This is a genomic window from Actinotignum urinale DSM 15805, from assembly GCF_000420445.1.
Classification (GTDB): Bacteria; Actinomycetota; Actinomycetes; order Actinomycetales; family Actinomycetaceae; genus Actinotignum; species Actinotignum urinale.
In genome coordinates, this window is sequence record NZ_ATUY01000001.1 from 1 (window position 1) to 57,671 (window position 57,671).

46 protein-coding genes and 4 tRNA genes (1 of these 50 running past the window's edge) are annotated in these 57,671 nt (G+C 51.0%); 12 read left to right on the top strand and 38 right to left on the bottom strand.

Going from position 1 to position 57,671, the window contains the following annotated elements; translation table 11 throughout:
* Nucleotides 1–587 precede the first annotated feature (587 nt).
* The 4 genes from ilvD to G445_RS0100025 form a co-directional block, all read right to left on the bottom strand.
* Nucleotides 588–2,432, bottom strand: coding sequence for a dihydroxy-acid dehydratase (gene ilvD / locus G445_RS0100010; RefSeq protein ID WP_022865530.1), 1,845 nt, complete (start codon nt 2,430–2,432; stop codon nt 588–590).
* Nucleotides 2,433–2,648: 216 nt separating this feature from the next.
* Entirely contained in the window at nt 2,649–3,908 is a 1,260-nt protein-coding gene (gene tyrS, locus G445_RS0100015; RefSeq protein WP_026420795.1) for a tyrosine--tRNA ligase, read from the bottom strand.
* A 234-nt stretch (nt 3,909–4,142) separates the two neighbouring features.
* Nucleotides 4,143–5,567 carry an argininosuccinate lyase gene (gene argH / locus G445_RS0100020; protein ID WP_022865532.1) on the bottom strand — a complete coding sequence of 475 codons (1,425 nt, stop codon included), beginning with the start codon at nt 5,565–5,567 and terminating at the stop codon, nt 4,143–4,145.
* A gap of 5 nt (nt 5,568–5,572) precedes the next feature.
* The gene (locus G445_RS0100025; protein WP_026420797.1) at nt 5,573–6,337 is read right to left on the bottom strand and encodes a nitroreductase family protein; all 765 of its coding nucleotides are present in this window, start codon (nt 6,335–6,337) and stop codon (nt 5,573–5,575) included.
* 328 nt (nt 6,338–6,665) lie between these two features.
* Here G445_RS0100025 and G445_RS08780 point away from each other — a divergent pair, with 328 nt between their 5' ends.
* Nucleotides 6,666–8,207, top strand: a complete 1,542-nt coding sequence (locus G445_RS08780) for an MFS transporter (RefSeq protein WP_022865534.1) — start codon at nt 6,666–6,668, stop codon at nt 8,205–8,207.
* 94 nt (nt 8,208–8,301) lie between these two features.
* Here the strand turns inward: G445_RS08780 and G445_RS0100035 are convergent, their stop codons facing one another.
* The 6 genes from G445_RS0100035 to G445_RS0100060 all read right to left on the bottom strand — a co-directional run bounded on the left by G445_RS0100035 (nt 8,302) and on the right by G445_RS0100060 (nt 15,987).
* A complete protein-coding gene (locus G445_RS0100035; protein WP_022865535.1) occupies nt 8,302–9,537 on the bottom strand; it encodes an argininosuccinate synthase in 1,236 nt (411 codons plus the stop codon).
* A 16-nt stretch (nt 9,538–9,553) separates the two neighbouring features.
* The gene (locus G445_RS0100040; protein WP_022865536.1) at nt 9,554–10,036 is read right to left on the bottom strand and encodes an arginine repressor; all 483 of its coding nucleotides are present in this window, start codon (nt 10,034–10,036) and stop codon (nt 9,554–9,556) included.
* 303 nt (nt 10,037–10,339) lie between these two features.
* Complete coding sequence (locus tag G445_RS10645; protein ID WP_051126961.1) at nt 10,340–11,890, bottom strand: GTPase family protein; 1,551 nt, start codon at nt 11,888–11,890, stop codon at nt 10,340–10,342.
* Between the two features lie 2 nt (nt 11,891–11,892).
* Nucleotides 11,893–13,698 carry a dynamin family protein gene (locus G445_RS10650; RefSeq protein WP_022865538.1) on the bottom strand — a complete coding sequence of 602 codons (1,806 nt, stop codon included), beginning with the start codon at nt 13,696–13,698 and terminating at the stop codon, nt 11,893–11,895.
* Nucleotides 13,691–15,019 (bottom strand): histidine--tRNA ligase, encoded by a 1,329-nt coding sequence (hisS, locus tag G445_RS0100055; RefSeq protein WP_022865539.1) that lies wholly within the window; start codon nt 15,017–15,019, stop codon nt 13,691–13,693. Before hisS ends, G445_RS10650 begins: the two co-directional genes overlap by 8 nt.
* Before the next feature lie 239 nt (nt 15,020–15,258).
* Nucleotides 15,259–15,987, bottom strand: a complete 729-nt coding sequence (locus G445_RS0100060; protein ID WP_026420799.1) for an MBL fold metallo-hydrolase — start codon at nt 15,985–15,987, stop codon at nt 15,259–15,261.
* A gap of 129 nt (nt 15,988–16,116) precedes the next feature.
* Here G445_RS0100060 and G445_RS0100065 point away from each other — a divergent pair, with 129 nt between their 5' ends.
* Both G445_RS0100065 and G445_RS0100070 read left to right on the top strand, forming a co-directional pair.
* Entirely contained in the window at nt 16,117–17,502 is a 1,386-nt protein-coding gene (locus tag G445_RS0100065; protein ID WP_022865541.1) for a DUF349 domain-containing protein, read from the top strand.
* A gap of 309 nt (nt 17,503–17,811) precedes the next feature.
* On the top strand, nt 17,812–18,381 hold the full coding sequence (locus G445_RS0100070) for a hypothetical protein (protein WP_022865542.1): 570 nt from the start codon (nt 17,812–17,814) through the stop codon (nt 18,379–18,381).
* 151 nt (nt 18,382–18,532) lie between these two features.
* Here G445_RS0100070 and G445_RS0100075 read toward each other — a convergent pair whose 3' ends face one another.
* The 16 genes from G445_RS0100075 to G445_RS0100155 form a co-directional block, all read right to left on the bottom strand.
* Nucleotides 18,533–20,836 (bottom strand): RelA/SpoT family protein, encoded by a 2,304-nt coding sequence (locus tag G445_RS0100075; RefSeq protein ID WP_022865543.1) that lies wholly within the window; start codon nt 20,834–20,836, stop codon nt 18,533–18,535.
* A gap of 148 nt (nt 20,837–20,984) precedes the next feature.
* On the bottom strand, nt 20,985–21,530 hold the full coding sequence (locus tag G445_RS0100080) for an adenine phosphoribosyltransferase (protein ID WP_022865544.1): 546 nt from the start codon (nt 21,528–21,530) through the stop codon (nt 20,985–20,987).
* Nucleotides 21,530–22,654, bottom strand: a complete 1,125-nt coding sequence (gene secF, locus G445_RS0100085) for a protein translocase subunit SecF (protein ID WP_022865545.1) — start codon at nt 22,652–22,654, stop codon at nt 21,530–21,532. The genes G445_RS0100080 and secF overlap by 1 nt, the downstream gene beginning before the upstream one ends.
* A complete protein-coding gene (gene secD / locus G445_RS0100090) occupies nt 22,654–24,693 on the bottom strand; it encodes a protein translocase subunit SecD (RefSeq protein ID WP_022865546.1) in 2,040 nt (679 codons plus the stop codon). Before secD ends, secF begins: the two co-directional genes overlap by 1 nt.
* Nucleotides 24,694–24,696: 3 nt before the next feature.
* Nucleotides 24,697–25,134: a preprotein translocase subunit YajC gene (locus G445_RS08795; protein ID WP_022865547.1), complete on the bottom strand. Its 438-nt coding sequence runs from the start codon at nt 25,132–25,134 to the stop codon at nt 24,697–24,699.
* A gap of 95 nt (nt 25,135–25,229) precedes the next feature.
* Complete coding sequence (gene ruvB, locus G445_RS0100100) at nt 25,230–26,264, bottom strand: Holliday junction branch migration DNA helicase RuvB (RefSeq protein WP_026420800.1); 1,035 nt, start codon at nt 26,262–26,264, stop codon at nt 25,230–25,232.
* An 8-nt stretch (nt 26,265–26,272) separates the two neighbouring features.
* Nucleotides 26,273–26,881 carry a Holliday junction branch migration protein RuvA gene (gene ruvA / locus G445_RS0100105; RefSeq protein WP_026420801.1) on the bottom strand — a complete coding sequence of 203 codons (609 nt, stop codon included), beginning with the start codon at nt 26,879–26,881 and terminating at the stop codon, nt 26,273–26,275.
* A 71-nt stretch (nt 26,882–26,952) separates the two neighbouring features.
* The gene (gene ruvC / locus G445_RS0100110; protein WP_022865550.1) at nt 26,953–27,615 is read right to left on the bottom strand and encodes a crossover junction endodeoxyribonuclease RuvC; all 663 of its coding nucleotides are present in this window, start codon (nt 27,613–27,615) and stop codon (nt 26,953–26,955) included.
* Nucleotides 27,616–28,368 carry a YebC/PmpR family DNA-binding transcriptional regulator gene (locus G445_RS0100115; protein WP_022865551.1) on the bottom strand — a complete coding sequence of 251 codons (753 nt, stop codon included), beginning with the start codon at nt 28,366–28,368 and terminating at the stop codon, nt 27,616–27,618.
* 115 nt (nt 28,369–28,483) lie between these two features.
* A complete protein-coding gene (locus G445_RS0100120) occupies nt 28,484–29,050 on the bottom strand; it encodes an NUDIX hydrolase (protein WP_022865552.1) in 567 nt (188 codons plus the stop codon).
* Complete coding sequence (locus G445_RS0100125; RefSeq protein WP_211210487.1) at nt 29,043–29,651, bottom strand: hypothetical protein; 609 nt, start codon at nt 29,649–29,651, stop codon at nt 29,043–29,045. Before G445_RS0100125 ends, G445_RS0100120 begins: the two co-directional genes overlap by 8 nt.
* Nucleotides 29,639–30,769, bottom strand: a complete 1,131-nt coding sequence (locus tag G445_RS0100130; RefSeq protein WP_022865554.1) for a glycosyltransferase family 4 protein — start codon at nt 30,767–30,769, stop codon at nt 29,639–29,641. The genes G445_RS0100125 and G445_RS0100130 overlap by 13 nt, the downstream gene beginning before the upstream one ends.
* Nucleotides 30,766–31,776 carry a phosphatidylinositol mannoside acyltransferase gene (locus G445_RS0100135; protein WP_022865555.1) on the bottom strand — a complete coding sequence of 337 codons (1,011 nt, stop codon included), beginning with the start codon at nt 31,774–31,776 and terminating at the stop codon, nt 30,766–30,768. Before G445_RS0100135 ends, G445_RS0100130 begins: the two co-directional genes overlap by 4 nt.
* An 8-nt stretch (nt 31,777–31,784) precedes the next feature.
* Nucleotides 31,785–32,417, bottom strand: a complete 633-nt coding sequence (pgsA, locus tag G445_RS0100140) for a phosphatidylinositol phosphate synthase (RefSeq protein ID WP_022865556.1) — start codon at nt 32,415–32,417, stop codon at nt 31,785–31,787.
* Nucleotides 32,418–32,420: 3 nt separating this feature from the next.
* A complete protein-coding gene (thrS, locus tag G445_RS0100145; RefSeq protein WP_371926737.1) occupies nt 32,421–34,445 on the bottom strand; it encodes a threonine--tRNA ligase in 2,025 nt (674 codons plus the stop codon).
* Nucleotides 34,446–34,833: 388 nt separating this feature from the next.
* Nucleotides 34,834–35,271 carry a Dps family protein gene (locus G445_RS0100155; protein WP_022865558.1) on the bottom strand — a complete coding sequence of 146 codons (438 nt, stop codon included), beginning with the start codon at nt 35,269–35,271 and terminating at the stop codon, nt 34,834–34,836.
* Nucleotides 35,272–35,716: 445 nt separating this feature from the next.
* Between G445_RS0100155 and G445_RS0100160 the strand changes: the two genes are divergently transcribed.
* Nucleotides 35,717–37,369 (top strand): CTP synthase, encoded by a 1,653-nt coding sequence (locus tag G445_RS0100160; protein WP_026420804.1) that lies wholly within the window; start codon nt 35,717–35,719, stop codon nt 37,367–37,369.
* Between the two features lie 327 nt (nt 37,370–37,696).
* Here the strand turns inward: G445_RS0100160 and G445_RS0100165 are convergent, their stop codons facing one another.
* The 4 genes from G445_RS0100165 to G445_RS0100180 form a co-directional block, all read right to left on the bottom strand.
* Nucleotides 37,697–39,163 carry an amino acid permease gene (locus G445_RS0100165; RefSeq protein ID WP_022865560.1) on the bottom strand — a complete coding sequence of 489 codons (1,467 nt, stop codon included), beginning with the start codon at nt 39,161–39,163 and terminating at the stop codon, nt 37,697–37,699.
* A 395-nt stretch (nt 39,164–39,558) separates the two neighbouring features.
* Nucleotides 39,559–39,630, bottom strand: a tRNA-Val gene (locus G445_RS0100170).
* Nucleotides 39,631–39,638: 8 nt separating this feature from the next.
* Nucleotides 39,639–39,709 (bottom strand) — tRNA-Cys (locus G445_RS0100175).
* A 45-nt stretch (nt 39,710–39,754) separates the two neighbouring features.
* A tRNA-Gly gene (locus G445_RS0100180) sits at nt 39,755–39,827 on the bottom strand.
* A gap of 156 nt (nt 39,828–39,983) precedes the next feature.
* Here G445_RS0100180 and G445_RS0100185 point away from each other — a divergent pair.
* Both G445_RS0100185 and glgX read left to right on the top strand, forming a co-directional pair.
* Nucleotides 39,984–40,055 (top strand) — tRNA-Val (locus G445_RS0100185).
* A 93-nt stretch (nt 40,056–40,148) separates the two neighbouring features.
* On the top strand, nt 40,149–42,437 hold the full coding sequence (gene glgX, locus G445_RS08800; protein ID WP_022865561.1) for a glycogen debranching protein GlgX: 2,289 nt from the start codon (nt 40,149–40,151) through the stop codon (nt 42,435–42,437).
* Here glgX and G445_RS08805 read toward each other — a convergent pair.
* Nucleotides 42,434–43,612, bottom strand: a complete 1,179-nt coding sequence (locus G445_RS08805; protein WP_084676322.1) for a lipid II:glycine glycyltransferase FemX — start codon at nt 43,610–43,612, stop codon at nt 42,434–42,436. The two genes, glgX and G445_RS08805, sit on opposite strands and share 4 nt — an antisense overlap.
* A 176-nt stretch (nt 43,613–43,788) precedes the next feature.
* Here G445_RS08805 and G445_RS0100200 point away from each other — a divergent pair, with 176 nt between their 5' ends.
* The gene (locus G445_RS0100200) at nt 43,789–44,364 is read left to right on the top strand and encodes a DUF3000 domain-containing protein (protein ID WP_022865563.1); all 576 of its coding nucleotides are present in this window, start codon (nt 43,789–43,791) and stop codon (nt 44,362–44,364) included.
* 236 nt (nt 44,365–44,600) lie between these two features.
* A complete protein-coding gene (locus tag G445_RS0100205; RefSeq protein ID WP_306718257.1) occupies nt 44,601–45,779 on the top strand; it encodes an HRDC domain-containing protein in 1,179 nt (392 codons plus the stop codon).
* A 34-nt stretch (nt 45,780–45,813) separates the two neighbouring features.
* On the opposite strand, the gene G445_RS0100210 is transcribed toward G445_RS0100205, so the two are convergent.
* Entirely contained in the window at nt 45,814–47,070 is a 1,257-nt protein-coding gene (locus G445_RS0100210; protein ID WP_084676364.1) for a class I SAM-dependent RNA methyltransferase, read from the bottom strand.
* A 15-nt stretch (nt 47,071–47,085) separates the two neighbouring features.
* Entirely contained in the window at nt 47,086–48,873 is a 1,788-nt protein-coding gene (locus G445_RS0100215) for a hypothetical protein (RefSeq protein WP_022865566.1), read from the bottom strand.
* A gap of 38 nt (nt 48,874–48,911) precedes the next feature.
* Here G445_RS0100215 and G445_RS0100220 point away from each other — a divergent pair, with 38 nt between their 5' ends.
* Both G445_RS0100220 and G445_RS08810 read left to right on the top strand, forming a co-directional pair.
* The gene (locus G445_RS0100220) at nt 48,912–49,568 is read left to right on the top strand and encodes a potassium channel family protein (RefSeq protein WP_026420807.1); all 657 of its coding nucleotides are present in this window, start codon (nt 48,912–48,914) and stop codon (nt 49,566–49,568) included.
* 66 nt (nt 49,569–49,634) lie between these two features.
* A complete protein-coding gene (locus tag G445_RS08810) occupies nt 49,635–50,315 on the top strand; it encodes a potassium channel family protein (RefSeq protein ID WP_022865568.1) in 681 nt (226 codons plus the stop codon).
* Here G445_RS08810 and G445_RS08815 read toward each other — a convergent pair.
* From G445_RS08815 to G445_RS0100245, 4 genes are read right to left on the bottom strand one after another with little or no spacing between them, the layout of a single operon-like run.
* Nucleotides 50,287–51,102 carry a DUF3159 domain-containing protein gene (locus G445_RS08815; RefSeq protein WP_022865569.1) on the bottom strand — a complete coding sequence of 272 codons (816 nt, stop codon included), beginning with the start codon at nt 51,100–51,102 and terminating at the stop codon, nt 50,287–50,289. The two genes, G445_RS08810 and G445_RS08815, sit on opposite strands and share 29 nt — an antisense overlap.
* 4 nt (nt 51,103–51,106) lie before the next feature.
* Nucleotides 51,107–51,346, bottom strand: coding sequence for a hypothetical protein (locus G445_RS0100235; protein ID WP_022865570.1), 240 nt, complete (start codon nt 51,344–51,346; stop codon nt 51,107–51,109).
* The gene (locus tag G445_RS0100240; protein WP_022865571.1) at nt 51,346–52,038 is read right to left on the bottom strand and encodes a DUF3710 domain-containing protein; all 693 of its coding nucleotides are present in this window, start codon (nt 52,036–52,038) and stop codon (nt 51,346–51,348) included. The genes G445_RS0100235 and G445_RS0100240 overlap by 1 nt, the downstream gene beginning before the upstream one ends.
* A gap of 18 nt (nt 52,039–52,056) precedes the next feature.
* On the bottom strand, nt 52,057–52,356 hold the full coding sequence (locus G445_RS0100245; RefSeq protein WP_022865572.1) for a DUF4193 domain-containing protein: 300 nt from the start codon (nt 52,354–52,356) through the stop codon (nt 52,057–52,059).
* Between the two features lie 213 nt (nt 52,357–52,569).
* On the opposite strand from G445_RS0100245, the gene sepH reads away from it, so the two are divergent.
* Nucleotides 52,570–53,697 (top strand): septation protein SepH, encoded by a 1,128-nt coding sequence (gene sepH / locus G445_RS0100250; RefSeq protein ID WP_022865573.1) that lies wholly within the window; start codon nt 52,570–52,572, stop codon nt 53,695–53,697.
* A gap of 180 nt (nt 53,698–53,877) precedes the next feature.
* On the opposite strand, the gene G445_RS10655 is transcribed toward sepH, so the two are convergent.
* A complete protein-coding gene (locus tag G445_RS10655; protein WP_084676329.1) occupies nt 53,878–55,263 on the bottom strand; it encodes an alkaline phosphatase family protein in 1,386 nt (461 codons plus the stop codon).
* Between the two features lie 81 nt (nt 55,264–55,344).
* Between G445_RS10655 and G445_RS0100260 the strand changes: the two genes are divergently transcribed.
* Nucleotides 55,345–57,671, top strand: the 5' portion of a protein-coding gene (locus G445_RS0100260; protein WP_022865575.1) for a DNA gyrase/topoisomerase IV subunit A. It continues 100 nt past the right edge of the window; 2,327 of the gene's 2,427 nt are visible here — the first part of the coding sequence; it begins with the start codon at nt 55,345–55,347; its stop codon lies beyond the right edge, outside the window.

The window sequence follows — 57,671 nt, forward strand, 5'->3', positions numbered from 1 at the left end:
CAACACTGTTCCAGCGCCGGGACACTAGCCTACCAAACCAACCCCACCCCGTCAAACCCGCACCCGGTGAACCACCACACACAAGCCCAACAAAACAAAGCCACAAGGAAAACAAACATCCCAACCACCCCCAACCAGAACCAACCAGCCGAAGACGACAAGAAAAAACAATACACACCCAACACCCACAACGTCAAACCAAAAAACCATGACCCCCACCACACCACCCACAAACCCCAACAAACACACCAAAAACACACCAACCCAACACCAAACACACCCCACAAACCCCAACAAACACACCAAAAACACAAAACCCGCCCCATAGACTGCAGATAAACAGTTCTTCGTAAAGTACAGAAAAGCATACTTCATAGAAATAGAGCAGAAAGAGTCCTACATAGATTACAAAAAACTATGCTTCATCGAAAAAGAAAACGATGTTTCACAGAAACAGAACAAAACGCAATCTAAACCACAGAAAAACGGTACTCCGTCGTCGAAAAAAACGTTCTTCGCAGAGTACAGAAAAGCGCGCTTTGTCGAAACAAAAGCGCGCTCTGTAGCGATAAGAAATAAACGAAAACTTAGAACACTGAACCATCCACAATACGCACACCGCCACGATCTGCGGAAGCAGCCATAGAAGCGTATGCGCGCAAAGCCTTCGTAACTTTACGGTCGCGATTCTTCGGTTTCCATGGGGTTGGCCCCATCGCCTTACGCCGGCGATCCAACTCTTCGTCGGAAACATCGGCCATAAGTAGACGCTTGGGGATATCAATAATAATCTTGTCCCCTTCTTCAACTAAACCAATAGCGCCACCGGCCGCGGCTTCGGGCGAAATGTGCCCAATGGACAAGCCCGAAGTACCACCGGAAAATCGTCCGTCGGTAATAAGTCCGCAAACTTTACCCAATCCGAGCCCCTTCAAGAACGAGGTTGGATAAAGCATTTCCTGCATTCCAGGGCCACCCTTCGGGCCCTCATAGCGAATAAGAACAACATCGCCGGGCACAACGGACTTGGACAAAATCAGTTCAATCGCAGCTTCCTGAGATTCGACCACGCGCGCCCGTCCCTCGAAGTGGAACAGGGATTCATCCACGCCTGCGGTCTTAACAATCGCGCCGTCTTCGGCAATATTCCCTCGCAACACGCACAGGCCACCTTCTTTCGTATAGGCATGGTCTGCCGAACGAATACAGCCTTTTTCACCATCTTTATCCAGGGTTTCCCATGTGGTGTCCTGGGAGAACGGCTTTGTTGTGCGGATACGAGCGGGCGCCGCCTTGAAACGGTCAATCGCCTCATCTGAAGGCGCAACCCCACGAATATCCCACTTTTCAAGCCAGGATTTCAGATCGTCAGAGTGAATGGAGTGCACCGAATCTTGCAACATTCCGGCTCGATACATTTCGCCCAGCAACGCCGGAATTCCGCCCGCGCGGTGGAAATCCTCAATATGGAACTGCGTTGAGTTCGGCGCGACCTTAGACAGACAAGGCACCCTACGTGAAAGTGCATCAATATCTGCAAGAGTGAAATCAACCCCGGCTTCCTGCGCCACAGCCAAGAGGTGCAAAACGGTGTTGGTTGATCCGCCCATTGCAATATCCATTGCCATAGCGTTGGCGAAGGCGTCTTTCGTCGCAATGGATCGTGGGAGAACAGAATCGTCGCCGTCTCGATAATAACGGTTGGTGATATTCATAATCACTTTGCCCGCCTGCTCGAAAAGATCACGTCGCCGCGTCGCCGTTGCGAGCGTGGTTCCGTTTCCAGGCAAGGACAACCCGAGGGCTTCCGTCAAACAATTCATGGAATTTGCCGTAAACATACCTGAACATGAGCCACATGTTGGGCAGGCATTTTCTTCAATGCGGGCGAGTTCTTCGTCGCTCACGTAATCGTCCACGGCTGCCGTCATCGCATCAATAAGATCAATATTGTGGTCGCGTACGCCCTCCACGGGTTTCCCGGATTCCATGGGTCCACCGGATACGAACACAACCGGAATGTTCAAACGCATGGCCGCAAGAAGGTGGCCGGGCGTAATTTTATCGCAATTCGAAATACATACGAGAGCATCGGCCGTATGCGCATTCACCATATATTCAATGGAATCCGCAATGATTTCACGGCTCGGGAGAGAATACAACATGCCGTTGTGCCCCATCGCAATACCGTCGTCAATCGCAATGGTATTGAACTCGCGGGCAACCCCGCCGTTAGCCGCAATAACGTCGGCAACAATTTTTCCTACGTTTCTTAAATGAACGTGCCCGGGCACAAATTGGGTAAATGAGTTGGCAATGGCAATAATGGGCTTCCCGAAATCCTCGGATGTCATACCCGTTGCTCGCCACAGGGCACGGGCACCAGCCATATTACGTCCAGTTGTGGACGTTGCAGAACGCAAACGACGCATTTTTCCTCCTCATGAACTCACCATACTACGCCCAATACCACCATATGAAACAAAACGTATCAAAATGTGTCCGGTAGTAAGGTGAGGCGAACTTTATTGTGTGAGCGCATTTTTCCCACAATTTTTTACGACGACGATTATGCAACCGATGCCGAAACATCCCCCATTATGAGAGGTGTCTCGGCATCGAGAAATTGATGTGTGATGGATTAACGTCTACTGAACGCGAATTGTTGCAAGATTTTTCTTGCCCTTACGAAGAAGGACAACTCCGCCGGGAAGAATATCCTCGGCGCGCAATACCGCTTCAGGATCTTCCACCTTCACGTTATTCACATTAAGCCCACCAGATTTTTGGGTACGGCGCGCAGCCCCAATACCTTTTTCTTGCCCGGTTGCGGCGAAAAGACTCACGATGGAATCGCCGATGGCGCCCTGCGCGGTAGGCAACTCTGCAACAGCATCTGCCAGTGTTTCCGCGTCCAAATCAGCCAAACCTGTTCCGCCAAACAGTGCTTTGCTTGCATCTTCGACACGTTGCATGGTTTCCTCGCCGTGAACCCAGCTCGTAACATCGCGCGCCAGGGTGCGTTGCGCATCTCTACGATGCGCCGCTTGCCTAACCTGCACCTCAAGTTCTTCAATTTCTTCACGGGTTCGGAAGGTAAAAACTTTGAGCATGTGAATAACGTCTTCGTCGGCAATATTGAGCCAGAATTGGTAGAACTTGTAGGGGCTAAACATCTTTGGATTTAACCAAATTGCCCCACCCTCAGATTTGCCGAACTTCGTCCCGTCGGACTTGGTAATCAGCGGATTCGTCATTACGTGAACAGAATCTCCCGTGACGCGACGAATAAGATCCATCCCGCCAACAAGGTTACCCCACTGATCATTTCCACCAACTTCGAGGGTGCATCCGTACTTGCGGTACAGTTCAAGGTAATCGTTGGCCTGGAGGATCTGGTAGGAAAACTCGGTGTAGGAAATACCTTCCTCGCTATCCAAACGACGCGCAACAATATCTTTGGAAAGCATTGTCCCTAAACGGAAGTATTTGCCGAGGTCACGCAAGAAATCAATGGCGGACATATTTGCTGTCCAGTCAAGATTGTTGACGAGCCGGGCCGCGTGTTCTCCTTCAAAATCGAGAAGCCCCAACAGCTGGTTTTTCAACGAATCTACCCAATCAGCCACAACATCACGCGAGTTCAAGGTACGTTCTTTGCTAGGGCGTGGATCTCCAATGAGTCCCGTCGCTCCCCCAACAAGAACAAGCGGATTGTGGCCAGCTAACTGGAGGTGACGCATCACTTTCACCGCAACCAAATGCCCGTGATGCAGGGATGGAGCGGTGGGATCAAAACCGCAATAGAAAGTAACTGGCCCGGAGTTCAGCGCTTCCCGTAGTGCATCTATGTCGGTGTGTTGAGCAATAAGCCCACGCCATTCCAATTCTTCGATGACGTCTTTCACGTCAGTTCCTTTCGATGTGGTTATGGTTGTTTCCAACCGCTGATCTTTATTATTGAAAAATTATTGAGTTGTTGTGGCTGAGTTAGCGTTCATGCCGTGAGCGACGGGTGGTTTCGTTATGTTTCATCACCTCATATTGTCCATATTGACGACGACGAACGCGCAAACTTTCACAACATACATACCATTTCGCCGTGGCTTTCACACCCTAGCCTGCAGGTTTCGGACACTCTTTTACTTCATAGTTATCCGAGAATCTGTGAAATATTGAAGGGATGTCACGGTGTCGCGTGCGCGCTGGAGTTGTTCGGCAACGCGCTCTGGGGCGGTTCCACCAATTCCCGCGCGTGCTTTCACACTTCCTTCCACGCTCAACACTTCACGAACCCCCGATGTGAGGCGCGAATCAATGGACGTGAAGTCGTCGTCGCTCAAATCCCACAATTCGATTCCGCGCGATTCGCACAACGCAACCGCGGCACCGGAAATTTCGTGAGCTTGCCTGAACGGGACACCCTGGCGAACAAGCCATTCGGCGATATCTGTTGCCAACGAGAATCCTTGAGGTGCGAGCTGTGCCATGCGTTCGTAGTGAAGAACCATGGTGTCCACCATTCCGGAAAACGCGGGAAGGAGAACGTCGAGTGTGTCTATTTGATCAAAAACGGGTTCTTTATCTTCTTGAAGATCGCGGTTGTATGCCAAAGGCATGCCTTTGAGCGTTCCTAGAAGGCCGGCGAGATCCCCGATAAGGCGCCCCGCTTTTCCGCGCGTCAATTCTGCAACGTCCGGGTTTTTCTTCTGTGGCATAATCGATGAACCTGTGGAATAGGCGTCATCTAAGGTGACGAAATCGAATTCTTTGGTGTTCCAAATAATGATTTCTTCCGCAAGACGTGAAAGATCAATACCAATCTGTGCGCAAATATATGCGAATTCTGCGACAACATCCCTGGATGCAGTGGCGTCGATGGAATTGTGAGCCACCCCGGTAAAACCAAGGTCAGCCGCAATATCTGCGGGATTCATGCCGAGCGTATTTCCTGCCAAGGCACCCGCTCCGTATGGAGAAAGCGATGCGCGCCTGTCCCAATCCACGAAGCGTTCAATATCACGTAACATCGGCCACACGTGCGCCAATAGGTGGTGCGCAACAAGAATGGGCTGGGCGTGTTGCAAATGCGTACGTCCAGGCATCACAGAATTTCCGGCCTTCATTGCCTGGGAGATGAGCGCCTGAACAACATCGAGGAGCTTGCCACCAATGATTCGGGCTTCGTCGCGAAGATACATGCGGATAAGCGAGGCGATCTGATCGTTTCGGGAACGCCCGGCACGCAATTTACCACCAACATGTTCTCCGGCGCGTTCCATAACGCCACGTTCGAGCGCTGTATGGACGTCCTCTTCGTCGGGATATGGTTGAAAATCACCGTTGGCAACATCGGTACTGAGTTTTTCCAATGCGCCAATCATGACGTCAAGTTCTTCGTCCGTTAACAAACCCACCTTGTGAAGTTCGCGGGCGTGTGCGCGAGAACCTGCAATATCGTATTGTGCTAATCGCCAATCGAAATGGGTTGATCGGGAAAGTTCGGTAAGCGCGTCAGCCGGGCCACCGGCAAAACGGCCACCCCAAAGTCCTTTATGTTCAACCATGTGTATTATTGTACGTTTTCCGTCTCGAGTTTAAAGCCTTGGCTCGCAATAGCGGGCAATATCTCAGCCCTACGCGCTACAACACTTTCCATGCAGTCGGCAATCGTTGCGGTGAAAGGACCGAAGGGGGTGCCTTTGCGCAAATCAATCCAGGGGGTTATTTCCTCGTCGTACTGGGAAAGGGATGTGATCCAGTTGTCGGGTTCTTCATAAGTATTTGTGTGGATGCGGAATTCTTTGGGCATACGCGGTTTTGTTTGTGGATGTTCGGCGGGAACTCCCATAATGAGCCCAAGAACAGGGAAAGTAAGTTCGGGCAATCCGAGGATTTCGCACATTTCGTGAGGGTCGTTCAAAATGCTTCCGAGGAAGGTTGTACCGAGCCCCATACTTTCGGCTGCGTTAACAACATTTTGTGCCATGAGTGTCGCATCTGTGAATGCGGCGACGAAAGCGTCGTAGGAGGACGCGGCGTATCCGGTTTTTCCTAGTTCTTTGGAAATACGGTAGGCCCTGCGGGTATCAACAATGAAAATCCACAGTTCAGGAGCTTCTGCCACGTATTGCTGGGTGCAAACCTTGGCGATACGGTTGCGGATTTCGTTATCGGTAATGCGGATAATTGAGGAATGCTGAAGTCCCTGTGATGAAGCTGTTCGTATTGCGACGGTTTCCAGGGCTTCGAGAGTTTCGGGCTGTAGGGGTTTGCCGTCGAACTTGCGAATGGTGCAGTGGTTAATCTGGTGCTCAATTGTTGAATTTGTACGCATATGTCCATCATAACGTTTTAAATAGTGAGGCACAGGAAAAAATTGTTCGTGAAACGCGCCGTCTTTCGGGTGGTACGTGGCGCGCAACGGCATTAGGCACCCGACACGCTAGGTGCGAAAAGCACCGCGCAACATACCTTACACATAGAAAAATATGCCTCAACCTGTTAAAATTATGCGTGCACATAAAGCAATACATACATGTGCGAATAGCTCGCGTTCAACGTGGGCTTTTTTCTAACCCGACGTCTGTAGTTCAAGGCTCCTTTCTTGTATCCTGAATGCCCTTCCTGCACCGGCGCCGGGACGCAATACGTGATTGGATATTATGCCTAACTCTCGCTATTTCCAGGTTCCTGGATCACCGCGATATTTTGACCGTAACAAAATTCTCCTTGTTCTCATGGTGGCTCTTGTTATTTCTCTTGTTCAGGTGAGTTCGGTCAATAACCTCCTGCCCATTATTGAAGAACATCTTCACGCACAACGCGCAGATATTCAGTGGGTTCTATCTGGGTATGCTCTTGCTTTCGGGCTTCTTCTCGTTCCCGCCGGGCGTATCGGTGATATTTTCGGGCGTTCATCCATGTGGATTATCGGCATGGCTGTTTTCACGCTTGGTTGTACACTATGTAGCCTGGCAATTTCGCCTCTCATGCTCAATACTGCTCGCATTATTCAGGGTGTGGGCGCCGGTATTTTCTCCCCTCAAGTAACGGGTATGATCCAGCAGTATTTTGAAGGCCGGGCACGCGCGAAAGCATTTTCCTATATGGGCTTGGCCGTAAGCGCGTCCGTTGCTGTTGGTCCTCTTATTTCAGGTGGTTTCGTCCAGCTTTTCGGCACTATTGGCTGGCGCCATTCCTTCTTTTTTAATGTTCCGTTAGGGCTTATCGGTATTATTTCCGGCTTCTTCCTTCTCCCCTTTGCTAAGGAACGACGAACAGTTGGTAAAAAAGCCACTGAAGTAGCTGAGGAATACCGAAAAATTCAAAAGAAAAAAGGACGAATTTTTAAGGGACGTAAAGGATCCAAAGTTGATCTTGATCCTATAGGAATGCTTCTTCTTTCACTCACTGTTTTGTGCCTTATGTTGCCGTTTATGACAATGTTTTGGTGGCGCTGGTTCCTTCTCATTATTGGTTTTTCTTGCGCCGGTTTGTGGATTAAATGGGAAGAGGTTTACGCGAAAATGGGGCGTTTCCCGATGGTGAATTTGCGCCTGTTCAAAATTGAATCCTACAGTTACGGTACAGCTATTGGCGCGATTCAATTCCTTGGAACTACATCTGTTTTCGTTGTTACCTCAATGGTTTTGCAACAGGCTCTCGGCCTATCTGCCCTACAAACGGGCTTGATTGGGCTTCCAAACGCAATTTTGTCCGGTATTTTCGCCATTATTGGTGGACGTTTTGCGATTAGTCACGGGCGCGAATGCCAGTTCGGCGCACTTCTTCTTGCCGCTGTGTCTGTGGCAGGCGTTATTCCACTTGCCTATACCTCATTACAGTTGGGTTGGAGTCCATGGTTGATGTCTATCCCTCTGGCTCTGCTCGGTTTGGCAATGGGGCTTCAGGGTTCCGTCAACCAAACGCTCACCATGATGCAAGTTCCCGCAAGTCACGGCGGAACAGCTGGTGGATTCCAGCAGACCTCTCAGCGTATTACTACAGCGGTGGGTAATGCGATGATTACCGCAATTCTCTTCGCTTTCGTATCCAGCGAGCACCACGCTACCCCACACGAATGGGTTCTTGGTTCCGCGGTCGCTTTTGGAACGATTTCTGTGATTGTGTTGATTGCAACCTTGGTTGCTTATGTGTTTATGCGCAGGCCACGTGCCGGTGCGATGGCACCGAGTAACGTATAAAAATATATGACGAATTTCAATGCAAGGTTGAGTTGTCGAAAATAAATAAGTGGTGGGGCGAGAAGTTTTTTCTCGCCCCACCACTTATTCGTCGTTAGTTGAGTTTTGCCTTTCCAATGGCAACCCCGCGACCAAACTTTACATCACGCGCCGCTGCAAGCTGTGCTGGAAGACCCGTGAGTTCAATAAAGCCCTTTGCGTGGCTTTGATCGAAGGAATCTCCGGCATCATAGGTTGCAAGATTGAAATCATACAGGGATGTTTCACTCTTACGGCCATTGACGACGGCGCGACCCCCGTGAAGAACCATACGAATATCGCCGGTCACATACTGCTGGGTATCCTCAATGTAAGCATCCAAACTGCGCTTGAGCGGTGAGAACCACTGGCCTTCATACACAATATCGGACCAGCGATCAACCACTGTACGCTTGAAACGCGCCTGTTCACGATCCATGGTGACATGTTCGAGATCGCGGTGCGCCTGGATAAGCGCCATAGCACCGGGTGCTTCATAAATTTCACGAGATTTAATCCCGACGTAACGATCTTCCACAATATCGATACGCCCAATACCTTGAGCTCCCGCGCGCTTATTCATTTCCTGAATGGCTTGAAGCGGAGTAACATCCCTGCCATCTATCGCAACAGGAATACCTTCTTTGAAAGTAATCACTACTTCGTCGGGAAGTGGCGGATAGGTCGGATCATCCGTGTAGTTGTAGACATCTTTTGTCGGGGCGTTCCAAAGATCCTCAAGGAAGCCCGTTTCAATAGCACGTCCCCACACATTTTGATCAATAGAGAAAGGGTTATGATGTGTTGTTTCAATAGGAAGATCGTGCTTATTTGCGTAGTCGATAGCGAATTCGCGTGTCAGGGCAAGATCACGAACCGGGGAAATACAATGCATATCTGGCGCAAGGGACGTAATTCCGTTTTCAAAACGAACCTGATCGTTACCTTTTCCTGTGCAACCGTGAGCAACCGTCGTCGCACCAAATTGGCGAGCTGCCGCAACAAGATGTTTCACAATAACGGGACGTGAAATGGCGGAAATCAACGGATATGCATCCATGTAGAGGGCGTTCGCTTTGAGTGCCGGCATGCAATACTCGCTCGCAAATTCATCACGAGCATCGGCAACATAGGCTTCCACAGCCCCACAATCAAGAGCGCGTTGACGGATGGTTTCGAGATCTTCGCCTCCCTGTCCGACGTCCACGGCAACCGTGACAACCTCGGCACCTGTTCTTTCCCCAATCCAGCCGATGGCGACGGATGTATCTAAACCACCCGAATATGCCAATACGACGCGATCTTTCGCCATGATTTCTCCTTTTTACCTAGATAGACTCTTCGGACTTATCGCCCAAATTGAGAAGTTTTTGAGTAACTATTTGCGCACGTTCCACACTGTTCATGACAAGAAGAACGGTGTCATCTCCAGCAATGCATCCGAGAAGCCCGTCAAGATTTGTGCGATCCATTCCCGCCGCCAAAAGTTGAGCTGCTCCCGGAGGAGTTTTGAGAACAATTTGGTTCAGCGCCGTATCTGCACTGAGAAGTATTTCTCGTATCCAGCGAGTGAGACGATCACCGGAATCGACGCTATGATCAGCAATACGGTATGCCATCGTTCCGTCAATACGAATTTTAACGGCACCTAGTTCATCGAGGTCGCGAGATAGGGTTGCTTGAGTTACTTCAACACCCGCTTGAGATAGGTGGTTCCTCAACTCGTTTTGTGAACCAATGGTATAGGTTTGCAAAATGCTTGTAATTAGCCCCTGTCTGGCGCTACGACTTGATGGGATACCGGAACCCATAACATCTCCTCTCGCAGGTATCTATATGCGAATATACACAGTATTTTCACATACCTCTCATGCAACAATGAATAATTATACATAGCGTTGCATATTTCAACAACGTGCGATGGTATGTTGTAAACCACCCCGAATGAACGAGTACCTGAACCCGTGTGTACACTCCCATGAGTACACGCCCGTGAGCACAGCCAATATTTATTATGTTCCGTCCCCCGCGGGTGGCCCGTGAGCACACACCCGTGAGCATATCACTCGTGAGCACATCACTTAAACAAAGGGCGTGAACCAACACCCAGCAGACTACCGCACAACCACCTCGGACAGTTGGGAAACAGCCGAACAAAACTCGTCGTATTTATCCTGCTGGCGCTGAATTAAGGTGAGCAAAGATTCGTCAACAATCTTAGCAACCGCCTCTTCCATCCTCTTCTGGGCATCAAACCTCCCACGGTGACGGGCAGAATTCACCATGGAACTACCCCACACCAGGCACAGTCCACTTATCACCAGCGAAATCACGGTAATAAGGAGAGGAACCGGGAAGGCAAAAATCGGTTCAAAGGAGGGGAAAGACCCGCCAGTTGATTGCACAATAACATCGACAATCCACCAGATAAAACCAAGAAGAATACATTTTGTGCTCAACCACTGAAGCCAACCACAGATACGCCACGACACAGGAATATGTTGTTCCACTTCACCAGCACGAACAACCGCCTCCTGAATATCCCGTGAAATATCATCTACCCGTGCAGATGAGGACTTATGCAGAGTTAACCTCCACAATCTAGGCATCTTATTCGCATGAGGAGCTGAACTCGTCCCTAAACGAGCCTCAACCAGAGCCTTCAAGGGCGCCCCAGGTTCACGTACAGCGTTTTCTTCCAGGGATCTCGCACCCTTCTTCGAGCCGGGAAAACGCCACAGAGACCAACGTACCTGCCGGTGAGCCTGACGCGCACGCTTATCCCCAGCCCTACGGGCAATCCGTTTCCCCGTTGCGGCTTCACACAAATCATCGACGAGAGTATCTTGAGATTCGCCCTCCAGCGAAACCCCGCTGTTCTCGTACATTTCCTCGGCGATACGCCCGCCAAGTTTCCTTAAATCAGCTACCAAACGTTGAGCAGAAGCCCTTTTCTTCGATGCAACATACGCCAAAGCACCACGGATTTCCTCAACACCCTCCCCGGTTACCGTCGAACTTACCGTAACATCGCAACGGATACCGTCGAGAGAAAGAAGATGGCGAACATGGTTGACAACGGCATCGCGCTCCTGGCTGGGAATACGATCAATTTGATTCAACACAACAAGAATATTTGCCTCGTGTTCTTTTAATTCGCTCAAATAATCTTCGTGAATCACAGCATCCGCATATTTTTGCGGATCGAGCACCCACAGCAACACATCCGCCCGCGAAATAATATCTGCAGCCCTCTCGTGATGCTCAATCATTGTTGAATCCACATCTGGAAGATCAATAAGCACAAGATCTTGCATGGATTCCGTGCTCATTTGAAGCAAAACCTCACGGTAATCAATCCCGAGCCAGTCCAGAATATCGGTCGCATGCCTGCCCGTCACAGCTTGAGGATTCTCCGTTGCCGGACGATGTGCAGAAGTTTTAGCAACATCTTGGTTCACAATAGCGTTGAGTAACGACGATTTACCTGACCCCGTTGCGCCTGCGAAAGCAACAACCGTGCGCTCTGTCCCAGCCAATCCGCGACGGCGTGCCCTTTCCAAAATTTCGTGAGCGGCCTGCCGCGTTTCGGAGCTAAGATAATCCTCACCTAACGCCAAAATGCGTTCAACATATGCAAGACCTGTAGGAAGATTAATGGTCACGGTTACCTCCATCGCCTTATGGCAGCCTCTTTATACAATTCATGAATATCGTGGTTTAACACGGAAGAAACCTTCAGAGACGACAAGCGTGACTCATAAGGGATGGCTTCCTGGGTAAGAAAATCGTTGGCGTGTTGAAGAAAATCATTCAGTGCTTTGTCCGCAACCCTCGATACCTTCTCCGAATTTCCCTCCCCTATCAATTTTTTCACTAATTGATGGGCGCGCTCACGTGTTTCAACGGATTGACGCTGAGCATCTGTTGGATTTTCAGGAGTATGTGTCAAAATAAGGAGTTTTAACGCGACACCTAAGAGGTGAATATCGTGTGAAGGTGAAGAATAGGACGACGGCGCTGACGCTTGGGAAGTTGACGGCGAAGAAGATCCTGAAGAGGCTGACGGTAATGAATCCATCGAACCGCGTGTATGTTCTGAAATAACCGCCAAAATACGCTCCTGCCACGTTGTGACAACCTGCTGGGCAGCTTCACGCCTATCTTGAATAGTACGACGATGCGATACCCCCGCTTGAGCTATTTTTTCTCCGTTTTCGCTCGACTCTAAACGTCGTATAAGATCGGAAGCCATGTTTTCTCCCGCAGATAAAAGCAACGAAATCAGCGCGTTCTCAATATGGGAATCTAAATCGGCATTTTCGTAAGGCAAATTCTTTTTAAACATTGACGCAAAACGGCCAGCAACCCCCTGAGAGGCTCGACGTTTTTTCCCGCCACACCACAAATACTCCAAAACTTTCACCCAACGTGCAAGAACCTCGTCGCTCACAATATTTCCGTCGTCAATATTTTCTTCAATACGTAACATTGTTAAACGTTGAGATTCGTGCAGGGATCCAATAAGTTCGCGAACTGTAGCAACCTGCTCATCATAGGCTTCGCACACTATATGTCCGTCGGCAAGAAGGGACTCCACGGCACCGCTGAGGGTTTGCCGCGCGGCGCTCATCCGGGAATGAGTATTCGTGCTGAAACCACCCACCCAGGCCCGCAGAGGCGCAATATCTTCCTCGTGAATAGGTTCATCCCCGGAATTCTCCATAATGACGAAAAGTGGCGCGCTACCCAAGCCACGTTCCTGTAGGCGTCGAACCACGTCCGGGCGAATCTCAGCCGACACCCCGGCAGGAACACGGTTAAGGACAACCGCAATCACCGCGTTGCGTTGGGCTGCCTCATCCAATAGAGCCCACGGAATGGCATCCGCGTACCGGGCTGCCGTCGTCACAAAAATCCACACGTCTGCGGCCTGGAGAAGCTGGCCTGCAAGAAGTCGATTCTCGCTAATCACAGAATCAATATCCGGGGAGTCCACGAAGGCGACCCCCGCGGGAACATGGGAGGATTCTGCAATGCGCATCCGCGAAATCGTGCCACTGTGAAGCCCGTGCGGCATGTGGGCAACCTTGGAAGAATCCGTTACGCGCGTAAGCTGGGGCAAAATTCTTTGCGACGTAAACCATTCCCCCTCGCCCGCGCTGTGCACGAGGACGGGTTCGCGCGTTGTGGGGCGGATAGCGGAGGATCGTGACACTTTTTCGCCGATGAGCGCGTTAAGAATTGCCGATTTGCCAGAACCTGTGGAGCCACCGATAACGCACAGAAGTGGCGCTTCGGAGGAGTTCATTCTGGGGAGGATATAGTCTCCTAGCTGGTTGTATCCCTCTTCGGCAGTGTCGTTTCCCAACTCGGATAGCGGGGTTTCGAAGGGGAAGCTCAGCTCCCCCAAAGCCTCTCTTAAACGTTGGAGAACATTGAGAGCGTCGGAAGAAAAATCGACGTCATTCATGACTCAGGACCCCCTGAACGTCCACACCAATATCCTTAGCCGGTGGCATCCACGTTTCCGGATTCGCGCTCACCTGTTCTCCGGTGCGAACATCACGAACCTGTTCGCCCTCACTCGTCGTGAACCACACGAACGGAATACCGCGTTTGTCCGCGTTTTTAATCTGTTTTCCAAATTTCGACGAATTATGGGACACATCCGTAGGAATCCCGCGCTCACGCAACTTTTGGGCAATGCGCGCTGCGTGCGGGCGCTCCCCCTCATCATTGACCGCAACATAGACACACGCTGGAACCTTGCGCGAGGGCACGACAAGCCCGCGATCAATGAAACGGGAAAGGAGGCGAGAAACGCCGATGGAGAGGCCAACCCCAGGGAACTTCCGCTTCCCGGCTTCCACAAGGTTATCGTAGCGACCACCCGAGCATACCGAGCCGAGATCCTCGTGGCCTATGAGTGTGGATTCGTAGACGCTCCCCGTGTAATAGTCCAAGCCTCGTGCAATACTCAAGTCTGCTTGCATTGCGCCCGGAATAAGCGAATTCGCTCCCTCAATGAGGTTCGCCAGTTCTTCGAGGCCCTCATCGAGAAGATCTCCGCGCGCGCCCAGCGCACGCACCTTGTCCACGAATGAAGCGTCGGGCGTGCGGATCGTGGCGAGTTCCAGGGCAGCTCGCGCCTGAGCTTCGGTTGCGCCAAGGGTTTCTTGAAGTTCCTCACTCAATTTATCTGGGCCGATTTTATCGAGTTTATCGACAATGCGAAGGACGCTTTCCGTGTCCTCAAACCCGACAGCCTCATAAAAACCCTGGGCAAGTTTACGGTTCGATGCCCGCACAACCACGGGCGGAAGCGGAAGTTTGCTGAATGCATCCACCATGACGAGGGGAAGCTCAATATCGTGGTGAGGCGCTAGTTCTCCCTGCCCGACAACATCAACATCTGCCTGGTAAAACTCGCGGAAACGCCCCTCCTGAGGGCGCTCCCCGCGCCACACTTTTTGAATTTGGTAACGTTTGAACGGAAAATCGAGCTTGCCCGCATTTTCAAGGACATAGCGCGCGAGCGGGACAGTGAGATCGAAATGAAGTCCGAGCTTGGATTTCTGGCCTTCCTCGCCCTGCAAACGATTGAGAAGATAGACTTCCTTGGAGGTTTCGCCCTTGCGAAGGAGCTGATCCAGAGGTTCAACGCTTCTTGTTTCCACACCGGAAAAACCGTGAAGTTCAAAGGTTGAGCGTAATGTATCAATAACTTTCTGTTCGACGATACGACCTTCAGGGAGCCATTCGGGAAAACCGGAAATCGGAGCAATCTTCATGGGGTCATTATTTCACGGTTTTGGAACGAGTTCCACGTAGTAGGACACACCGGCGCGGAAAGTTGCAGAACAAGCACTCCCCTCCACACGGTTTCGCGAAGGTTGTACGACGGAAAAATATCTAACGCACACCGCAGTACGACGTTTTCCGGGATGTTAAGCTCGAGCAACTCAACCCACAATGCGCACAAACTTTGAACGCAAGCTACTAGGTGTGCCTGAAAGATGCGCCGGATAAGCTAGATACCAATGTAGGAGCGAAGATACGGGGAGGCCTTTAACTCGCGCGAAATCGTTGAGGGTTTACCGTGGCCGGGGAAGAAAATCGTTGAATTTGGAATAGTGTCCACCGTGTAATGCAAGGACGCACGCATCACGTCGTCGTTACCACCATACAAATCCGTGCGCCCAATCCCATTACGGAAAAGGAAATCGCCGGTAATAAGGAAGTTCGAGCCAAAACCCCAATCGGGAAGTTGCGGGGTGAAAGGATCACGGTCGAAGGAACCCGAGAACTGGAAAATCGTCGTCCCCTGGGTGTGCCCTGGAACATGGTGCGCACGCAAACGAACACCTTTAACCAATTCGGCTCCATCGCCCTCAAACAAATCCTCAGGTAGCGAGAAACAACGCCCCGGACGAATCCACGGATGCCCGCCACCCATTTCAATAATATGGTCAGCCAAAATTGAGGTGGCAAGAGGATCGTCGAGGCGGAACATATCCTCCTCGTGGATATAGAAAGGAACGGAATCGCCAGCAATAACGCCGGCATCCCAGAGGTGATCCGCGTGACCGTGCGTTGCCATCACGGCCCCCAATGTTAAACCTCGTGAAGCCAGAGTGTCCTTCACCCAGGTGGCGCTACCGGCACCAGCGTCGACAACAAGAGCTTCTTTCGCGGTAGAATCAGCAAGAACGTAGCAATTTGCTTCAAGAGCAGTATCGGAATAGCGCAAAAATATCATGTAATAACGGTAACTTGTTACGTTATTTTTTTCCATGTGCTGAAATACCCTCCATAAGGAAGAAAATCAGCGTAAAGTGAAACATAATGTTGTCCGCGACGATATGACGTCGTTTTTCGAGGAGTATTCATGAGTGAATCCACACCCGCACCCGTGCAGGAACCTGTCAACGCTTCCGTAGCTGAAAGCGTCCAGCCAACGCCAACACCCGTCGAACCCGTGGCACCGCCCCAGGCACCAGTAACAGAAGATACGAGCGTTTTGGCCACACCAGAAGGTAAGGCTGCGGCAGAATTTGGCCGTGTCGACGACGAGGGTAAAGTTTGGTTGCGTACCGCAGAAGGTGAACGTGAAGTTGGGCAATACGCTGCTTCGGGAGGCAAAGAGGCCGCGCTGGCGCTATATGTCCGTCGCTATCTCGATGTGGTCACGCAAGTAAAACTTTTAGAATCACGGTTGGAAAAAATTAGTCCGGAAGAAAGTCGCAAAGCTCTGAAGGCAATCAGCAAGGACATGGAAGAACCGGCAGCCGTTGGGGATCTCGATGCCCTGCGTACCCGAATCGACCATGTGGCAAAGAAGCTTGAAGAACACGCGGCGGTTGTTGCCGAAAGACGAGCACAGGCTAAAGCAGAGGCGCTTGCCTACAGAACACAACTTGTGGAACGCGCAGAAGAAATTGCGAACACCGATCCTTCACGCGTTCACTGGCGTAATTCCCGTGAAGAATTTGCACAGCTTTTTGAAGCCTGGAAGCAGGCACAGCGCGGGCGCGCCCGTATTGACCGCCCCACAGAAGAAGCGCTCTGGCAGCGATTCTCGCGCGCACGCACATCCCACGATAAGGCAAGGCGCCAGCACTTTGCACAGCTGGATGCACGCAGAGCTGAAGTGTCCGCGGCGAAAGAAAAACTTATTACACGCGCCCAGGAGCTGTCCACCTCAACTGAATGGACAGAAACCGCAAACAAATACCATGCCCTTCTTGAAGAATGGAAGAAAGCTGGACGTGCAAACCGCCGTGATGACGACGCACTGTGGAAGAGGTTCATGGAGGCTCGCCAGCCGTTCTATGATGCACGCTCAGCGCACTTCTCCGAGGTTGATGCTGAAAAGTCTGAGAACTTGAAGGCAAAGCTGGCGCTCGTGAAAGAAGCAGAAAAGGTTCTTCCCGTGAAGGATATTGATGTTGCTCGCGAAGCGCTACGTGAAATTGGTGAACGCTGGGATGCCATCGGGGCTGTTCCTCGTGATGCCTATGCCAAGACGGAAGGTCGCATGCGCGAAATCGAAAACAAGGTGCGCGTTGCGCAGAACGATCAGTGGAACCGTACCGATCCAGAAAAGCAACAGCGTTCCTCAGGTATGGCGGCCCAGCTCGAAGCCCTTATTGCACAGCTCGATGAAGAAATTGCGCAGGCTGAAGCTACCGGCAACACCAAGGAGCTAGAGAACTTGCAGGAGGCACGTAAGGCACGTGTTGCATGGCTTGAGCAGGTAAATAAGGACCTGTAGGCGCTAATAATTTTAAGCTGGCTGAAAATTAGCCGGCGTGGGGGGTGTTACTACTTTCGTAGTAACACCCCCCACGCATGTTATATCTCCGTGCTCACTATATCCCCGGTTCCGTTATACCCCGGTTCCGCTATACCCCCGGCCTTCCCGCCACTCCACTGCCAGCTAGTATCCATGCCTTAGCGCCAAGCAGATTCTCTACCAGCCGGAAGTTCCCTCATTTATCCACAGATCTTTATTTCAACCCGTTACCCCAATTTTCTGTGGATAGAGAATTGACGTTTTTTCTCTACCGTCGATACTTACTATATGGAACCCACACAAACATGTAACCGTAAAGAAGGCGTCGTTATCGGAGACGAGGGTCTGCAAGGAATGGCAGACAATACGTTACGTATATTGCGGTATCACGGATTACTCGTTGAAATCTCGCAAAACGTGTATGCTCCTAAAGATCTGGTGGCAACATCATCTTTGCGGGCCAGAATGGTTGAATTATGTGCACCGCGCGGAGCAATAGCGTGTTTACTCTGCGCCCACTGGATTTACACGGGAAGATGGCCAGCAAACTATCTCCCCCATTTTTCCTTTGCGCACCCAAAAAGTAGCCGAAACCCCGTCGTAATGCGTAAAAATATTCCCGAATACCAATTGCGCTATTTTGCGGATTTTCCCGTCACAACACCCCTCAAAACCCTCCAAGATATTGCCGAACGATATCCTCTCGACACCGTTTTTTCGTGTGCCTTAAATCTTGTGTACAGCAAACATCTCACTGCTCAAGAGATTTCTATCGTTGCAAGCTATCTGGACTCCAAACGCTACTCCACGGCACGTAAAGGACTACATAGTATTGCCCGATACTTAGCCTCCACGTAGTATGGCTACGCCTAGGCAGGGAACTGGCGACGTGCAGGCGCGCACCGTCGTGAAGCTATTGGTTTCCTACGCCCACGCAAGGAACTGGCTGCGGGCGGGGTTTGGATTTCGGGCGGTGGCGTGTTTGCTACGCCCACGCAAGGAACTGCGCTTAGAGCCTGCTGACTTTTTTATGTTGCGACGGCTTAGAATTTGTGACGCGGTAAGCGTCATACACGCCCTCAATTCGTCGTAAATCGTTAAGAATTCGCGTCAAATGATGGGGATCTGCCATTTCGAAGGTGAAGTTCGAGCGGCTCATGCGTTCATTCGTCGTGGTCATATTACCGGAGAGAAGATTCACGCTGTTATCCAGTAGTACGCGGGAAATATCGGAAAGCAAGCCCTGGCGATCCAAAGCGTCAACCTGAATCTGCGTAAGATACACGGCATCGGAATGATTCGCCCAGCTAACCTTGATGAAACGATCCGGATTCTTCATCAAGTCAATAGCATTCGGACAATCTGCACGGTGAATGGATACCCCACTGCCACGAGTAATGAAACCCACAATAAAATCAGGAGGCAACGGCGTACAACATTTGGCGAGTTTAATCATTACATCGCCCGGTTCCATTCCGTCCACAATAACGGCATTATCGGAGGAACCGGCGGTGCGATGCTTCGTAATCGTTGTTGGTGTAACAGCTTCCGCCATGGATTCTTCGGCACCCGCCTGCCCGCCCTGAGAAGCGATGAGCTGGCGAACCACAGTTTCGGAAGAAATATCGCCCTCGCCAATGGCAACATAAAGATCGCGAACATCTTTACGTCCAAGTTCACGCGCAATCTGCGAAAGGGTCTCGAAACTCATGAGACGCTGAACAGGCTGATTCTTCTTACGAATTGCACGAGCAAGCTTATCCTTACCCTCTTCAACAGCCTCTTCGCGCCTACTGCGCTTAAACCATGCACGAATCTTTGCTCGCGCCCTCGGAGTTGCTACAAAATCAAGCCATCCACGGCTAGGAGCAGCATCCTGATTCTTAGACGTAATAATTTCAACAATATCGCCAGATTCGAGTTTATGATCCAAGGTGACAAGTTTATCGTTCACCCTGGCGCCAACAGTATGGTGGCCAACTTCGGTATGCACAGCATAGGCAAAATCAACCGGGGTTGCCCCCATGGCTAATTCCATAACCTCTCCGGCAGGAGTAAACACATACACCTGATTGCCGGAAATATCATAGGATAACGCCTCAAGGAACTCGGCAGGATCGGCTGTTTCACGCTGCCAATCCACAAGCTGGCGAAGCCACGCAAGCTGGGCAACCTGATCGCTGTTCTTCGTAGCATTACCCGTTTCCTTCTTTGCGTTCGGATTTTCTTTGTAACGCCAATGCGCTGCCACACCAAACTCGGCACGCTTATGCATGTCATAGGTACGGATTTGAATTTCAAGGCTACGATTACCCGGCCCGATCACCGTCGTATGAATCGACTGATACAGGTTGAACTTCGGGCTGGCAATATAGTCTTTAATACGCCCTTGGATAGGCGTAAACATAGTATTTGCGACACCGAGAACCGCGTAACAATCCGGGATTGTTTCTACCAGAACACGTACGCCCACAAGATCATAAATATCCTCGAAATCCTTACCGCGAAGAATCATTTTTTGATAAATCGAATAGTAATGCTTGGGACGCCCGGTAATCGTGCATTTAATATGGGATGAGCGGAGTTCCTTTTCCAGCATCGTCTTAATTTTCGAAATATATTCTTCGCGTTCAGGAGTGCGTTCCTGAACAAGAGATTCGATTTCGGCATAAACCTCAGGGAACATAACCTTAAAACTGAGATCTTCCAACTCCCACTTAATCGAATTCATGCCGAGGCGGTGAGCAAGCGGAGCATAAATCTCCAGCGTTTCATGAGCTTTAGAAGCGGCCTTTTCCTTAGGCATATACTTCCATGTCCGCGCATTGTGGAGACGATCAGCGAGTTTAATCAACAAAACTCGAATGTCTTTGGACATCGCAATAACCATTTTGCGAACGGTTTCAGCCGCCGCGGCTTCCCCGTATTCAACCTTGTCCAACTTCGTCACGCCATCAACAAGCAACTCAACCGTTGCACCAAATTCCTTGCGCACGTCCTCAAGAGTGTACGGCGTATCTTCAACCGTATCGTGGAGAAGCGCACCTACAATAGTGTCCTCATCTAAACCCAACTCTGCCGTAATCGTGGCAACAGCGACAGGATGCGTAATATAGGGTTCACCCGATTTTCTGTACTGGCCCCTATGGCATTTTTCAGCAACATTATAGGCATGGATAATTCGGTTCTTGTCCATGCCCTTGCTCCCGATAGCGCGCATAATCGGCTCAAGAGCCTCAGGAACCTGTGTTGTAAAACGGCCAGTGAGCCACGAAAGCCGGGAAAGTACTCGGGGATTTTGAGATTCAGACATGTCTTCTCCTTTTCCGGCTTAAAAATGAATCACGACATTACGTGAACTATGGCGTTATTCTACCCTTTCTGTAAGGGGTAAAGAAAACGGAGAGAACATTAATTTTCTCTCCGTTTTCCATTTAGCTCATATACGACGTAAAGACGTATTAATTCCCCTCAAATGTGAGGATGGAATCAATGAGACGTCCTTCAAGAGCCTGACGTCCCCCCATGCCTGCTAGCTCAATAAGGACACACAATCCTGTAGCAATTCCGCCACTTCCTTCAATAAGCTCAAAGGCAGCGTTAGCGGTACCGCCCGTCGCTAAAACGTCGTCAACAACGAGTACGCGTTGTCCATCCTCAATATTGAAAGGTTGGACTTCCATACGAGCACTTCCGTATTCGAGATCGTAATCGACACCCAAGACTGGCCCAGGCAAACGCCCAGCTTTGCGAATTGTCACCATTCCCAAACCCATAGCGTAGGCCAAAGGCGCGGCAAGAATGAAACCTCGAGATTCCAATCCTGCCACAGCATCAATTTTTCCCTCATAATGAGTCGCTAAGGAATCAATCAGGGTATGGAACGCCTTTTTATCCGCAATAAGGGGCGTAATGTCACGGAAGAGTATTCCCGGTGCAGGGAAATCTTGGCGTTCGCGAACATAGGAACGCACCATATCTGTGAATTCAGGAGTGAAAGGTTCCATTACTTCTTTCTCCGATTCTTTCTACGAGGTTGTGCTTGATTACCACGATGATGTCCAGCTGCGACAACCCCCACCAGATCTGCATCGTCGTCAATGGTTTCACCGCGTTCTTTAGCTTCCTCACGCCTACGCTTTGATTCTTCCTGAGATTCGAGAACTTCCTTCGTATGCTTCTTCACCTTAGGATCTGTCTCCGTAAGAGTTACGGCAAGCGGAGCTGCAAGGAATACAGAAGAATATGCGGAGAGGAGCAAACCAACGAAAAGCACGAGCGCTAAATCGCTAAGTGTTCCCGCTCCGAGCACGTACACGCCGATGAAAAGAATCGAGGCAACAGGAAGAATAGATGTTATGGATGTGTTAATTGAACGAATAAGGGACTGGTCAACTGCACGATTTGCCGATTGCGCAAAAGTATAACGGTGCTGTTTCATAACGTTTTCCGTATTTTCACGCAACTTATCAAAGACAACGACGGTGTCGTAAAGCGAATACCCGAGAATTGTGAGCAAACCAATCACGGTTGACGGACTGAATTCAAAACCGAAAATACAGTAAATCCCCACCGTAACAATCAGATCGTGGAAGAGCGCCAAAATCGCGCCCAGAGCACTTCGCCAGTTACGCATGTATGCCCACAGTGCGATTAACACGAGAATAATAAAGACAACGAAACCTTGCAGTGCCTTAGTGGACAAATCTTGCCCCCATACCGGACCGATAAAGGTTGACGTGACATCATTTTGGTTCGTGCCGTAAGCAGTTGCCAGCTCCGAACGGATTTGTTCAGTTTGTTCATTGCTCAGACGCTTCTTCTTGTCAACACCTGCTGTTTGAATACGCAGAGAAGAATCGCCAACTTGTGCAATACGAGCACCATCAATGCCAACGTACTTTTTCATAATGTCGGTGGCTGGCTGCTGGTTCACCGTCTTTGCGTGGGAAACCGTGAATTGGGATCCGCCCGTAAAATCGATACCCATATTGAGTCCGCGGGTCACAAGCGCCACAAGGGACACGACGAAAGCAATAATCGCCACGGTGTACCAGATTTTACGGCGCGGAATAACGTTGACGGTGCGTTTACCGGTATAGAGATCATTACCCAAACTGTACATAGACATTAGGCGTTTTCCTTTCCGTGAGCTTTACCGTCAACATCATGGGCTGTTGGCGTGGCATCGGTAGCAAGAACTTCACCGGATTCATCATTCACGTCCGCAATGTCTTCCGGTTCGTGAACGCTAGATTCTTGGGGTGCGTCCTTGGTGTGGGCGTTCGCGCGACGTTCCGCAGCTCTGCGTTCGGCAAGAGACATTCCGTTCGTCTCATGTTCTTTTAGGACGACGGAGGACGGTTGAGATTTTGTTTCCTTCGTTGTCTGTTCTGCAGTTGCCGCGGATGCTTTCTTGCCCGCTTTAGCTGTTCGGGAGCCTTTATCTTTAATACGTGCCCTGCCTCGATAGTGCGGAACGGCATTCAGATGTGCTGCTGACATACCGGACATCTTGTGACCTCCACCGAAGAATTCGGTGCGAACGAGAAGCGTCATAACCGGGAAGGTGAAGATAAAGACGATAATCAAATCGAGGATTGTTGTTAATCCGAGCGTGAAGGCAAAGCCTCGAACGCTACCGACTGCGATGAAGTACAGGACTGATGCCGCAATGAGGTTGACGCCGTCGGAAATAATAATGGTACGACGTGCTCGATGCCAGCCTCGGGCGACCGCTTGACGCATTGTCTGCCCTTCACGAATTTCATCTCGTATTCGTTCGAAGAAAATAATGAAGGAATCGGCGGTAATACCGATGGAAATAATGAGACCAACAACGCCTGCCATACTCAATCGGTACCCGATGGTTGCCGACAGCAAACAGATGGTGAAGTAGGACAGACCCGTTGCCAAAACAACCGAGCCGATCGCAACGATGCCTAGTGCGTGGTATTGCCACAAAAGGTAGCCGACGATGAAAAGAAGCCCAAGAACACCGGCAATAAGGCCGGCCTTTAAGGATTCAGAGCCGAGCGTTGCAGAAATTTGCTGTTCGGACTGCACCTCGAATTCGAGTGGCAGTGAACCGAACTGGAGCTTATCGGCAAGAGTTTTGGAGGTTTTAGCGTTAATGCCACCACCGGAAATCGTTGCCGAACCCTGGTTAATTTGTGAGGAGGGTGCCGGATCGGAAATCACTGTGGAATCTAAAACAATGGCGAAACGGTTCATGGGTGCCTGAAGTTTCGCTAAACGCCCTGTTACCTCGGAGAAAGCCTTGGCGCCTTGAGAGTTAAATTCAAGATTAACAACCCATTTGCCCTGTTGTTGATCGAAACCTGATGCCGCTTTTTTAACAGATGTTCCCTCAATTTCTGCCGGTCCAAGAATGAGCTTTGCGGCAGGAATTTTTTCCTTGTTGACAACTTCGGCAGGACGGCATGCCACAAGCGGCTTTGTGGGATCATCTTTCCGAACCTTATTACCGGGCTTTGTGCAGTCCAAGGTTGCTATATCGTAGCTGACCTGTTCCGTACTTGCCCACTGTTGATCGGATGCGTTGGCAGGTTTTGTGGCAGGTTCTGATGAAAGTTTTCCGTCGTTATTGGAATCTGCTAAAGCCATCGCTTCACGTTTAAGTTCTTCACCTTTGAGAGGCTCAGTAAAATCCTTACTTGACGTAATCTTTTTCCGTTCTTCAGGTGAGACCTGCCCCTGCGCAGTTTTTTTCTGGAGTTCAAGCTGACCTTTAGTTAACGGCGTTGGTGCAACTTCGGCCAAAACCGGACGCATACGCAAAACCGCTGAGGTACGCACGAGATCAAGGGTTTCTTTGCTGGGTTGTCCCGGAAGTCCGACGACGATATTCTGCCCACCCTGCGAGGTGATTTCAGCTTCGGCAACACCTGAAGCATCGACACGCTGGCGGATAATTTCAATAGCCTGATTCACATCTTCAGAACCAATGGCTGAATTATCCGTCGTTTTTGGTGTAAGAATGAGTTCCGTTCCGCCCTCTAAATCGAGTGCGAAATCCGGAGTGAAATGCGCCTGCTTATTTGTCCAGGCTTGGAATCCTAGCGTTCCTCCAAGAAGCAAACATAGGAGAATTAAGGTAAGAAGCCGGCGCTTCGCTTGGCGAACGCCGGTGTTATGTGATGATGACATTTTCTACTTCCGGGTAGAGTTGTTTCGATCTGTATCCTCAGAATTATCCTGATCGGTAACATCCTTTGAATCAGAATCGTGAGAACTGGAAGTCGCAGTTTTTTCAACCCCTAAATCGGGGGTTTCAGTGGCGTCTACAACATCGTTATTGTCGAGCTGCGCCGCCTCTTCCTCCGTGATTGGAGCAAGGGGAATTTCCATAGCACCACGGATTGCTTGACGCATCCACACGGTTTCATCACCCGAGGGGCTTTCCAATGTTACTGCGTCGCCATCAATAGAAACAATTTTTCCGAAAAAACCTGATGTTGTGACAACATCCGTGCCCGGAACGATAACTGATTCACGCTCTTGCTCCATACGAGCACGGGTCTTTTTACTTTGTTGCGACATGAAAATCATTATTACTGCCATGACGGCAAAAATAATTAAATATTCCACGACTTCTCCTCAGAATTTAAACATGTACTGTGCTAGTTTACCCGTATTCTTGGCTTTCTCGCTGATACAGACACATTTCACAGTATGATTTTCCTTTACTCTTCCCACAGCATAGGAGAATCCGCGGGAGGTTGAAGCCCTAAATGCCGCCAGGCAAGAGGCGAAGCCATTCGCCCACGCGGAGTACGAATCAAAAAACCTTCTCTCACGAGATACGGTTCGGCAACCGTTTCCACAGTTTCTGGCTCCTCACCGACACTGACCGCAAGCGTTGTGAGGCCAACCGGGCCTCCATTAAATCGCAGACATACGGCTTCAAGAACCGCCCGATCCAAACGATCTAATCCGCGCGGATCAACCTCAAAGAGATCCAGGGCCGCCTTCGCGGCCGTAATATCTAGCTCCCCGGTTCCACGCACCTGCGCCCAGTCTTGAACGCGCCGCAAGAGTCTGTTAGCAATACGGGGAGTCCCACGCGAACGCCCCGCAATTTCACAGGCAGCCTCCTGGGTGATTGTCACCTGAAGTTTTACCGCGTTTTTACGCACAATACGCGCCAATTCTTCCGGTTCGTAATATTCCAGATGTGCGGTAAAACCGAAACGGTCACGCAAAGGCGCCGGAAGCAAACCCGCGCGCGTTGTTGCACCCACAACGGTGAAGAAAGGAAGCGGTAGCGGAATAGATGTTGCGCCCGGCCCCTTCCCTACCATCACGTCAACACGAAAATCCTCCATGGCGAGATACAGCATTTCTTCCGCATTACGCGCCAAACGATGAATTTCGTCGATAAACAACACATCATTTTCTTGGACAGACGATAAAATTGCCGCTAAATCACCCGAATGTTGAATGGCGGGCCCTGAGGTCAGACGTAAAGAACCGCCAACCTCATGCGCAATAATCATGGCAAGCGTGGTTTTTCCCAAACCCGGTGGCCCAGACAGCAATACGTGATCGGGTGTACGCCCGCGAGCAATCGCCGCGTCAAGCACGAGGGAGAGCTGATCTCGCACTGTTTCCTGACCCACAAAATCAGATAGCTGCCGCGGGCGCAACGCCGCCTCAACAGCCCGTTCAGAATCTTGTGCTTCAGGATTCACCATCTGCGTAGAAAAATCTTCAGACATAGCGCTCATTATCGTCGTGCTCCTAGAATTTGAAGGCTGGCGCGAAGCAATACCGCAACCGCAGCGCCGGGAGTTTCCGCCACCGCCTGCTCATAAGCCACAACAGCATCACGTTCAGGCCACCCCAACCCCACAAGGGCTTCCACAACCTGCCCGCTTCCTCCGAAACTAGCGTTCCCTCCATCACCACCGGCAAAGGAACCGCCCGCCACTGCCGGGCCGAGCTTATTACCCAACTCTAAAATAATGCGTTGAGCACCCTTCTTCCCAATACCCGGAACCCTGGTAAGCGCCGCCTCGTCCTTATGCTGAATCGCGGCACGCAAGCCATCTGGAGAATGAACGCTCAACATGGCTAGAGCCACCTTCGCCCCAATACCGGAGACGGACTGCAAAATTTCGTACACATCACGTTCGTCCTCCGTCGAAAAACCGTAAAGAGAAGGAATACCATCACGAACCGCGACCATTGACGTGAAAAGAACACAGTCCTCCCCCTCCCTCACGTGAGAAAGAGTTTCCGGCGTGCAATAAACTTTTACGCCAAACCCCGCGGTTTCCACAACGGCAAATGTAGGCGCAACCCGTGTTACACGACCACGAATATGTGAGAGCACCACCCACCCCTTTCGAACGTTTGTTTGAAAGTCTAATAGATTGAGGGGAAAAAGTCTTGTTTACGCGCGGATTATTGTTTGGCGCGCTTCGTGGAGGAGGATTTTTTTGCGACGACGGGGGCAACCGCTCCAGCCCGCCGGCTCATGCGCTCGGCACCTGCCCACAGTTTTTGGGCCGGAGTTAAATCGCTACCTTCTGCCCTCGGCAAAGCGCCCGCGCCTCCATGTTGAGCATTATCCACACGCTCTTCCATGTGGATCGCTCCCCCACGCCAGGCGTGGGCTATTGCAATCGCTAAAGCATCCGCAGCGTCCTTGGGGCGAGGTAACTCCTGCAAACCTAAAATGCGTTGCACCATTGTTTGCACCTGGATTTTTTGTGCGCGCCCGCTTCCCGTCACGGCCGCTTTCACCTCGGAAGGCGAATGAAGCCCGAGTGGCAGATGCGCCCGTGCGGCAGCTAGCATGGCAATCCCCGCAACCTGCGCGGTTGACGTCACCGAACGCACATTCTCTTGGGCGAAAACGCGTTCCACAGCCACAACATCGGGCTGAAATTCTTCAATCACCGCATCAATTTCGCGCGCAATCAATAAAAGCCTGTGGTGCGGGGGCAGATGAACGTCTGAACGCGCAACCCTCATATCAACAAGACGCACCCGGCGCGTTGGATCGGCATCTATTGTGCCGAGTCCGCACCGGGTGAGCCCTGGGTCAATTCCGAGAACGCGCAACTATGCGTCCAGTTTCGCCATAATTTCGTCGGAAATATCTGCGTTGGAATACACTTCCTGAATGTCATCCACATCGTCGAGCGCATCAAGAAGTTTCAACAACTTTTGCGCACCAGCTTCATCAAGTGGCACCTCTGTGGATGCAACGAACCTGGTTTCTGCCGAGTTGTAATCAATTCCGGCTTCCTGCAAAGCTGTACGAACCGCCACAACATCACCGGGAGCGGAGGTAATAATGAACACATCGTCCTGAGCTTCAACTTCTTCGGCACCCGCATCCAAAACAGCCATGAGAATATCGTCCTCAGTGTTATCTCCAGCCACGGCCTCCACAACACCTTTACGGCTGAAAAGATAGGACACGGAACCCGGATCTGCAAGATTTCCGCCGTTGCGGGACAGTGCGGTACGCACATCACTGGCGGCACGGTTGCGGTTATCCGTCAAACATTCAATAAGGATGGCAACCCCGCCAGGCCCGTAGCCTTCGTATGTAATCGAATCGTATTGAACTGAATCGTCGGTTTCGCCACTGCCACGCTTGACCGCGCGGGTAATATTATCAGCCGGAACAGAGTTCTGTTTCGCTTTCTGGATAGCATCGTAAAGCGTTGGGTTACCGGCTGGGTCACCTCCACCCATACGTGCCGCAACTTCAATGTTCTTCACTAGACGTGCGAAAAGCTTACCACGCTTGGCATCATTCGCCGCTTTCTTATGCTTGGTGGTTGCCCACTTGGAATGTCCTGACACAGGCCCTCCAGTTTCGATATACAAAGTTCCGTGGTTATTGTACGCCTAGTAGAGCGTTTTCCCTATATTAGCGTTCAAAAATTCACAGTTGGCGCACAGGTTCGGCTTTTCACCACTATTTTTCGACGACGGAAAACACCTTTCCATCCCACCCGTCCAATAAACATCGAACAACCTGGGGAAGGTTGTGTGGGTAGCTTGGGATTGCCTGAGGCAAGGCACTATCTGCCTCAATATTTTCAAGGGTTCTCCACGCGAGCCCGTCAAGGACTTCTTTTTCGAGGTCGGTATAGCTCACGCCCTCTTGGGTAAGGACATCACGTGCCTGAGTATCGTTCAATTTCGCCCAGAAAAATACTTCGTGTTGGCGCCTGGTTTCCTGCGAGAAATAGAAAACAGCTTCGCGTTCAATAACCGGGCCAGTAAGGAGTTCCGGGTCGAGGTGAACCCCGGTTTCTTCATGAAATTCTCTGACGGCTGCGTGGCGCGGGTTTTCTCCTGCGTCTATCCCACCGCCGGGTGTGAACCACCAGCGATGTAAAGGATCTTTATCGTCGTGCCCCTTCATGAGAAGAAGGCGACCATGCTCATCAGTGGCAATAATTCTTGCGGCTTTTCGGAAAAGGAGGCCGTCCTCTCCCATTATCCAGCCGTTACTATCGGGCTGGACGGAGTTAGTCATCGTCGAAATCGATTCGTTGTGGCATTGAGGTGTGGCCGGCGAGTCGGAAAATACGCACAAGCGGTTTTTTCCACAGGCGTTGTGCCTGGAAAACGTGAGAATTATAGAAGGTTCGCGCCATGCGGACATTAATACGTGCCTGCTCAAGTTGAGGGTATATGCGCGCACCTGCCCGACTCAAATTATCCGTCGCCATATCGTCAACGGCATACCTTAAAGTGTGGGTGAGAAACTCCTCCGCTTTAATTCGTTCGCGTACAGTGTTGCTTTGACCGTAAGAACCGTTGAGAAATTCCTGACGAGAACCTCGAATCTCGTCGAGCCCATCATCCACAATGGGGAACATGCTCGTATCCATTGCCTGCTGTGCGCTATCCGTCAAAATCAGTGCGGATGCAACATCAATATCTGGTGTATGCGCGAATTCCATGGCGTACCGTGCGCGTGCTTGAAGGGCGTGTTCGAGAACGCGTCGCGATTTGAGCAAGGTGGTGTTGAGGCGATCGAGGCGGCGCGCAACACTCACCCCCTTCCAAAACACAAGCAACCCCACAATAACGACTATGAGAACATACCAATACCACGTCATTATTCGCTCCATTCGTCAAGAGGAACATTGGCGGTACGAATAGCTGTGTCATATACGGCGAGAATCTGGGATGCAACGGTTTCCCAATCGTACCGTGTTGCTTCTGCTTGCGCGGCCTGTGAAATGAGCTGACGGTGCTGCGGATCTCTCAATTCTTGGCAGATAACACGCGCCAAATCTTCCGAGTTTTCGTTTTCGAAATGAGCACCAAAACTCCCATCCCCCAAAACAGCGCGAAATGCCGGAATATCGGATGCCACGATAAAAGCCCCGGCGCTCATTGCTTCTGTCAAAATAATGCCGAAACTCTCCCCGCCGGTATTGGGAGCGACATATACGTCAACGCTCGCCAGAAGCCCGGCTTTATCTGCGTCGCTCACTCTTCCCAAGAATTCGACGGCTGGCGCTGCCTGCCCGAAAAGTTTGAGCGCAGCTTCTGTCTCCCCGTTTCCAGCAATGAGGAACCTGGCGCCCGGATATTCGTTCAATATAGCGGGTGCTGCCGCGCCAAGTTCGGGTAGGCCTTTGCGGGGTTCGTCTAAACGCCCGAGGAAAGCAATGGTGGGGTTTTCCGTCGTCCCGGTGAAACGTTCATCGCGTGGAACGTGAAATTCTTTGGTGTATACGCCGTTGGGAATAATATATGCATCGCCTCCGAGGTAGTGCATTGTTGTGCGCCTGGCTTCCTGGGAGACGGCGATACGCGCCTGAATTTTTTCCATGACTCTACGCAAAACCCCGCCGAAAATATTGAAGGCGCGGGATTGTTCCATCGCTACATGGTGTGTGGAGACAACGGGACATTCTGCCGCCATGAGCGCGAGCATGGACACGGAAGGTGCGAAAGGTTCATGAATGTGGAGGACGTCGAAATTACCTTCATCAACCCAGGTTTTCACAAGGGTATTGACGCGCGGCCCGAAGGACAGGCGCGCTATTGAACCGTTGTAGGGAATGGGGAGGGATTGGCCGACGAGGGTCATGTAACTGGGTGCGTCCTCAACCGTTCCGGGTGAAATAACGGAGACCTGGTGGCCACGCTGGATGAGTTCTTCGGCAAGATCACGAATATGAACCTGCACTCCCCCCGCGGCGTCCCATGAATAGGGGCAGGCGATACCGATTTTCACTGCGTCACCTCCTCTTTTGCTTCCCATTCGCGCTGGCGTTTCGCCATGATTTCTTCCCAGCGCCTTCTGCCTGCTTCAAAGCGTTCTGGATCGAGATCCGCAACAAATACTTTTTGAAGCATATGCCAATCTTCAAGGTGTTCACTCACGCATTTCTCGAAACGTGATACCCATTCTTGGCTCATTCTCTCAATATCTGCCTGTTTTTCACGGGGCGAAGCGTCTTTCTCAACCTTCGGGTACACGAACTCGTCGGAAGCGAGAATCATGCGCCACCGGGTGCCAAGCCCCTCGCGTTTTTTCGCCTTTTTGTAGTAGCTAAAGAAGCAGGCTATCGGGCGCCCGGTTTCCTGGGCGACGATTGCGGGGCCTGCTGCCACCATCATTTTTTCCCCGAAAAATTCCACCGGAATACCGCTTGACGTGAGGTCGCGATCCGCAAGTATTGCCGATAATACCGGGGCTTCCTCAGTGTCTCGCACAATATTGTGGATAGCCCCGGCGCCTTTGACGACGGGGTAAATCGTCATCCCTAAAGATTCTCGAAAATCCACGAAGGATGTGAATAATTCTTCCGGTTCGAGTTTTTCGACGAGGGTGTGGACGGGCGCTAGATGGTTGCACGCCCAGGCTCCGGCCAAATCCCAATTTCCCATATGCATGAGGGTTGCAGGAAGGGCGCGCCCGGCATCAAATTCTGCATGTACGTGATCGAAATTCCGGGTAACTACACGGCGTTGAACACTCTCATCATCCCACGATCCAAGCCTCAGCACTTCATAGTAGTAGCGCATATAGGATCGCATACCAGCGCGAGCTAAAGATCGTGCCTGCCGAGCTGTCATATTCGGGCGAATTCGCGCCTGATTTCGTTTTAGTTGCTTGGTTCCGCCCAGGGGTAAACTCCCGGCAACAGTCCCTACCGTGTTGAATAATCCACGCCCAAGGGATTCTGGGCATGTTCGAACGATTTTTTGTGCGATAGAAAAGACCGTTGTTATTTTCATTGATTCACCTATTTTCGATTTTTGCGCCGGTGACTTTGTTGATACACAGTGCACATTCGTTGAAGAACCGTTATCCATCCGGCAACTGCCAGGAAAATAATTGCCGTTCCTAATGCCCAATTCCACCATCCGGCTCCGGTCACTAGGGCTCCCAGTAGGACGACGACGAGCCTGTCCGCACGCTCAGAAATCCCTACATTCGCGGTTAACCCCAAGGATTGCGCACGTGCTTTTACGTAGCTGGTGCACAGAGCCGCAACGGTTGCACTCAACGCAACATATATGAGGGAAACCGTTGCGTTTCCGTAAAGGTTGTAGCGGAGCATCCACATAATAATGCCGGTAAAAATAGCGCCATCGGCAACCCTATCAAGGGAGGAATCCAGGAAGGCCCCCCAGGTGGAGGATGTTCCAGTAAGCCGCGCAATTTGCCCGTCGAGTGAATCAAAAATAACTGTCGCCATAATGAGAATGGTGGCGATTACGGGGTGTCCGAGCGGATACAATACCAGCGCCCACAGAACCGTCAACACGGTTCCGGTAATAGTGACCGCATCTGCAGTAATACCGGCGCGTACACACAGTTTCGCGATGGACCCAAAAATCATTTGGGCCACACCGCGTCCTGACCTGGAAAGCATGAGTTATTTCGCCTCGTACTTTTCTTCTTCGGGCTTGTTGTAGCGTTTATTTACAACGCTCACAATGTGTGCAATGGCGGCCCCTTGAGGCACCCCGTTGCACTGTTCGCCATCTCTAAAGCGGAAGGATACCGCGTTATTTTCTGCGTCCTCGCCACCCACAATGAGGGTGAAGGGAATTTTATCCTTGGAGGCGTTACGGATTTTCTTTCCGAAACGATCATCTGAGGTATCCACCGTGACGCGAATAAATTCGGAGCGCAATTTCTGGGCAATATCTTCACAGTAGTTGTTGAAGGCATCGGCAACGGGAACGAGGCGTACCTGCTCGGGGGCCAACCATGCCGGGAATGCCCCCGCATACTGCTCAATCAAAACTCCCATGAATCGTTCGATTGCCCCGAACAAGGCACGGTGAATCATGACGGGGCGCTTGCGGCTACCGTCGGCTGCCGTGTATTCCAAATCAAAGCGTTCGGGAAGGTTGAAATCAAGCTGAATTGTGGACATCTGCCAGGTTCTGCCGATTGCGTCCTTTGCCTGCACTGAAATCTTCGGGCCATAGAATGCCGCACCTTCAGGATCGGGAATAAGTTCGAGCCCCGAGGCTTTCGCCACCTCTTCCAAAACCCGTGTGGCTTCTTCCCATACTTCGTCGTCGCCAATAAACTTCTTCGGGTTTTTGGTGGAGAGTTCCAAATAGAAATCATCTAACCCGAAATCACGCAAAAGGCTTAGAACGAAGGTCAACAGTGAACTGAGTTCCTCACGCATTTGCTCGCGAGTGCTGTAAATGTGGGCATCGTCCTGTGTGAAGCCGCGTGCGCGCGTAAGTCCGTGCACCACACCTGATTTTTCATAACGGTACACTTGCCCGAATTCGAAAAGACGCAGGGGCAAATCGCGGTAGGAACGCCCACGGCTCCGGTAAATCAGGGAATGCATGGGGCAATTCATTGGTTTCAGGTAATAATCCTGGCCCTGTTTGGTGATGTTGCCTTCCGCATCGGTTTCTTCATCAATATGCATGGGAGGGAACATGCCGTCCTTGTACCAGGAAAGATGCCCGGAAGTTTCAAACAGTTGCCCCTTCGTAATATGCGGGGTGTAAACAAAATCGTATCCGGCTTGAATATGGCGTTTGCGCGAATAGTTTTCCATTTCCATGCGAATAATTCCGCCTTTGGGATGGAAAAGTGGTAGCCCGGAACCGACCTCTTCAGGGAAGCTGAAAAGATCAAGTTCTGTTCCTAAACGACGGTGATCGCGTCGTTCAGCTTCCGCAATACGATGCTGGTAGTCCGCAAGCTCTTCTTTGCTGGGCCACGCGGTTCCGTAAATACGCTGGAGTTGATCGTTTGCCTGATCGCCTTTCCAGTAGGCTGCCGAGGATTTCGTGAGCGCAAATCCGTTGCCAATGAATTTGGTGGAAGGAAGGTGCGGGCCTCGGCACAAATCCGTCCAGATAATGTTTCCGTTGCGGTCGACATTATCGTACATGGTGAGTTCCGCACCGCCGACTTCAACGCTTGCGCCTTCCGCGTCCCCACCTTTAGAACCGATGAGTTCAAGTTTGTAGGGTTGCTCGGCTTCTTCCTTGCGCGCTTCTTCTTCGCTTACAACTCGACGCACAAAACGCTGGTTGTCCTTGACAATACGCTTCATGCGTTTTTCAAGTTCTTTCATGGTTTCGGGAGTTACGGCTGGAATATTCCCGAAATCGTAGTAGTATCCGTCCGTAATGTAGGGCCCAATTCCGAGATTGGCATCGGGATAGAGTTGTTGCACGGCTTGTGCGAGCACGTGCGTTGTGGAGTGGCGGAGAATATTGAGTCCATCGGGCGAATCAATCGTAACTGTTTGAACTGTTGCCCCATCGAGTGTGGCTAAATCAGTAGCTAAATCTTTCAGTTCTCCGTTGACTCGAAGTGCAATAATGTTGCGTTCTTTTTTAAAATAATCGGTTCCTAGAGTGGTTGATTCAATACTGATTGAATTCCCATCGAGGTTAAACGATGCCGACACAATATCTCCTTTGTTTTAGGGTGACACCGGTACAAGGGGTGCCATCTCTTAAGGTTACCAGGTCGCTCCCTCACTATTTTTTACGACGACGGCGGTTATCGCCACATTTCGTTATTTTTTCGGGAACCGTTTATTGTTTTACCCGTTTTTCCATACGAAAAGTTTGTGCTATGACCATGACACAAGGTACATTCTCACTCCTAATAAAGTTCTTACCTCCACAAACACGCCTTAATCTTGTGTGTGTTTTCGTGTGCACTGTGCGGTGCGTAAAACAAGGAGTGCACCCAATTCGAGATATGGTACATAAAACAAGGAACGGCGCCCCGTATTGGGACGCCGTTCGTGATTGTTTCTCTCGTTTCTCACATGAGAAACTTTCCTTGGTTCTTTACGCAGATGCGCGGAAGAACCAAGCTTGCTGTTCAAGGGCGATGGCCGCTGCGCGGAGAATATCGCCACTTAGCGAATCTTGATCGTCTACCTTATCGAGGTCGGATTTAATACGATCGGCTACTTTTTGAATGGCACGTGCGGTGGCCGGATATGCATCGTCAACCGCGATGGGGCCTTCACCTGGGTTATCCACGGCGCTTCCCTTGCTGACGGTATCGGCGCGTCCGTCGGGGAAAGCTCCGATTGTTGCGATACGTTCTGCAACTTCGTCATACTGTTCGCGAGCAAGATCCACAACTTCGTCGAGGGCGAGGTGGAGTTCGCGGAAGCGAGGACCCTGGATATTCCAGTGGTACTGCTTACAGACGAGGGATAGATCAATGAGGTCGCACAATGTGCGCTGAAGAGCATCTACTACCATTTTTTCAGCCATGTTTTTCCTTTCTGGCTTACGTTGTATATGCCACACGGCGTGGTTGGAGCCGTCTGACTTGAGTTTCCTGCCACGTAGCTTGAGTTTCGTGCCACGTGATTGTTACTGACGCCCGTAGACGTTAAGTCTTTACATGTGTAAGTCTAGGAGTTTTACCTGGAAATACTAGGCAGGTCACACTAACCTGACCAATTCCAGATAACGTCGCGAATCGTCGATAAAGCACTTATTTTGAGCCATTCCAGAAAACAGAAGGATTTTTATCGTCGTACAACAAATTTCGCTATAGGCATAGTTCTGTGTCGCCTACAGCCACGTTACCGTGCGCAAACCCACCCTACCCAAAAAATAATGAGCAGACATTACCGCAGGAACACGCTTGCACATTCAAACATGACATCCCCTCATTTTTCTGCCCAGAAATCACATGATAAAATTGAACTCCATGAAAGATAGTTTTCACGAGAAAAGCACAAAATTCATTTTCGTGACCGGCGGAGTCGTGTCCTCCCTCGGTAAAGGACTTTCCGCGGCAAGCCTCGGGCAACTCCTTACATCCCGTGGCCTTAAAGTCACAATGCAGAAACTCGACCCCTATCTCAACGTCGACCCCGGAACAATGAACCCCTTCGAACACGGAGAAGTTTTTGTGACCGAAGACGGTGCGGAAACCGATCTTGATCTCGGACACTACGAAAGATTCCTGGGGCGCAACCTCTACCAAAACTCCAACGTCACCACCGGAAAAGTTTATTCACACATAATTGCCAAAGAACGCCGAGGCGGTTTCCTCGGAAAAACCGTTCAAGTTATCCCGCACATCACCGACGAAATTAAAAACCGTATCCTCTCCATGGCAGAACCTCACGGAGACGAACCCGCCCCCGATGTAGTCATTTGCGAAATCGGCGGAACTATCGGGGACATCGAATCCCAACCCTTCCTTGAAGCCGCACGCCAAATCCCCCATGCCGTCGGCCGTAACAACACCTTCTATATTCACGTATCTCTCGTCCCCTACCTCGTACCCAGCGGAGAACTCAAAACAAAACCCACGCAACATTCCGTGGCCGCACTGCGCGCAATCGGCATTATTCCCGACGCCATTATTTTGCGAGCAGACCGCGAGCTACCCCAATATCTCAAAGAAAAAATCGCCCTCATGTGCGATGTTGATATTGATGGCGTAATCGCTTGCCCCGACGCGCCCTCTATTTACGATATCCCACGTGTTCTCTATAGGGAACATTTGGACACCTACGTGATTCGCAAGCTAGGACTGCCCTTCCAAGATGTCGATTGGTCGCAGTGGAATAAACTTCTGGATGCTGTGCGTGGCCCCGATGGAGAAGTTCGCGTCGCTATTGTCGGAAAATATGTTGATTTGCACGACGCATATCTTTCGGTTGCGGAAGCTGTGCGCGCCGCATGTTTCGCACACCATAAGGTTGCGAAAATTGTGTGGGTTACCTCCGATGATTGCAAAACAGCTGAAGACGCAGAAAAAGAGCTTGGCAATGTTGATGCGATTATTGTTCCCGGAGGTTTCGGATCGCGAGGCATTGAAGGAAAACTGAGCTCCATCACCTACGCGCGCACCCACAATATTCCGTTCCTGGGAATTTGCCTTGGCCTGCAATGCGTGGTTATTGAAGCGGCGCGGAGTATAGGAATGTCGGACGCCTCCTCCACAGAATTTAATCCTCACACCCCACATCCTGTTATTTCGACGATGGAGGAACAATTGGCGGCCGTTGCCGGGGAAGCTGATTTAGGCGGAACCATGAGGCTCGGATCCTATCCGGCAGTACTCGAAAAGGGATCCGTGGTGTGCGAAGCATACGGATCAACGAATATTACGGAACGGCATCGTCACCGTTACGAGGTCAATAACTCCTATCGTGAACAAATTTCAGAAGGAACTGGGCTACGTTTCAGCGGAACCTCTCCCGACGGACAGCTTGTTGAATTTGTCGAATATTCAGAACATCCCTATTTTGTGGCAACACAGGGGCATCCTGAATTTAAATCACGCCCAACGGATCCGCACCCACTGTTTGACGGATTGGTTAAGGCCGCGATTGCGAAGAAATCGTAACCACAACTGCAGTGTCCCCAAAACACGAAATACAACCCCGGAAAATCAACAAAAAACAAGCCCCCTCAACACAAAAACAAAAAACTTGTGGAAGTCAGGCCATAATGTGAATTCCCAAGAAATCTTAATGTGACACTGAGGATATAAAGATACTGTGGCTATAGAAGTGGTGTGGGGCTGGAAGAATTCCAGCCCCACACCACTAGTGCATTACCGGCGCGGTAAAAACGTTAGGCTCAAAGCCTAAAAACACCAGCCACACTCACCGCAGCGCGAGGTAAAAGCGCGCACCGGCATCGTCGTCGTAAAAAACTACTCCGAAAAATCCTATTCACGTGATAAATCAGCGGTCAGAGGATCAACCTTCGGCGCGCGCGTCACAATCTTGTGCCCCGCCCACAAAGCGAGGAAGAAGAACAAGCCCATGTAGCTCGACAGCACGGTGAGAACCGAACTTGTCCCCTGTAGAAGCTCGTGATTCTGCCCCACAATCACCACAATCAGCATAAATAGGGCGATTAGCGGACCCGCAGGATAGAAACGCGCCCTGAACGGCAACTCAGAAATATGATGTCCTTGAGCAATGAACGCCTTGCGGAACTTGTAATGGCACCAGGCAATACCCGTCCACGTAATGAAGCCTGCTAAACCAGACACGTTTAAGAGCCATAAGTATGCTGCGCCGTCGCCAATAAAGGATGTGAGGAAGGCAAATGCGCCAATAAGGGTGGTGGCAATAAGAGCGTTCATTGGCACCCCGTGGCGGCTCACGCGTCCGAAAATCTTCGGGGCGCTACCGTTGCGTGCCAGGGCATACAACATACGCGAGGAGACGTACATACCCGAATTACCCGCGGACAAAATCGCCGTCAAAATAACCGTATTCATAATTGTGGCGGAACCGACAATACCCGCTTTTTCAAAAATGAGTGTGAAGGGCGAAACCGCAACATCCTGAATATCTTCCGCCAAAAGATGCGGATCCGTGTAGGGAAGAAGGAAACCAATAACAAGAATTGCGCCGATATAGAACAGCAAAATACGGTAGAAAATAGCGTGAATTGCCTTGGGAATTGTCTTTTCGGGATCCTTGGTTTCACCCGAGGCAATACCCACCATTTCTGTTCCCTGGAAAGAGAAACCAGCGATCATGAAAATGGAGAAGGTTCCGAAGAAACCTCCGACGAAGGGAGCCTCGCCCACCGTCCAGTTTTTAGCACCCGGGCTCTCCCCCAGAATTCCCACAATCATGGCTATACCCACCGCGAGGAACACAATAACCGTCACAACTTTAATGAGGGCAAACCAGAACTCGGATTCACCGAACCCGCGAACCGTTAATGCATTAATCACAAAAAGAAGCGTAAGGAAGATGAAAGACCATATCCACGACGGAACTTTCGGGAACCAATATTTCATCACGATTCCAACGGCAACCAGTTCGGCCGCAACCGTAATCGCCCAGTTAAACCAGTAATTCCACCCCTGCGCAAAGCCGAACGAGGGCGAAACCCAACGTTTTGCCCATTCTTCAAAGGAGCCAACGGAAGGCAACCATGTGGACATTTCACCAAGGGACTGCATGAGAAGATAAACCATCATGCCGATTGCGCCGTATGCAAGGAGCGCACCACCCGGACCAGCCTTGGCAATCGAGCTACCCGAAGCAACCAGCAACCCCGTACCAATAGCTCCGCCAATAGCAATCATATTTAAGTGGCGCGAACTTAAACGACGGTTGAGCTGATGCTCCCCCTCGCCCGCGCTCGTATTTTCACGTGTTTCCATACGCATCCTCTACATTGAACACTCTGTGAGTTTATGGTGTTCTGCGTTGATTATTCTTCCATAGGATACCGCATTCACGGAAAAGCACATGAAATCGCCACTCTACGTACACATGTGACGTTTCAAGGTACGACGGTGGCGTGGCACCTTCATTTCTTCTCCGGCGTGCTCACGAAATCGTTCAATCAAATCATCCTCCAGTAATTCCTCATACTATGTAGAGCGGTTACTGGGGCTTTGGTCACTATGTGACTTTAAGGGAGAAATGTCTTCCACACCACAATTATCATATGGATGAGCAGATCCGTACAATACATATTGGGACCATTGGGCATAATTTGAAGATTTTGAACTGCTATACAAAAACCGCCGTTTCATTCTGTGAAACTAGCGGTTCGTAGTGGGCGATACTGGGATCGAACCAGTGACCTCTTCCGTGTCAGGGAAGCGCGCTCCCGCTGCGCCAATCGCCCGTGCTGCGAGGTGGGTACGGGATTCGAACCCGTGTACACGGCTTTGCAGGCCGTTGCCTCGCCTCTCGGCCAACCCACCGTGGTGATTATGAGATCTTTAGTTTTCTAGTTTTCTCAATAATCGAGCGGATGACGGGGTTCGAACCCGCGACCTCAACCTTGGCAAGGTTGCGCTCTACCAGCTGAGCTACATCCGCAGTAATCGTTTCCGATTTCTTTGCCGGCTTTCCGACGACGAATAAAAACTATACCTGTATTGCAAAGAATTTGTCCAGTCGTCATGATGAGGTTCATATCACCCCGAGGAGGTTTGAAAAATATCCTCTACCCTATGTACCCTTAATAAGTTCATCGGGCGATTAGCTCAGTGGTAGAGCGCTTCGTTCACACCGAAGAGGTCGTGGGTTCGAACCCCGCATCGCCCACCGATAGAATTGCTACCCCCTCATGTCCTGCGCTGTTGGCTCAACTATGGTGACCTACTCGAAACTCTCCCCTCCCTATGAGACTATTAAGGTATGAGAATTTGGCCAGGTAAACCATATCCCTTGGGCGCCACCTTTGATGGTGCCGGAACAAACTTCGCGATTTACTCATCCGTCGCAACAAAAGTTGAACTTTGCCTTCTTGACAACAAGAATAATGAAAACCGCATCGAACTACGAGAAGTCGATGCTAATGTATGGCACTGCTATCTGCCGAGCGTCCGTCCAGGGCAACGCTACGGCTATCGAATTCACGGCCCCTATGATCCGGACAACGGACACCGCTGTGATCCATCTAAATTCTTACTCGACCCTTACGCCAAAGCCATCGAAGGAAATATCGACAGCAACCAGGCAGTCTTTTCTTACGATTTTCTTGACCCCAGCAAGCCTTGCACCCAGGACTCTCTAGGACATGTCCCGGTTTCCGTCGTCATTAGCCCCTTCTTTGATTGGGGATATGATCGACCACCGCAACACAACTACAACGAAACCATTATTTACGAAGCTCACGTCAAAGGCTTCACCCAACGCCACCCAGACGTTCCTGAAGAACTGCGCGGAACCTACGCGGGAATGGCACACCCTCCCATTATTGACTACTTCAAAAGCCTAGGTGTTACCGCCGTCGAACTTATGCCCGTTCACCAGTTCATCAACGATACATCCCTTCAAGATCGCGGATTATCAAACTACTGGGGATACAACACCATCGGATTCTTCGCACCCCACAGCGGTTACGGCGTGAAGAGCGGGGGCGCGCACGTTGACGAATTCAAAGCCATGGTGAAGGCCTACCACGAAGCAAATATCGAAATTATTCTCGATGTTGTCTACAACCACACCGCTGAAGGAAACCACATGGGGCCAACATTGTCCTTCAAGGGCATTGATAACGAGTCCTACTACCGCCTCGTTCCGGATTCTAAGCAACACTATTTCGATACCACTGGAACCGGCAATTCACTCAATATGACCTCCCCGCATTCGCTCCAACTCATTATGGATTCTTTGCGTTACTGGGTCACGGATATGCATGTGGATGGTTTCCGATTCGATTTGGCGTCAACGCTCGCGCGCGAGTTGCACAGCGTCAACAAGCTCTCCAGCTTCTTCGATATTATTCAGCAGGACCCCGTAATTTCCCAGGTGAAGCTCATTGCCGAACCGTGGGATGTTGGGGAAGGTGGCTACCAGGTTGGCGGATTCCCGCCACTGTGGACAGAATGGAACGGCAAATACCGCGACACCGTGCGCGATATGTGGCGAGGCGAACCTGCTACCCTGCCCGAATTCGCCTCCCGCCTCACCGGCTCTGCGGATTTGTATGAAACATCTGGGCGTAGGCCTTTCGCTTCCATCAATTTCGTTACCGCACACGACGGTTTCACCCTCAACGACCTCGTGTCCTATAACGAAAAACATAACGATGCCAATGGAGAAGGCAATGCGGACGGTGAATCCAACAACCGTTCTTGGAACTGTGGCGAAGAAGGCCCCACAGATAACCCCGCCGTCACGTCGTTGCGCTCACGCCAACTGCGCAACTTTATGACAACACTTCTCCTATCACAGGGTATCCCCATGATTTCCCACGGTGATGAATTAGGGCGCACACAGGGCGGAAATAACAACACCTACTGCCAAGATAACGAAATTTCATGGATAGATTGGGAGCTAGACGAAGAAAAAATTTCACTCCTCAACTTTGTTCGTGAAACCATTAAATTCCGCAAGAACCACCCCATTTTCAGGAGGCGGCGCTTCCTGACGGGAACGGATAGCGTTGGCCAAGATGGCCTGCCGGAAATCGCGTGGTTCCAGCCAGAGGGAAGCCTTATGGTTACGGAAGACTGGGATAGTGGATTCGCACGTGCGCTCATGGTGTTCCTTAACGGTTCAGGGATTAAAGAACCCGATGAGCGCGGAAACCCCATTATTGACGACGATGTTCTCCTCATGTTCAACGCGGGCGACGAAGAACTAACGTTTACCATCCCCGAAGGTTCCTTTGGCAGGCAGTGGACAGAAGCGATAGATACGGCGGAAAGCGTTGAGTTGGATTCACAGTTGCTACCCGGAGAGTCCGTTGCATTGCTCCCCAAGAGTATGCGTGTCTTTGTGCATCCCTTCAGCGAGGATGAATTGAAGCCACTGCTGAGTAAGGCCACAATTGCGGTTCCCACAACGGTTCAGGCAACCGCAACCCCAACCTCGCAAGGGTATGTGAACAACGTTCACGATCCTTACCCTATGGCTACTAACTTAACCGCACATTTCAATGCGATAACTGCAGTGCCTAACGCACAACCTAATAATTAGGAGCGGTTACGTTTTCTGGCGCGCTGCGCAATTTTGCGTAGCGCGCCACTTGTTGCACGCTTGGCATAAAGTGCAAACTTGAGCGCCTTATAGAATGCCGGGCGCACGGGAACATCCCAGGCAGGAGCAACCGGAGTGTCCTCATGAACAAATTTACGCTTATATCCGCCAACGCCCGCCAACTGTGGGGCTCGTGGTGAATCAACGCCCATCATATCCACGGTTTGGACACCCATCTGTGCATAGGTCAGCATGGCAAAATAGTCGAGTAAATCAGTTGCACCAAGCTCACGCGCCTTCGCGCTTGCCGCGCCGTAATACAGGTATGCGCTCTTCGGGGTATGAATAGCAAGCGTCCACGCAATTGGTTCATCATTAAACCAGGCAACAAAAAGTCGTGAATATTCCGGGCCGAGCGCCGACAACATTTTTTCATACACAGCCTGCTCATTTACTCCGAAATGACTGTGCTCACCCGTTTCTTCCATAATCGGGTAAATTTCTGGGAACAGTGTGGAAGCGTTTTCTGTTTCGTCGCTACACCTTAAACCCTCTACACGCATACGTTGACGAACATTTTTCCTCCCGCGTTTACGGAAGGACGCAATAATTTCTTCACCAGTTTTATTCGCTACATCCACAATCGCGGTGTAATCATAGGTGACGCTTTGTAGAAGTTCGTGCATATCTGAACCCTCATACAATGCATGTAAACGCACAAAAGCAATACGCGAATCACGTGCCCGAATTCCAGCAACAAGTTGGGTGCGGAAAATGCGTTCCTCTTCAGGAGTTGGTGATTCCCCAATCCACACCGGCCCTTTTTTCGCCCACAAATACACGAATCCACGGCCCTGGAAGTGAGTCAAGGAAATCAATGCGCGAGGCTGTTCATCAACCATCCACACCAGGCGACCCCACGGAGCCCGCCCCGGAAGCTCGGCATCAAAAGCATCCCATATACATCGTTGTTCAACCGGAACATCCACATCGAGCGTGGAGGCGATAGTTTCATATTCGGCATTAGATACAGTAATGAATTCGCTGGTGTGCATATCGTCATTGTACCCGAATGCATCCCCATATTTTTCTACGTCCCTCTTACTTCCGCCCACGTCACTGACCTCGCCACAAAAACGTCTCATGCCACCAACATCTGCACTATCAAACGGCACCCAACAATCCCCCGGCTCTGCAACAACTCAACCACACGCTTATCCCCTATCCACAGCACCACCCAGCATTTCCCATCCACACTGTTCGCCACAGCATCCGATTTATCGAATAAAATAACATTTCTGTAACGGCGTGTCTGCGGTATATCAAGAGTTTCACAAGTTACTCTGTAGTCGTGTCTCAGATAGAAGCACCAGCGGATTTCTTAGAAGCCATAGAAACGTTACGTGGCCACACTTTCCGGCGTGATGTTCGTGTAGCACAAATACCACCGCCGGAAAATATTGCGCCATGGGCCGTCGCCCTTCAGGCTGAAACGGATGTTCCCAGCATAGATTCCCATCTACCCTACCGCGCCGGTTCACGCTTCATTGTGTTGTATGACCCCGAAAATATACACATGTGGGGTTCCCCGTTACGTATCGTATGCCACATAGGCGCCCCAATGGATACGACGATGGCCTCCGAAGAACTCATCACTCAAGTTGCGTGGAGTTGGCTTAATGAGGCTCTCGACGGACGAGGAGCCCGGCACACGAACCTCGTCGGAACAGTTACACGTACACAAAACTCTACGTTCGGCGGAATTGACCTCCACACATCCGCAACAGAACTTGAGTTGCGCGCATCATGGACACCCCACGGCACTGATTTATCCTCACACGTGCTAGCCTGGATTGATGCGTTATCTCTTGTTGCTGGGCTGGCCCCAGAAGGAACAGTATTGTTGATTCCGCGCCACTCAATTTGAACGCAAAGGTTCCGAGCTGTTCGGCATCCACCCAAATGGCGAGGTGTGAGCACCGGTAGCGAAGAATCACAACAGGAGTGAACCGCATATAAGTAACCGATAGGGAAAACCCGGCATACAAGGGGAATAACATTTCTTCCAACAATAAAAAACACGCCTATTCTCGCAAACGACGTTCACATAAGACACGGTCGGTAGATAATATCGCCACGCCCCTGCCACCGGGAGTTAAACATATTGATACTCCCCGAGGAGGCCTTCCGGAGTTAACGACCCGCGAAACACTCCCCAACGCAATTAAAGAGTTATCGCAAACGTCGGGCCCGTTCGCCATAGATACGGAACGCGCCATGGGAATTCGCTATTCAAACCGTGCATATCTCATACAGATTAAACGCGGAAACGGAAAAATCTACCTTGTTGACCCTATAGAAACTGAAGATCTTATGCCGGCTCTTGCCGAGGTTTTATCATCGGATCAATGGATTTTGCACGCGGCAGATCAGGATTTACCTTCACTTGCCCAGCTGGGGCTAACTCCCCTTACTCTTTTCGATACCGAAATGGCCGCCCTACTTCTTGGGGAGAAACATATTTCATTGCAGGCACAGCTTATGAAGCATGTTGGTGTCCATTTAGCGAAGGAACATTCAAATTCGGATTGGAGTAAACGTCCGTTAAACGCGGAACTTCGCGCCTATGCAGCACTCGATGTGGAATTTATGGTGGAGTTGCGTGATGCCCTGATCGATAGGCTTGATACTATGGGGCGTCTCGAATGGTGTCACCAGGAGTGCGAGGAAATTCGCACACAGAAGCCCAAACCTCCCAAAAAAGATCCCTGGCGGCGTTTCGCACGTGGCGCGAATATTACTAACCGTCGTAAATTGGGGATTTTACGAGAATTATGGGAAGAGCGCGACGCTATCGCCCGCGACAAAGATATATCTCCAGGCAAGGTTCTTAATTCCCAAGCGCTTGCCTTGTTGGCCGCACACCCTGGACGATCCCTGTCCGACGTGAAGCGTTCTCCGGTGTTACGACGGGAAAAACTGCGTTACCTCACCCCGTATTTTTGGGAGGCAATACGTCGCGGTTGGAACCTTACCGAGGAAAATCTTCCACCCCTTCACTTGGAATCGGAAGAAAAATATCCGGTGAATATGAGCGAGTGGAGTAAAAAGAATGATGCCGCGGCACTGCGTTGGGAAAAATTGCGTCCGCTGTTCCTTGAATTAGCTGAAGAACTAGGTATTCGCCAAGAAGTTCTCATGAAGCCTGCACGCCAGCGGGCTTTGGCGTGGAAAGGCTGGGATAGGCACGGGGTTGCTCACGCACTCGAAAAACTTGGTGCTCGCCCCTGGCAAATCGAATTGACGGCTCCCTACATTGAGGAAGCCTTCCGCCCCAGCTAAACCCTGAGCCAGGCACCAACGTCACCTCAAGCCCCTATTGGGCAACAGTAATCGTTTCGAAATGATGGGTGTTGGGGAACATATCGAGCGCCTGCATGGACACAATCCGACGCCCGCCCTCGTAAAGCGCGCGTACATCCCGCGCCATAGATGCAGCATCACAAGAAACAAGAACAATTCTGCATGCGGAGGAGCTCGCTATTTTTTTCGCCAGAGGAATACCTAGTCCTGTACGCGGAGGATCGGCAATAATAACGTCAGCATTCATTTCGTTCTCGCTCATACGCTCGTCAATATTTTTAGTTCGCGCAGTAGCTTGCGGGTAGGAACGCAGATTAGCTTTCGCATTGTCGACGGCACTGCGCGCACCCTCCAACGCAAGGATACTCCCCCGTTCGCCCACAATATCTGCGAGAGGCAATGTCATTAAGCCAGCCCCCGCATAGAGTTCAAGGACATGATCGCCACTCTCAACCTTCGCACAATCCACTACGGTGTGCGTCAGTTCTTTTCCGGCACTTTTATGCATCTGCCAAAACCCGTCGGCATTCACACGATAACGGTACTCTGTCCCGTTCACCGTCATCTTTTCATACACGTATGGCGTGTGGTTTTCTTCGCCGTTAACAGCCAGCACTCTGTTACCTACCACCACAACCGGTTCAGAGCCACTCGGGGCAACCGCTTTTACTTTTGCTCCATCGTGGAAAAGATTTTTTCCACGATTCTTGCCCGCAACACGGCTCATAAAGCTGCCATCAAATAACCCCACCCGCTCTTCAATCTCCGCAACCGCAAGTGGCATTCGTGAAATCGGAATAATTCGCCCCTTGCCTACGCGGTTCATGCCAAGCCTTCCGCCTTGTGCGGTGAGCTGGATTCTCGTGCGTGTATGCCAGCCGCCGGTCTCGTCGTCGCCTGGAATGGGACGGACGGTTGGTTCGATGCCTTGGTCTGCCAGATGATCCGTTAGCTTTTCCCCGCCGATTCTGCGCAGGGTTGAGCGCAACACCGTTGTTTTCCACACCTGTTGATAATCGAAACGCACGTGTTGAAGGCCTGCTCCCCCAACTCCGCCCGGACCGGCTTCTTCCCACGCGAGGGGTTGGCGGTAGGGCGACGGATTTTCGCACACCTCAAGCACTTCACCGCGAAGGAAGGTGGTTTTATCTCGTGTGATGCGCACTCGCACGGTTTCGCCGGGAAGCCCGAAATTTGCCATCACGGTTTTTCCGTCCACATGCCCGATGGCAACGCCTCCGTGCCCTATATCGGTTAGTTCAACTTTCACAGTTGTGTCCACTAGTTAGTCTTCTTCCGTTTGAATTTCGTAAGGTACCTGAACGAGCATGATACGCGAATCGTAGGATAAATCAGCAAAAATTCGCGGAACACTATGCTTAAGGAATATTCTGTGCCACAGGGTTGTGGACACAATTTTTGGAACTATGAGGATAACAACATCGTTCGGGTTGTTTTCTAAAAGTGCTCGTATATAGTCCACAATCGGTTCGCGCGTTCCGCCTGCGGGCGTACCTAAAACTGTGAGGCTCACCGGGATTTCTGATGCGCGCCACGCATTTTTTAAGGTGCGCGTCTGTTCGGGATAAAAATCGACGGTGATCGCGGTTGTTGTGGACGAGCGCAGAGTTCTTGCGTAGGTGACGGCCCTGAGGGTTGGAAGATCTAAGGTTGATACAAGGACGACGGTATGGCTGCGAACGGGAAGATAACGTCCGGACGTAATTTCTGCCGGCTTCAAATGTGCCGTCATTTTGCCTCGTCCTCGTTGGCTCATCATCATGATTCCAGCGGGCAGTGCCACGGCCGCCAAAGAGGTCAGTGCCCATAGCGGTGAAACGATAACGATATAGATTAAAATTCCGCCAGAACATGCACCGCAGACCACAAACATTAAACGGGCAATTGTTGCGTCTCTGCGCTCCTCGCGACGTTCCGACTTACGTAGAATCGCTGTGTTTGCCTGAGTGATTGCGGTGCAGGTGAGTACGAAAATCACGAAACACACAAAAACAAAGGCAACGGTTCCCGCGTGGGTGGTGGATAGGAACATGCCGAGAAATGCTGTCAGGATGGCAAAGCCCATAATCGCGGTACGACGTTCCCACTTGGCTTCTTTGGCTGCAAGAAATACGGGAATGGTGCGGTCAATGGCAAGACCGCGCAGAAGTTGCGGTAATCCGTCGTACAAACTAAATACGCTCACGACTCCGAAAATAATCATGCAGATACCGGAGACGAGGAGTCCGATTTTCCCCCACAGGGCGCTGGACATCACCAACTGAGGAACACCGACGGGGAGCGTCAGAATATTGACACGATTTTCCACATAGAAAGTGACAGCAATCACAAGTACGGCGGCGGTGAAAATTTTGGCGAGGAAACGTGTGTCTACGCGACGTTTTTTCATTTCCGGCCCAATATTTTCGGATACGAGAATGAGCAGAGCCGCAAGGAAACAAGAAATAATGAACACTGTTTCCAAGGGGCGCTGGATACGCGCGGGTATCTCCACAAGTTCAACGCGATTCACGAGGAGATCCATCATGGAAACAGGGTGGGTGGCTTCATACACGACACCCACAACGACGATAGCGATGACGGGAACGATGGCGCAAAGAAGCCCAATAATCATGAATGTGCGCGGAAATTTCCACCCTATCATAACGGGTAACACCCCGACGATAAGGATAGGAATCATAATAAATCTGCCGTCGAAAGTAATGGGGGTGAGGGCGTTAAATCCCAAACCCACCATTCCGGCGGACAAAATTAAAAGAAGTAGATACCCGACAACCCGGCACGAAGCAGTAATCATGCCAAAAGGGCGTCCCACATATTCGCTCACGAGCTGATGTGACGTTTTCGTGGGCAAGTGCCTCGTAATCCATCGCTGAGCCACAAAAACACAGGCCAATATTATAAGACCTAGAGATGCTATGGTGGCAACATGTGCTTCGTTCGCGTAGGGTGCGCCACGTTGAATAGCGCGAGGTAATACCAGGGTGGCGAGTGTTGCTGCCAGCGCCGCCCCTATTTTTGCATGTGCCGTATTTTTTTTGCGTTGTGCCATCACTAGCTAGGCTACCTTGTTCACGATAGTCTTGGGGTGTGCATTTTATAATTATGGGTTGCGGGCGCGTGGGCGCCACGTTAGCGATAAGCTTGGAAAATCTCGGACATTCGGTTGCTGTCATCGATCAGAACTCGGATGCTTTCATGAAGTTGCCCGATTCATTTAGCGGACAGCAGATTATTGGAACCGGTTTTGATCGCGATGTACTCCGGCGCGCGCATATCGAGGGTGCAGAAGGTTTTGCGGCGGTTTCCAATGGCGATAACTCGAATATTATTGCCGCGCGCGTCGCCCGAGAAACCTTTGGGTTAACAAATGTTGTTGCCCGCGTGTATGATCCGACTCGCGCAACCCTCTACGAACAGCTGGGTATTTCGACTGTTGCACCTGTCGCGTGGGTATCGGATCGTGTATTACGACGATTAATTCCCCTCGGCCCGCACATCAACACACACGATCCGGTGGCAAAGGTGTCCATGGTGGAGGTCAGTGTTGATGAACGCTGGTATGGCAGGGATGTTTCCGACATTCAAGAGGCAACGAATTCTCGCGTAGGGTATATTGTGCGTGCGAATCGTGGGATTATTCCGAGTGACGACACCATAATTCAAGATGGCGATGTTGTGCATATCCTGGTTCCTACCGATGATGCGGCTGGCGCGCAACATATTTTGTTGAATCCGGAGCGGTGAGGCGATGAGAGCTGTCATTATTGGGGCGAGGGCCGTTGGGCTACATGAAACAGGAGCGGTGCAATCATGAAAGTTTTAATCGTTGGGGCGGGGGCCGTTGGGCTGTCGGTTGCGAAAGAACTAACAAAATCCGGGCATGAAGTGTCCATTATTGATAAGAAAAATACGGCGATGTCGGTTTCTTCTGCACCAGAAGCCTCCTGGCATTTAGCTGACGCCTGCGAGATTCCGTCATTAAGGAGCGCGGGTGGCGAAGAAGCAGATATTTTGGTTGCGGCTACCGGCGACGATAAAGCCAACCTTGTGGTTTCCCTTCTGGCAAAAACAGAGTTCGGAATTGGGCGCGTTATTGCCCGTGTTAATAACCCAAAAAACGAATGGTTGTTTACAGACAATTGGGGTGTTGACGTCACAGTTTCGACACCCCAAATTATGACCACTCTGGTTGAGGATGCTGTTGCCGACGGGCGCGTCACCCAGGTACTCAAATTCCATAAAAGCGGGGCGAGCTTGTGGCAGGCAAGTATTAGCGAGGATGCCCCGATTATTGGACACACTTTGAAAGATATTTCTCTTCCCGGAGACGTCATTATTTGCGCTATTGTTCGCGACGGGGTTCCGGTTAAAGCCGATCCCGATATTCTCATAAACAGCGACGACCACATTCTCCTCCTTGCGGGTGAAGAAGCCGGAGATGTTCAGGGAATCGAGGGATACTTTAAGGCTGAACCCGCAAATAATCCTTAACGGGTGGAAGGCGACGTACAAGAAGCCATGTTGCCCAAAGAACCGCACAGAATAAAACCGGGCCACACACAATTTTGATGACGCTCAAGCTTGCCGTGTATCCGCCTCGATAGAGCGGAATTTGGATAATTGCGCGCAAGGCGAACATGGCAAACCATATCCACGTAATTTTTTGATAGGTTGCGCGCGTGGCTAATGCGACGGGATGTGAAGAGGTACGCCAATGCGATAAATCGCCACGCAACATACCCATCACAAAACCTAACGCCGGATATTTTGCGATAAGCGACATGCCCACAATGATTGCGTAGGCGGAATTTGTGAGGATACCGGGCAGAAAATACGCTTCACTTCGCCCGGAAAAATACGCGAAACCAGCTGATACCGCGACCATTCCAACACCGCCGAGCGCCGGGACAGGATCAATGCGTTGAATAAGCCTGACCACGACGGCAAACACTGAAAAAATGAGTGGAGCAATAACGCTTATCTTCATGTCACGCGTTGCAATATATGTGACGACGAAGATGAGTGCCGGCACATTGCTTTCAATAAGTCCGCGTGTTCCGCCTAATGCTTTCCAGGCGTCGAAATCTGTGCCAAGCGTCGCGCCAAGACGCGACGAGCGCGAAGCAGGTTCCTCAGGCTCTGCAGACTCCACCGGCTCCACATACTCCACAAACCCCTCAAACTCCACAGGCTCTACAGGTTGGGCGCTAGATGGCACGTCTGAGAATTCTGCATGGGCAGATGTGTTCGGACTATGTTCATCAGAGGCGTGTGTCATGGTGTCACCTGGAGAGGGTAAATTGAGGATTGTAGGCGTAACGGAACCCCTTTTTCACAAGGGGAACAATGCGTGCCTTTATTGTCTGTCCAACTTCCATGCAGGCAATCGTCGTACGTCCTTGAAAAATCAGTTGTACTGTTCCGTCGTCTGTTGTGACAAGAACATACACATTGGGAACCGCACCTATGGCAGGGTAGGTGATAGCAATAATTTCTCCTGTTATATCGACAGGCGAAGCCATTAGTGCACTTCTTTAATTTCCGGACCTCGTTGCGGAAGATCCAATGATGCTTCTTCTTCCTCGTCAGCTTCGCCGAGGTGAGGAAGGGTGAGGGAAATTAATTCGCGTGGGGGTTTCGGCACTTGACCGCGTACAACAACAATTTGATCGAGAAGATTTTGAATCAGGGCGTTTCCGTTCTCAAAATCAACAGCAGCCTTGCCGGTAACAGCAACTCTCAACAACCAGCGCGGACCGTCGAAACCAAGGAAACGAACCGGCGTAGCACCGTGTTCGGCGGGCATAACAGCTCGAATTTCCGTCCCAAAATCTCCCTCGTCTTCGGAGAAACGTCCACCTTGTTGCGCGACGGAGGTAATCACATCACCGCGAATCTCATCCCAGAGGTTTGCTGATTTCGGGGCGGCAAATACCTGGATTTGAATGGCAGAATCACCATAATCGTAAACGACTCCGAGGACAACTTCTTGTTCGTAATCGACCGAGAACTGAATTGTGGCGTTATCTACGTCTGGAATGTGAAGAGCACCAGCGTCGATAAGGTTAGGGATGTCGGCAATCTCGCTTTCATCCCAAGGACCATGTTTTTTAACGGTTTCTATACTCTCAGATGTTTCGGATTCCAAGGCAACTTGTTCTTCGTTTTCGTCGCTACCTTGATTTTTCTTTGAAAATCTTGAGAAAAATCCCATTACCTGCTCTTTTCTTGATTAACCGGCGCAATCCGCACAAACGGGAAGGCCGTCCTCCATATGATCTAATTGTGAACGATGGTGAACGAGGAAACACTGCGAACACGTAAATTCATCATCTTGAGCGGGGATAACATTCACTGAAAGTTCAAGATTGGATAAATCCGCTCCTGGAAGCTCAAACCCCTCGGCTGCCTCGACTTCGTCCTCATCGACTGCGCCTGACTGCTGGTCCGAATGGCGTCCTGCAACCAGGGGAAAGGCATCATCGCGTAGTTCTTCGTCCTGCTTGCGCGGAGCATCGTAATCTGTTGCCATATCTCACTCTCCAAGTAGTTTTCTACACCATGCGTAACATACGCATAAATATGCGTGGAAAAACATGTATAACACATTTTTTCACGTCAGACAAAATGGTTTCGCGCGCTAAGTGTAACAGTAAGCGGTAAAAAGTAAAACACACCGCTAAGATATGAAAGAATAGTGGGAAATCGTGGCACTCTTGTAGGGAGTCATTGAGTTAGGGATGTTATGAAGAAACTTGAACTTCTGGGGGTTCAACCCGGTGAAGATAATTTAATGCTGAACGATGCCGAGGGCAACCGTTACCTTCTTCCTATGACTGATGCCTTGCGTGCGGCCCTTCGTAAGGATCGCACCCCACATACATCCGCGCGTGACCCACAAACTCCCATGAGCCCCCGCGAAATTCAGGCACTTCTTCGTGAAGGGCGAACTGTTGAAGATATTTCCGAGATTACCTCGATTCCAGCTTCCCGTATTTCTGCGCTTGCTCGCCCCATTGAAGCAGAGCGTAACTACACGGCGTTAACTGCCCGCCAATACACTATGGGGCGAGATATTGGTGGTTTTTCACTCGAGGAACTCGTTACCTCGCGCCTTGTCGGGCGCGGAGTTGACGTCACCACACTTGAATGGGACGCGACGCGCAAAGCCGATAATCCCTGGATGCTTCGCCTCACCTTCACATCAGCTAGTCGCGAACATGTGGCATTATGGGCAATTAATCTCGATAAAAAATCGGTAACTGCCCACAACGATGAAGCGTCTTGGCTGTCCGAAACCTCCCTGAGCACAGATGCTGGGCCGTGGCGTCCCGCCAATACTCCCCCGGCTCCCCAGGTTGCTGATTCTCCTCAGCAAGACTCCCCAGATATTCGCCAAGAATCTGTTGTTGATGAGGTTCTTGCCAGCCTGGATTCCCAACGCGGTAAAAATCGCCCAATGCCAGATGCCGATATTGATGTTGATCCCGACGATTTCGACGGAGCGCATTTCGCACCCGAAGAGGTGCAGGATTCAGGTGATAAGAAGGGGCCAGCCACCATTGTTGCCCTCCCCTCACGAATGGAACAGCTCAGCGGGCAAGCAGCTCTTCTTGAGCCAGAAAATGTGGATAACAGTTCCTCGAAAAAAGCGGGAACGAAAGGTGGAAGCGCAATTTCTGGTGTCTCAGCCGTTCGCCCACTCACCTCTGAAGATAACGAAACATCATCGCCTCGCCACGGCAGAAAAGGCAAAAAGGCAGAGGCCGAGAGCTCTGGGGATACTTCTAAATCCTCGTCGAAAAAGAAGAAAAATTCTCGACCATCCATGCCGGCCTGGGACGAAATTATCTTCGGCAAAAAAGACGATTAGTTGTTGATGCACGCAAGAATGGGTTGTGGCACCCAGTGTTAATAACGAACTAGTTATGGCACCCCGCGTCAATAACAAACTAGTTATGGTAGTCCGCCTCAACAACGAACTAGTTATAGCAACCCCGCACGTTAATAACAAACTAATTATGGTAGCTAGCGCGTCAATAACGAACGCGCATTAGACGAGTTCTGCGAACAACGGAACCAACATTTCACGACGGGTGAGCGAGCCGTGCACGCCTTTCAAAAATGGCATACCCGGTTTGCGCCCCCTGCTATCCACAATACTGAGTCGGCCCGCTTGGAATGCGAGAACATCGCCCATCACAGAGGCAGAATGAGTGCTGAGTTCACCGAAAAGCCCTAAAGTTCGACATTCTTCTTTGGTCAGAACCCACGAATCTTCCCCAAGATAGGAACGCCAACGTTCAGAAACATTTTCGGGTTCCTTCGTGTAGAGGTGCAGGGCGCGTTCTTCGCCCGATACAAGATCAACTCCCTGAGCGAGGTTTGGTGTTTGAGCAATATCGATGCGCCGGTTCGGGTCAATCATCCCGTGATCTGCGCTCACAATAATGAGGGTGTCTTTAGGGAGTTTTTGGGCAAGATAAGCTAGGCCTGCATCACAAATTTCGAGGTTTGCCGTCCATTCCTCAGATTCACTGCCGTAGCGGTGGCCTGCATGATCCACATCTCCCCAATAAAAATATGCGAAACGCCCACCCGACCTCAGGAAACGAGCTGTTGCATTAGCCCGCTCCTCAAATGTTGCACAGCCCTGGCTCGGCATCCCCCTCCAGGCCGCCAATGTTAAGCCCGACCCCTCGTGTTTCGGTTCGTGGAAAGCCATCAACATGGGTGTTTCTTTATTATTTTCCGTGTCCGAAGCCGAAATACCCTGCGTAAAAGATGGGGATGAAAAGCTCGTCGTAGAAGTGGCAGAAGAAAAGCCATGCGCAGAAGTAGCAGAAGAAGAAAACCCGTGCGCTAAAGCGCCAGAAGAACGAGATTCACACGTATCAACACTAGAGACGCCGCCTCCTAGTTGCTCTGCCAAGGTGGGGATGGGTTGCCACTTTCGCTGATCCACCCCGGAATTCTCGAAGGTAATAAGGGAAAAATTCTGTTGAGTGACGGGAGATTTAAGCGAGTAGGACAGCATGGCGGTTTGTCCGGGCAACTCTCCCGTAGCAAGAGCTGTTAAGGCGGCAGCCGTTGTGGATGGCGCGCATGTTATGAGGGGTTCACGCTGTGTCCAGTTTCGCAATGTTGGTGCGTGCCCTATTCGACCAGCAAGATTCTCATACCCAAGTCCGTCCACAAGAACCAAACAAACCCGCGAAACCTGAGGTAAATCAAGGAGTTTGCGAGCCTGTGCTCCCGTGCCCAAGCTCGTGACAGTAGGCAAACCAACCGCATCCAGGCACGCCGGCATGAGGGCTCGAAGGGAGCGCGAAGAGGGCAGGAGGAAATCCGCCGGGGGCACATTATTTTGCGCACTGTTCGACGAATTATTTTCGCCGGGCACCCGTCGTCGTACATTTTCTTCCCGATAATCACACATACCCCCATTTTACCTGTGGTAACGGACATAAAACGCGACCATCTTCTCGCACCCCACCACAAAACCTGGGAAAATGGAAAAATGGCTTCAACCAAAAAAACCAAGGAACATATTCTCGATATTGATGTTTCCGCAGAAATGCGCACGTCGTTCCTTGAATATTCCTACTCTGTGATTTACGCACGCGCCCTGCCCGATGCGCGCGATGGGCTCAAACCCGTTCAGCGCAGAATCCTCTTCCAAATGGGGCAAATGGGGTTGCGCCCCGATAAGGGGCACGTGAAATCTTCGCGCGTTGTCGGGGATGTGATGGGGCGCCTCCACCCGCACGGGGACACCGCAATTTACGACGCCATGGTGCGCCTCGCACAGCCGTTCACGATGCGCCTACCTTTTGTGGATGGTCACGGTAATTTTGGTTCTCTTGACGACGGACCAGCGGCTTCACGTTACACGGAAGTCCGCATGGCGCCGGCATCCCTGCCCATGATTGCGTCTCTTAGTGAAGATGTTGTCAATATGGTTCCCAACTATGACAACACACTTGAGCAACCCGAGGTCCTTCCCGCGGCCATTCCTAACCTTTTGGTGAATGGTTCCTCAGGTATTGCTGTTGGTATGGCTACAAATATTCCGCCCCACAACCTGGTTGAAGTGATTAATGGCGCGAAATATTTGTTGAAGAACCCGGATGCCACCCTTGATGAGCTCATGCGTTTCATTCCGGGGCCGGATCTTCCCGAGGGCGGGAAAATTATTGGGCTGGAAGGGATTCGTAGCGCCTACGAAGAGGGGCGCGGTATTTTCAAGACTCGCGCCACCTGCCATGTGGAAAAAATTACGGCACGCAAACGCGGGCTTGTTTTTACGGAACTCCCCTATCTTGTTGGCCCGGAAAAAGTTATTGATAAGCTCAAGGATGCCGTGACGTCCAAGAAGATTCAGGGTGTTTCCGGGGTACAGAATTTGACGGATCGTCACCACGGGATGCGGCTCGTCGTCGAACTGAAAACGGGATTTAATCCTGATGCGGTGCTTGCGCAGCTGTATAAACATACTCCGCTCGAAGATTCTTTCGGGATTAATAATGTTGCTTTGGTTTGTGGCCAGCCACAAACGCTAGGTTTGAAGCCACTCTTGCAGGTTTGGGTTGATCACAGGATTTCCGTGACTCGCCGGCGCACAGAGTACCGTTTACAGGCTGCGAAGAAGGATCTTCATCTTGTTGAGGGACTTCTTATCGCGGTTCTCAATATCGACGAGGTTATTGCGGTGATTCGCAGCTCCGACGATGTGGGCACCGCGCGCGAACGACTCATGAAGGTGTTTGATTTAAGTGAGGAGCAAGCGAATTATATTCTTGAGTTGCGTTTGCGTCGCCTGACGAAATATTCACAGATTGAGTTGGAGCAGCGTCGCGACGAACTTGAGGAAACGATTAAACGGTTGGAGGCAATTCTTGCCGATCCCGAGGTGCTCAAGCAGACTGTCAGCGATGAAATGACGGAGATTGCTCGCACTTTTGGCACGCCAAGGCGAACAATTCTTCTCGAATCCGATGGCGCAATTGTGGAGGACCCCAAGAATATTCCACTGGAAATCGCCGATGATCCCACCTGGGTGCTCCATTCGGCAACCGGGCTCGTGGCGCGAACTACGGACGGGACTCCCCCTGAGCGTCTCGGGCCACGCAAGGCACATGATGCCATTATTTCTCGCGTAAAAACGACGGCGCGTGCCCAACTTGGTGTGGTAACGAACCGCGGGCGGGTTCTTACGCTGGATGCCGTGACGATTCCGACTATCGCAGATGTTGCGGGTGCACCATCGCTTGCGGGTGGCGCACCTCTTCGCGAACTTGTTGCTTTGGAGAAGGGCGAGGCGCCTCTGGGGCTTATTTCTCTTGAAGATGAGTCTCCTCGCGTTCTCACTCTGGCAACCCGGCAGGGTAAAGTGAAGCGCGTCAATCATGATATTCCCGCCAATAAGGACGCTTGGGATGTGATAACTCTCGCGCCGGGAGATGACGTGGTTGGTTGCGGTTTCAGCGCGGATTCGGATCAACTTGTTTTTGTGACGACGGATGCGCAACTTCTGCGTTTTGAGGCGGGTTTGGTTCGCCCGCAAGGCAGGGCCGGCCAGGGAATTGCCGGTATTAAGCTCGCCGACGGAGCTGAACTTCTGCATCTTGGCGTTGTTGATGGCGACGATATTGCCGGAAGTTTAGTGGTGACGATTGCTGGACCACGTGATGCGTTGCCCGGTACTGTTTCGGGTAGCGCAAAAGTTACACCTCTTGATCGTTTCCCCTCAAAGGGACGTGCGACGGGCGGGGTTCGTGCTCAACGTTTCTTGCGCGGTGAAGATACTCTGTTACTCGCCTATATTGGCGCTGAGCCTTTGCGTGG

Excerpts from the sequence above, each read along its gene's own strand:
- ilvD (WP_022865530.1), bottom strand. The coding sequence starts at position 2,432 with ATGCGTCGTTTGCGTTCTGCAACGTCCACAACTGGACGTAATATGGCT.
- argH (WP_022865532.1), bottom strand. The coding sequence starts at position 5,567 with ATGGTTGAACATAAAGGACTTTGGGGTGGCCGTTTTGCCGGTGGCCCG.
- G445_RS0100025 (WP_026420797.1), bottom strand. The coding sequence starts at position 6,337 with ATGCGTACAAATTCAACAATTGAGCACCAGATTAACCACTGCACCATT.
- G445_RS08780 (WP_022865534.1), top strand. The coding sequence starts at position 6,666 with ATGCCTAACTCTCGCTATTTCCAGGTTCCTGGATCACCGCGATATTTT.
- G445_RS0100035 (WP_022865535.1), bottom strand. The coding sequence starts at position 9,537 with ATGGCGAAAGATCGCGTCGTATTGGCATATTCGGGTGGTTTAGATACA.
- G445_RS0100040 (WP_022865536.1), bottom strand. The coding sequence starts at position 10,036 with ATGGGTTCCGGTATCCCATCAAGTCGTAGCGCCAGACAGGGGCTAATT.
- G445_RS10650 (WP_022865538.1), bottom strand. The coding sequence starts at position 13,698 with ATGAATGACGTCGATTTTTCTTCCGACGCTCTCAATGTTCTCCAACGT.
- hisS (WP_022865539.1), bottom strand. The coding sequence starts at position 15,019 with ATGAAGATTGCTCCGATTTCCGGTTTTCCCGAATGGCTCCCTGAAGGT.
- G445_RS0100060 (WP_026420799.1), bottom strand. The coding sequence starts at position 15,987 with ATGATATTTTTGCGCTATTCCGATACTGCTCTTGAAGCAAATTGCTAC.
- G445_RS0100065 (WP_022865541.1), top strand. The coding sequence starts at position 16,117 with ATGAGTGAATCCACACCCGCACCCGTGCAGGAACCTGTCAACGCTTCC.
- G445_RS0100070 (WP_022865542.1), top strand. The coding sequence starts at position 17,812 with ATGGAACCCACACAAACATGTAACCGTAAAGAAGGCGTCGTTATCGGA.
- G445_RS0100075 (WP_022865543.1), bottom strand. The coding sequence starts at position 20,836 with ATGTCTGAATCTCAAAATCCCCGAGTACTTTCCCGGCTTTCGTGGCTC.
- G445_RS0100080 (WP_022865544.1), bottom strand. The coding sequence starts at position 21,530 with ATGGAACCTTTCACTCCTGAATTCACAGATATGGTGCGTTCCTATGTT.
- secF (WP_022865545.1), bottom strand. The coding sequence starts at position 22,654 with ATGTCTATGTACAGTTTGGGTAATGATCTCTATACCGGTAAACGCACC.
- secD (WP_022865546.1), bottom strand. The coding sequence starts at position 24,693 with ATGTCATCATCACATAACACCGGCGTTCGCCAAGCGAAGCGCCGGCTT.
- ruvB (WP_026420800.1), bottom strand. The coding sequence starts at position 26,264 with ATGTCTGAAGATTTTTCTACGCAGATGGTGAATCCTGAAGCACAAGAT.
- G445_RS0100120 (WP_022865552.1), bottom strand. The coding sequence starts at position 29,050 with ATGACTAACTCCGTCCAGCCCGATAGTAACGGCTGGATAATGGGAGAG.
- G445_RS0100125 (WP_211210487.1), bottom strand. The coding sequence starts at position 29,651 with ATGGAGCGAATAATGACGTGGTATTGGTATGTTCTCATAGTCGTTATT.
- G445_RS0100135 (WP_022865555.1), bottom strand. The coding sequence starts at position 31,776 with ATGAAAATAACAACGGTCTTTTCTATCGCACAAAAAATCGTTCGAACA.
- pgsA (WP_022865556.1), bottom strand. The coding sequence starts at position 32,417 with ATGCTTTCCAGGTCAGGACGCGGTGTGGCCCAAATGATTTTTGGGTCC.
- G445_RS0100155 (WP_022865558.1), bottom strand. The coding sequence starts at position 35,271 with ATGGCTGAAAAAATGGTAGTAGATGCTCTTCAGCGCACATTGTGCGAC.
- G445_RS0100160 (WP_026420804.1), top strand. The coding sequence starts at position 35,717 with ATGAAAGATAGTTTTCACGAGAAAAGCACAAAATTCATTTTCGTGACC.
- G445_RS0100165 (WP_022865560.1), bottom strand. The coding sequence starts at position 39,163 with ATGCGTATGGAAACACGTGAAAATACGAGCGCGGGCGAGGGGGAGCAT.
- glgX (WP_022865561.1), top strand. The coding sequence starts at position 40,149 with ATGAGAATTTGGCCAGGTAAACCATATCCCTTGGGCGCCACCTTTGAT.
- G445_RS0100215 (WP_022865566.1), bottom strand. The coding sequence starts at position 48,873 with ATGGCACAACGCAAAAAAAATACGGCACATGCAAAAATAGGGGCGGCG.
- G445_RS08810 (WP_022865568.1), top strand. The coding sequence starts at position 49,635 with ATGAAAGTTTTAATCGTTGGGGCGGGGGCCGTTGGGCTGTCGGTTGCG.
- G445_RS08815 (WP_022865569.1), bottom strand. The coding sequence starts at position 51,102 with ATGACACACGCCTCTGATGAACATAGTCCGAACACATCTGCCCATGCA.
- G445_RS0100235 (WP_022865570.1), bottom strand. The coding sequence starts at position 51,346 with ATGGCTTCGCCTGTCGATATAACAGGAGAAATTATTGCTATCACCTAC.
- G445_RS0100240 (WP_022865571.1), bottom strand. The coding sequence starts at position 52,038 with ATGGGATTTTTCTCAAGATTTTCAAAGAAAAATCAAGGTAGCGACGAA.
- G445_RS0100245 (WP_022865572.1), bottom strand. The coding sequence starts at position 52,356 with ATGGCAACAGATTACGATGCTCCGCGCAAGCAGGACGAAGAACTACGC.
- sepH (WP_022865573.1), top strand. The coding sequence starts at position 52,570 with ATGAAGAAACTTGAACTTCTGGGGGTTCAACCCGGTGAAGATAATTTA.
- G445_RS10655 (WP_084676329.1), bottom strand. The coding sequence starts at position 55,263 with ATGTGTGATTATCGGGAAGAAAATGTACGACGACGGGTGCCCGGCGAA.